The organism is Erythrobacter tepidarius (genome assembly GCF_002155695.1).
GTDB classification, from domain to species: domain Bacteria; phylum Pseudomonadota; class Alphaproteobacteria; order Sphingomonadales; family Sphingomonadaceae; genus Erythrobacter; species Erythrobacter tepidarius.
In genome coordinates, this window is the sequence record NZ_MUYJ01000011.1 from 111,057 (window position 1) to 157,688 (window position 46,632).

Annotated in this window: 50 protein-coding genes and 1 tRNA gene (1 of these 51 cut by a window edge); 24 read left to right on the forward strand and 27 right to left on the reverse strand. The window is 67.0% G+C overall.

The features are described 5' to 3' along the window. The 11 genes from BZF61_RS11960 to BZF61_RS16075 all read right to left on the reverse strand — a co-directional run. On the reverse strand, positions 1-275 hold the start of the coding sequence (locus BZF61_RS11960; protein ID WP_086619517.1) for a deoxyguanosinetriphosphate triphosphohydrolase. The gene continues 889 nt to the left of window position 1, outside the view; 275 of the gene's 1,164 nt are visible here — the first part of the coding sequence; it begins with the start codon at positions 273-275; the stop codon falls past the left edge of the window. Between the two features lie 363 nt (positions 276-638). Beyond that, positions 639-1,343 carry an aspartate/glutamate racemase family protein gene (locus BZF61_RS11965; protein WP_086619602.1) on the reverse strand — a complete coding sequence of 235 codons (705 nt, stop codon included), beginning with the start codon at positions 1,341-1,343 and terminating at the stop codon, positions 639-641. Positions 1,344-1,431: 88 nt separating this feature from the next. Further along, on the reverse strand, positions 1,432-2,427 hold the full coding sequence (locus tag BZF61_RS11970; RefSeq protein ID WP_086619518.1) for an alpha/beta fold hydrolase: 996 nt from the start codon (positions 2,425-2,427) through the stop codon (positions 1,432-1,434). Further along, a complete protein-coding gene (locus tag BZF61_RS11975; protein WP_086619520.1) occupies positions 2,427-3,440 on the reverse strand; it encodes an SO2930 family diheme c-type cytochrome in 1,014 nt (337 codons plus the stop codon). The genes BZF61_RS11970 and BZF61_RS11975 overlap by 1 nt, the downstream gene beginning before the upstream one ends. Next, complete coding sequence (locus BZF61_RS11980) at positions 3,437-4,633, reverse strand: parallel beta-helix domain-containing protein (RefSeq protein WP_086619521.1); 1,197 nt, start codon at positions 4,631-4,633, stop codon at positions 3,437-3,439. Before BZF61_RS11980 ends, BZF61_RS11975 begins: the two co-directional genes overlap by 4 nt. Before the next feature lie 125 nt (positions 4,634-4,758). Beyond that, the gene (locus tag BZF61_RS11985) at positions 4,759-5,100 is read right to left on the reverse strand and encodes a hypothetical protein (RefSeq protein ID WP_086619523.1); all 342 of its coding nucleotides are present in this window, start codon (positions 5,098-5,100) and stop codon (positions 4,759-4,761) included. A 131-nt stretch (positions 5,101-5,231) separates the two neighbouring features. Continuing rightward, entirely contained in the window at positions 5,232-6,683 is a 1,452-nt protein-coding gene (locus BZF61_RS11990) for an NAD(P)(+) transhydrogenase (Re/Si-specific) subunit beta (RefSeq protein WP_086619525.1), read from the reverse strand. 3 nt (positions 6,684-6,686) lie between these two features. Further along, positions 6,687-6,968 carry an NAD(P) transhydrogenase subunit alpha part 2 gene (locus BZF61_RS11995; protein WP_086608040.1) on the reverse strand — a complete coding sequence of 94 codons (282 nt, stop codon included), beginning with the start codon at positions 6,966-6,968 and terminating at the stop codon, positions 6,687-6,689. A gap of 21 nt (positions 6,969-6,989) precedes the next feature. Further along, positions 6,990-7,367, reverse strand: a complete 378-nt coding sequence (locus tag BZF61_RS12000; RefSeq protein WP_211276771.1) for a PH domain-containing protein — start codon at positions 7,365-7,367, stop codon at positions 6,990-6,992. Then, positions 7,360-8,481, reverse strand: coding sequence for an NAD(P) transhydrogenase subunit alpha (locus BZF61_RS12005; RefSeq protein WP_086619528.1), 1,122 nt, complete (start codon positions 8,479-8,481; stop codon positions 7,360-7,362). The genes BZF61_RS12000 and BZF61_RS12005 overlap by 8 nt, the downstream gene beginning before the upstream one ends. Positions 8,482-8,493: 12 nt before the next feature. Beyond that, on the reverse strand, positions 8,494-8,616 hold the full coding sequence (locus BZF61_RS16075; protein WP_281251535.1) for a hypothetical protein: 123 nt from the start codon (positions 8,614-8,616) through the stop codon (positions 8,494-8,496). Between the two features lie 270 nt (positions 8,617-8,886). Between BZF61_RS16075 and BZF61_RS12010 the strand changes: the two genes are divergently transcribed. Beyond that, the gene (locus BZF61_RS12010) at positions 8,887-10,332 is read left to right on the forward strand and encodes a sigma-54-dependent transcriptional regulator (protein WP_086619529.1); all 1,446 of its coding nucleotides are present in this window, start codon (positions 8,887-8,889) and stop codon (positions 10,330-10,332) included. Between the two features lie 137 nt (positions 10,333-10,469). Then, the gene (locus tag BZF61_RS12015; RefSeq protein ID WP_086619530.1) at positions 10,470-11,249 is read left to right on the forward strand and encodes an SDR family NAD(P)-dependent oxidoreductase; all 780 of its coding nucleotides are present in this window, start codon (positions 10,470-10,472) and stop codon (positions 11,247-11,249) included. A gap of 253 nt (positions 11,250-11,502) precedes the next feature. Here BZF61_RS12015 and BZF61_RS12020 read toward each other — a convergent pair whose 3' ends face one another. From BZF61_RS12020 to BZF61_RS12035, 4 genes are all read right to left on the reverse strand, one after another. Then, the gene (locus tag BZF61_RS12020; protein ID WP_086619532.1) at positions 11,503-12,681 is read right to left on the reverse strand and encodes an alkaline phosphatase D family protein; all 1,179 of its coding nucleotides are present in this window, start codon (positions 12,679-12,681) and stop codon (positions 11,503-11,505) included. A gap of 83 nt (positions 12,682-12,764) precedes the next feature. Then, positions 12,765-13,880: a dihydropteroate synthase gene (gene folP, locus BZF61_RS12025; RefSeq protein ID WP_086619533.1), complete on the reverse strand. Its 1,116-nt coding sequence runs from the start codon at positions 13,878-13,880 to the stop codon at positions 12,765-12,767. A gap of 9 nt (positions 13,881-13,889) precedes the next feature. Continuing rightward, positions 13,890-14,975 carry a site-specific DNA-methyltransferase gene (locus BZF61_RS12030; protein WP_086619534.1) on the reverse strand — a complete coding sequence of 362 codons (1,086 nt, stop codon included), beginning with the start codon at positions 14,973-14,975 and terminating at the stop codon, positions 13,890-13,892. Positions 14,976-15,281: 306 nt separating this feature from the next. Further along, on the reverse strand, positions 15,282-15,905 hold the full coding sequence (locus tag BZF61_RS12035; protein WP_086619536.1) for a ribonuclease HII: 624 nt from the start codon (positions 15,903-15,905) through the stop codon (positions 15,282-15,284). On the opposite strand from BZF61_RS12035, the gene BZF61_RS12040 reads away from it, so the two are divergent. From BZF61_RS12040 to BZF61_RS12065, 6 genes are all read left to right on the forward strand, one after another. Beyond that, a complete protein-coding gene (locus BZF61_RS12040; protein ID WP_086619537.1) occupies positions 15,904-17,088 on the forward strand; it encodes a PQQ-dependent sugar dehydrogenase in 1,185 nt (394 codons plus the stop codon). The genes BZF61_RS12035 and BZF61_RS12040 overlap by 2 nt on opposite strands. Then, positions 17,088-17,618 carry a GNAT family N-acetyltransferase gene (locus BZF61_RS12045; RefSeq protein WP_086619539.1) on the forward strand — a complete coding sequence of 177 codons (531 nt, stop codon included), beginning with the start codon at positions 17,088-17,090 and terminating at the stop codon, positions 17,616-17,618. Before BZF61_RS12040 ends, BZF61_RS12045 begins: the two co-directional genes overlap by 1 nt. 52 nt (positions 17,619-17,670) lie before the next feature. Beyond that, positions 17,671-18,225 (forward strand): DUF1285 domain-containing protein, encoded by a 555-nt coding sequence (locus BZF61_RS12050; protein WP_086619540.1) that lies wholly within the window; start codon positions 17,671-17,673, stop codon positions 18,223-18,225. Then, on the forward strand, positions 18,222-18,848 hold the full coding sequence (locus BZF61_RS12055; RefSeq protein WP_086619541.1) for a CoA pyrophosphatase: 627 nt from the start codon (positions 18,222-18,224) through the stop codon (positions 18,846-18,848). The genes BZF61_RS12050 and BZF61_RS12055 overlap by 4 nt, the downstream gene beginning before the upstream one ends. Further along, positions 18,838-20,028 (forward strand): CCA tRNA nucleotidyltransferase, encoded by a 1,191-nt coding sequence (locus tag BZF61_RS12060; protein WP_086619543.1) that lies wholly within the window; start codon positions 18,838-18,840, stop codon positions 20,026-20,028. The genes BZF61_RS12055 and BZF61_RS12060 overlap by 11 nt, the downstream gene beginning before the upstream one ends. Before the next feature lie 243 nt (positions 20,029-20,271). After that, a complete protein-coding gene (locus tag BZF61_RS12065; protein WP_086619544.1) occupies positions 20,272-20,814 on the forward strand; it encodes a hypothetical protein in 543 nt (180 codons plus the stop codon). Positions 20,815-20,866: 52 nt separating this feature from the next. On the opposite strand, the gene parC is transcribed toward BZF61_RS12065, so the two are convergent. The 4 genes from parC to BZF61_RS12085 form a co-directional block, all read right to left on the reverse strand. Next, the gene (parC, locus tag BZF61_RS12070; RefSeq protein ID WP_086619546.1) at positions 20,867-23,164 is read right to left on the reverse strand and encodes a DNA topoisomerase IV subunit A; all 2,298 of its coding nucleotides are present in this window, start codon (positions 23,162-23,164) and stop codon (positions 20,867-20,869) included. A gap of 62 nt (positions 23,165-23,226) precedes the next feature. Next, positions 23,227-23,571, reverse strand: a complete 345-nt coding sequence (locus tag BZF61_RS12075; protein ID WP_425429628.1) for a 2Fe-2S iron-sulfur cluster-binding protein — start codon at positions 23,569-23,571, stop codon at positions 23,227-23,229. Between the two features lie 2 nt (positions 23,572-23,573). Then, on the reverse strand, positions 23,574-24,671 hold the full coding sequence (locus BZF61_RS12080) for a cysteine desulfurase family protein (protein WP_086619547.1): 1,098 nt from the start codon (positions 24,669-24,671) through the stop codon (positions 23,574-23,576). A 184-nt stretch (positions 24,672-24,855) separates the two neighbouring features. Continuing rightward, a complete protein-coding gene (locus BZF61_RS12085; protein ID WP_245804614.1) occupies positions 24,856-25,827 on the reverse strand; it encodes a cysteine desulfurase family protein in 972 nt (323 codons plus the stop codon). A gap of 171 nt (positions 25,828-25,998) precedes the next feature. On the opposite strand from BZF61_RS12085, the gene BZF61_RS12090 reads away from it, so the two are divergent. Then, positions 25,999-26,655, forward strand: coding sequence for an alpha/beta hydrolase (locus BZF61_RS12090; RefSeq protein WP_086619550.1), 657 nt, complete (start codon positions 25,999-26,001; stop codon positions 26,653-26,655). Here BZF61_RS12090 and BZF61_RS15625 read toward each other — a convergent pair. After that, positions 26,613-26,912 carry a hypothetical protein gene (locus BZF61_RS15625; protein ID WP_143737035.1) on the reverse strand — a complete coding sequence of 100 codons (300 nt, stop codon included), beginning with the start codon at positions 26,910-26,912 and terminating at the stop codon, positions 26,613-26,615. The two genes, BZF61_RS12090 and BZF61_RS15625, sit on opposite strands and share 43 nt — an antisense overlap. Before the next feature lie 54 nt (positions 26,913-26,966). Next, positions 26,967-27,179, reverse strand: a complete 213-nt coding sequence (locus BZF61_RS12095; RefSeq protein ID WP_086619552.1) for a hypothetical protein — start codon at positions 27,177-27,179, stop codon at positions 26,967-26,969. Positions 27,180-27,252: 73 nt separating this feature from the next. Between BZF61_RS12095 and BZF61_RS12100 the strand changes: the two genes are divergently transcribed. Next, complete coding sequence (locus tag BZF61_RS12100) at positions 27,253-29,109, forward strand: DUF885 domain-containing protein (RefSeq protein ID WP_086619553.1); 1,857 nt, start codon at positions 27,253-27,255, stop codon at positions 29,107-29,109. A 329-nt stretch (positions 29,110-29,438) separates the two neighbouring features. On the opposite strand, the gene BZF61_RS12105 is transcribed toward BZF61_RS12100, so the two are convergent. After that, positions 29,439-29,762 carry a hypothetical protein gene (locus BZF61_RS12105; protein WP_086619555.1) on the reverse strand — a complete coding sequence of 108 codons (324 nt, stop codon included), beginning with the start codon at positions 29,760-29,762 and terminating at the stop codon, positions 29,439-29,441. 119 nt (positions 29,763-29,881) lie between these two features. Next, on the reverse strand, positions 29,882-31,501 hold the full coding sequence (locus BZF61_RS12110; RefSeq protein WP_086619557.1) for a phosphoenolpyruvate carboxykinase: 1,620 nt from the start codon (positions 31,499-31,501) through the stop codon (positions 29,882-29,884). Between the two features lie 297 nt (positions 31,502-31,798). On the opposite strand from BZF61_RS12110, the gene BZF61_RS12115 reads away from it, so the two are divergent. The 7 genes from BZF61_RS12115 (at position 31,799) to BZF61_RS12145 (ending at position 37,168) form a co-directional block, all read left to right on the forward strand. After that, on the forward strand, positions 31,799-32,572 hold the full coding sequence (locus BZF61_RS12115) for a response regulator transcription factor (RefSeq protein WP_086619558.1): 774 nt from the start codon (positions 31,799-31,801) through the stop codon (positions 32,570-32,572). Next, positions 32,565-34,124: a sensor histidine kinase gene (locus BZF61_RS12120; protein ID WP_086619560.1), complete on the forward strand. Its 1,560-nt coding sequence runs from the start codon at positions 32,565-32,567 to the stop codon at positions 34,122-34,124. Before BZF61_RS12115 ends, BZF61_RS12120 begins: the two co-directional genes overlap by 8 nt. After that, entirely contained in the window at positions 34,121-34,603 is a 483-nt protein-coding gene (locus tag BZF61_RS12125) for an HPr kinase/phosphorylase (RefSeq protein ID WP_086619605.1), read from the forward strand. The genes BZF61_RS12120 and BZF61_RS12125 overlap by 4 nt, the downstream gene beginning before the upstream one ends. Then, positions 34,603-35,520: an RNase adapter RapZ gene (gene rapZ / locus BZF61_RS12130; RefSeq protein WP_086619562.1), complete on the forward strand. Its 918-nt coding sequence runs from the start codon at positions 34,603-34,605 to the stop codon at positions 35,518-35,520. Before BZF61_RS12125 ends, rapZ begins: the two co-directional genes overlap by 1 nt. 91 nt (positions 35,521-35,611) lie before the next feature. Beyond that, positions 35,612-36,040 carry a PTS sugar transporter subunit IIA gene (locus tag BZF61_RS12135; protein ID WP_086619563.1) on the forward strand — a complete coding sequence of 143 codons (429 nt, stop codon included), beginning with the start codon at positions 35,612-35,614 and terminating at the stop codon, positions 36,038-36,040. A gap of 12 nt (positions 36,041-36,052) precedes the next feature. Beyond that, positions 36,053-36,331, forward strand: coding sequence for an HPr family phosphocarrier protein (locus BZF61_RS12140; protein ID WP_086619564.1), 279 nt, complete (start codon positions 36,053-36,055; stop codon positions 36,329-36,331). A gap of 33 nt (positions 36,332-36,364) precedes the next feature. Then, positions 36,365-37,168 (forward strand): TrmH family RNA methyltransferase, encoded by an 804-nt coding sequence (locus BZF61_RS12145; RefSeq protein ID WP_086619566.1) that lies wholly within the window; start codon positions 36,365-36,367, stop codon positions 37,166-37,168. Positions 37,169-37,686: 518 nt separating this feature from the next. On the opposite strand, the gene BZF61_RS12150 is transcribed toward BZF61_RS12145, so the two are convergent. The 3 genes from BZF61_RS12150 to recR all read right to left on the reverse strand — a co-directional run bounded on the left by BZF61_RS12150 (position 37,687) and on the right by recR (position 40,554). Then, positions 37,687-39,117 (reverse strand): DNA recombination protein RmuC, encoded by a 1,431-nt coding sequence (locus BZF61_RS12150; RefSeq protein WP_086619568.1) that lies wholly within the window; start codon positions 39,115-39,117, stop codon positions 37,687-37,689. Positions 39,118-39,340: 223 nt separating this feature from the next. Continuing rightward, on the reverse strand, positions 39,341-39,913 hold the full coding sequence (locus tag BZF61_RS12155) for a peptide deformylase (protein ID WP_086619607.1): 573 nt from the start codon (positions 39,911-39,913) through the stop codon (positions 39,341-39,343). Positions 39,914-39,957: 44 nt separating this feature from the next. Then, positions 39,958-40,554, reverse strand: coding sequence for a recombination mediator RecR (gene recR / locus BZF61_RS12160; RefSeq protein WP_086619570.1), 597 nt, complete (start codon positions 40,552-40,554; stop codon positions 39,958-39,960). A 53-nt stretch (positions 40,555-40,607) separates the two neighbouring features. On the opposite strand from recR, the gene fmt reads away from it, so the two are divergent. The 3 genes from fmt to BZF61_RS12175 are packed head-to-tail and all read left to right on the forward strand — an operon-like array spanning position 40,608 to position 43,380. Further along, positions 40,608-41,513: a methionyl-tRNA formyltransferase gene (gene fmt / locus BZF61_RS12165; RefSeq protein WP_086619571.1), complete on the forward strand. Its 906-nt coding sequence runs from the start codon at positions 40,608-40,610 to the stop codon at positions 41,511-41,513. Continuing rightward, positions 41,510-42,271 (forward strand): tRNA pseudouridine(38-40) synthase TruA, encoded by a 762-nt coding sequence (gene truA, locus BZF61_RS12170; RefSeq protein ID WP_086619573.1) that lies wholly within the window; start codon positions 41,510-41,512, stop codon positions 42,269-42,271. Before fmt ends, truA begins: the two co-directional genes overlap by 4 nt. Further along, the gene (locus BZF61_RS12175) at positions 42,268-43,380 is read left to right on the forward strand and encodes a zinc-binding dehydrogenase (RefSeq protein ID WP_086619575.1); all 1,113 of its coding nucleotides are present in this window, start codon (positions 42,268-42,270) and stop codon (positions 43,378-43,380) included. The genes truA and BZF61_RS12175 overlap by 4 nt, the downstream gene beginning before the upstream one ends. A 10-nt stretch (positions 43,381-43,390) precedes the next feature. Here BZF61_RS12175 and BZF61_RS12180 read toward each other — a convergent pair whose 3' ends face one another. Then, a complete protein-coding gene (locus BZF61_RS12180; RefSeq protein WP_086619576.1) occupies positions 43,391-44,377 on the reverse strand; it encodes an asparaginase in 987 nt (328 codons plus the stop codon). 89 nt (positions 44,378-44,466) lie between these two features. On the opposite strand from BZF61_RS12180, the gene BZF61_RS12185 reads away from it, so the two are divergent. The 4 genes from BZF61_RS12185 to tnpC all read left to right on the forward strand — a co-directional run. Continuing rightward, a tRNA-Val gene (locus BZF61_RS12185) sits at positions 44,467-44,542 on the forward strand. A gap of 216 nt (positions 44,543-44,758) precedes the next feature. Continuing rightward, entirely contained in the window at positions 44,759-45,136 is a 378-nt protein-coding gene (gene tnpA, locus BZF61_RS12190) for an IS66-like element accessory protein TnpA (protein ID WP_086616937.1), read from the forward strand. Continuing rightward, positions 45,133-45,474 carry an IS66 family insertion sequence element accessory protein TnpB gene (gene tnpB, locus BZF61_RS12195; RefSeq protein ID WP_086616938.1) on the forward strand — a complete coding sequence of 114 codons (342 nt, stop codon included), beginning with the start codon at positions 45,133-45,135 and terminating at the stop codon, positions 45,472-45,474. The genes tnpA and tnpB overlap by 4 nt, the downstream gene beginning before the upstream one ends. Positions 45,475-45,534: 60 nt before the next feature. Continuing rightward, positions 45,535-46,632: IS66 family transposase (gene tnpC / locus BZF61_RS12200; RefSeq protein ID WP_086617424.1), on the forward strand; the 1,098-nt coding region annotated here is incomplete at its 3' end.

Consider the following 46,632-nt stretch of genomic DNA (forward strand, 5'->3'; position numbering starts at 1 on the left):
GTCAGATCCTCGTCGAGCCCGAGGGCGCGGGCGATCACCCGGCCGATCTGCGCGACTTCGAGGCTGTGGGTCAGACGGGTGCGGTAATGATCGCCGAGCGGGGCGATGAACACCTGAGTCTTCGCCTTGAGCCGCCGGAAGCTCATCGAATGGATGATCCGGTCGCGGTCGCGCTGGAAGGCGGTGCGCGGCCCGCGCTGCTCCCCACCTGACGCGCAGCTGAATTCTCTCGGGCCATGAGCGGCGGGATCGGCAGCGTAAGGGGCGCGGGTCATCACGGCTCGAGCGATTAGGTCAGCACGGGCTGCGGCTCAACCGGAACGGACGAGGAACGGGGTGCAAAACCGGGAGAAATCCGGGCCAGCTGCGCCCGGACGAGCCTATTATGGGGCCGCCTACCGGTGATTGGGGGGGGGGAGGTAGGTCGGCCCCAAGGGCCAATCGGTGCGACCCGAGGACCCGGAGCATGCCAGGCATTCGCCATGACAATCTCTGCGGCGGCGCTTAGGCGAAACGTTAACAACTTGCATCCCTTGCAAGCCAGTCCTGCGCCGGAACGTTTCAGATTAGAGACGAGCCGGTGACATGGCCACAACAAGACGGACAGAGGCGCTCCGCCTAGAGGGGGCAAACAGGGGCTAATGCAGACCTTCCTGTTCGAGGATCCAATTCGCCGCTGCCTCGCAATGGATTCGCGTGCTGTCGAACACGGGCAGGATATTGGCATCGACATCGACCACCAGATCCAACTCGGTGCAGGCCAGCACGATCGCCTCGGCGCCTTCCTGCGCCTTGCTGGTGATGATCGTCTTCATCGTGCGCTGCGCCTCGCGCGTGACCTTGCCGACCATCAGTTCATCATAGATGATCTTGTCCAGCATCCCGACGAATTCCATGTTGGGCGGCAGCAGATCGATGCCGTGGGCGACCAGCCGCTTGCGGTAGAAGCTTTCGGTCATGACATTGCGGGTGCCGATCAGCGCGGCGTTGCGATGGCCCGCGCGCTTGATTGCCAGGCCGACATATTCGGCGATATGCAGGATCGGGATGTTCACCGCAGCGGCGACATCGTCATAGAGCCGGTGCATCGAATTGGCGCCGATGATCAGGCCTTGCGCCCCTGCCGCTTCGAGCCGCCGCGCGCTGTCGATCAGCACGCTCGCCGCGCGCTGCCAATCGCGTTCCTCGACAAGCGCGTAGAGCTGACAAAAATCGAGGCTTTCGATCAGCAGCGGCGCCGAGGCCATCGGCGCCGCGCGTTTCTGGACGATGCGGTTGATGCGATCATAATACATCGCTGTCGACACCCAGCTCATGCCGCCGATGATCCCCAGTTTGCGCAAAGGCATGCCCCTTCAAATCGTTTGCACTCGCGAACGGGTGTAGCGAGGAAGCGTTCCTTGCGTCCATAGGCCGCGCAAGCGGCACGTCTCACCGGACGGGCGGACCAGCGGTCAGCCTGGCCAGCCACGGCTTGAGATCGCCCAGCGTTGCCGCTGCCGCTTCCTCCTGCGGCAGGTGGCCGATCTTGGGATAGACCACCAGCGTGCTCGCCGGCATGACCTTGTCGAGCCAGCGCCCGGCTTCGACCGGGATCAGCCGGTCTTCCTCGCCCCACAGGATCAAGGTGGGGGTTGTCACCTTGGCGATCTCGGCTTCGGTAAGCGGATCATAGGGCAGCGCAAAGCGCCTGAGCGTCGCCCGCCGGTTGCCGGGATAGCGCAGCAGTTCCCAGTAGCGGTCCACCGCCGCCTCGCTCGCCACCGCCTTGACCGACACCGATTGCTCGAGGCTCCGTGCAATCAGCGCACGCGGGGTGATCTGTTCAATCAGCAGGTTGATGCCGGGGGTCTGCGCGATCCGGAAGCCGATATTGCCCGAGACCCTGTTGCTGTCCTGGTCGGGCCTGCCCTTTTCCCGCTGGGGCATCGGCGCGCCGCTGCCATCGACCAGCACGAGACCCACAAGCCGCTCGGGATGGGCCACGGCGAAGGCCAGCGCATGCTTGCCGCCCATCGAATTGCCGCCGAGGACGAAGCGTTCGAGGCCTAGCCTATCCGCCACTTCGGCGATATCGGCGACGTAGTTGTCGCGGCTGTAATTGTCCTTGGGGTCAGGCCCGGTAAGGCCGTGGCCGACCTGATCGAAGCGGATCACGCGGTAGCTGTCCTTGAGGCCCTCGACCCACGGATCCCAGGTGTGCAGATCGGCGTTGGAGCCGTGCAGGAGAATGATCGCGGGGGCATCCCTCGGCCCCTCGTCGCGCAGGTGCACCCTCACCCCGTCGCCGATCTCCACGAATTGCGAGGGCGGCCCGCCATATTTGGCGCGCATTTCGGCAGCGTCGGTATCGGGCGTGCGGAAGATCAGGAATGCGATGACGAGCAGCGCCAGCAGCGCCAGAAACCCGCGACCAAGCCGTTTCATTACTTGCCCATCTCCGCAATCCAGCGCCGCACCAGCGCGACCCCATCCGTGTCCACACTGGCCTTGCCCAGTTCGGGCATGGCGATCCCCGGCTCGGCGCTGTCCATCCGGTAGAGCAGGATCGAGGCATCGGGCTGTCCCGGCAGGATCGAGAAATTGTGTCCACCCGCCCCGCGACCGGCAGCCACCGGCCGCTTCATGATGCCAATCGCGTGGGGATCGGACTGCTCCCAGCGCAGATCGAGACCGGAGTTCGAAGCGCCCCCGCCCGGCTGATGGCAATGGGCGCAGTTGACATCGAGATAGGCGCGGGCGAGCGGTTCGGCGGGGCCGGTGGCGCGGGTGCGCCAGTCGGGCAGGCTGCCGCCGCCCGCGGGCACATGGTCAAGCTGGCCCGCCTTCCACATAGCCCCCAACCATTCCCGCGACAGATTGCGCGCCTTGGGGCCGATCGGGATCACCTTTCCATCCCGCGAATGGCAGGTCTTGCACTGGTTCTTGTTGGGGATGGCATAGGAGATCGCCTCACCCGCGGGCGTCACCAGGTCGAGCCGCCCGCCCGCCAGCGCCAGCGTCGCTTCGGTCTGCTCCTCGTTCCAGCGATAGGGCAGCGCCACCCAGCCATCGGCGCGGTGCAGCAGCACGCGGGTTTCGATCAGCCGCCGCGCCGCGCCCTCGCCAAAGGCAAAGGTCTTGATGATCGCCGCGCCCACCGGGAATTGCAGCAGGCCCTCGCCATCGGCGGCAAGCTGCGAGCCTTCGGGCAGATAGATGAAGCGCAGCTTCTCCGCCCCGTCAGACCACAAGGGCACCTTGAGCGCATAGGGGATCACTCCGCGTGCCGGACGTTGCCGCGCGCCATCGGCGAAGAAGCCGAATTCGGACAGCTTGCCCGGAAAGGCCGGGCCGGCCACGGCTGCGTCCGACACGCGCGGCGCGGCGAGTTGGGCATGGGCGACCGCCCCGCCAAGCGCGAGCAGAGCCGCCACCAGCAGACCGCGCGCGAAGCTCACTTCAGCCGCGCCTCCAGTTCCGCAGGCGCGCCAACCGCGGGGAATTGCCAGCTTTCGAGCGGGGTCAGCATCAGCGGCCCGGGCTGGGCCTCGGCAAGGCTCTGGCCGGGTTTCGAGAGGTTGAGGCTCCACCCGGTCACGCCCTCGGCGATCCTCAGCCCGTTGCCGTCCTCGACGATCCCGTCCCACAGCACCGGCGGCAGCGCCCCGCCGAAGGCTTCGAGCAGCGCCTCCTTGCCATCGAGCTGCGGATCGTCCCCGCCGCGCCCGAAGGCATTGGGCCCGACGATCACATTGCGCGCATAGGGATTGTAGCGGGCATCGTCATAGGGCTGGGGATAGGCGATCACCATGACATGGGCGGTGGCGTTGCCTTCGAAGGCATTGTTCTCGATCAGCACGCCGTCATTGGCCATCACCAACACGCCGGTGCCGCGCCGCACAGAGGCGACGATATTGCCCGGCGGGGCGAAATTGGGGGTGTCGTTGTCCTTCACCACATTGCCGCGCAGGATCACGTTGCCGCCGTTCATCACCGGCAGGCCCGGCAGATCGAACACCAAGAGGCCGCCGGTATTGCGGGTGGCGATGTTGTTTTCGACCAGCGCGTTGCGGCTGTTCTCAATCTCGATCCCCGCAACGTTGAATTCGACCTGGTTGCCGCGCACGGTGATGTCGCGGCTCTGGCCGACATAGATCCCCGCGTCCGACGCGCCGATCACCCTGGAGTGCGTCACCAGCACCCCGGTGCTTTCGACCGGATAGATGCCATAGGCCCCGTTGGTGGCCTTCGGCCCGCCGGTCCATTCGACGCGGATGGCATTGTAGATGATATTGTCCGCGCCCTTGGACTTGATCCCGTCGCCCTTGGGGTTCTCGATCGCAAAGCCCTGGAGGGTGACATTGTCGCTGGTCACCAGCAGCCCTTCGCCCGCGCCCTGCTGGCCGGTGAAATCGAGCACGCTCTTGTCCATCCCTGCGCCGCGCAGCGTCACGCCATCGACATCGAGGCTCAATCCGTCGGTGAGCGCGATGCGCCCTTCGCCCAGCTCGATCACGTCGCCGGGCCGAGCGAGGATCAGCGCCTCCTGCAGGCGGGTCGCCGCGCCCTCGCCCGCTTCGATGCGGTGGGTTTCGGCGGCAAGCGGCGCGGCGGTGGCCAGCAGCGCGGCGGCAAAAGCGATGCGGTTCATGATGGTCTCCCTCTCCGCCGCGCATAGTGGCGCATCGGGGGGAGGGAAGGCAAGCGCCTCAAGCAGCGCAGCGGTAGGCGAACAAAAACGCCTCAAGCAGCGCAGCGCCAAGCGGACAGAAAATCTCAGCCGATCCCGATCGCGCACAGCCCGGCAGAGGTGGTCAGCACGGCTACCGCCTCGCCATCGCCGACCCGGTCGAGCCGCTTGATCAGCTCGCCCAGGCCATAGCCGCTTTCCGGCTCGCCCTCCTGCGCCGCCATGCCCTGCCGGAGCTTCCACAGCTGAACGATGGAGAGGCGCTTGACCATCCTTTGGGCCATGCATTCGGCGCGTTTGTCGCCGATGCCGGATTCGACCAGCGCGGCTTTGACCTGCATTTCCACCAGCGGGTTGGCGAGGCCGCTGAACAGCGCCCCACCCGCCAGCAGAATCACAAGCAGCAATCCGACGATCAGCTTACGCATCAGAAGTCTCTTGGTAATCTGGTAATCGCATCAACTTGTCCGAAAACCGGTGCCCACTTTTCGGGTTGATGCGCATCTGTAATCGCATCAACCTGTCCGAAAACCGGTGCCCACTTTTCGGGTTGATGCGATCAATCGAGCGCCTTGACGATGTCCTCGACCATCTTCTTGGCGTCGGCGAGCAGCATGACGGTCTGGTTCATGTAGAACACATCGTTATCGACCCCGGCATAGCCCACCCCGCCCATCGAGCGCTTGATGAAGAACACCTGCTTGGCCTTGTCGACGTCGAACACCGGCATCCCGTAGATGGGGCTGGACTTGTCGGTCTTGGCGGCCGGGTTCACCACGTCGTTGGCGCCTATGATGAAGGCGACATCGCACTGGGCGAATTCGGAATTGATGTCTTCGAGTTCGAACACCTCGTCATAGGGCACGCTGGCTTCGGCCAGCAGCACGTTCATGTGCCCCGGCATACGCCCCGCGACGGGGTGGATGGCATATTTCACCTCCACGCCCTTTTCCTTCAATTTGTCGGCCATCTCGCGCAGCGCGTGCTGCGCTTGGGCGACCGCCATGCCATAGCCGGGGATGATGATGACCTTCTCGGCCTGTTCGAGCATGTAGGCGGCATCTTCCGCGCTGCCCTGCTTGTAGGGCCGCTGTTCACGCGCCCCGCCGGCGCCGCCGGCGCCCGCGTCGGCCCCGAAGCCGCCCGCGATCACGCTAATGAAGCTGCGGTTCATCGCGCGGCACATGATGTAGCTGAGGATCGCGCCCGACGAGCCGACCAGCGCACCGGTGATGATCATCGCCGTGTTGCCGAGCGTGAAGCCCATCGCCGCCGCTGCCCAGCCCGAATAGGAGTTGAGCATCGACACCACCACCGGCATGTCGGCCCCGCCGATCGGGATGATCAGCAGGAAGCCGATGGCAAAGGCGAGCACGGCGATCCAGATCACCAGCTGGCCCTCGCCCGCGCCACCCGCGCCCGAGAGCGTGTAGGCACCGATGAGAGCGAGAATCGCAACCAGCGTGCCGAGGTTGATGACATGCCGCCCCGGCAGCAGGATGGGCGAACCGCTCATCCGGCCCGATAGCTTGAGGAAGGCGATGACCGAACCGGAAAAGGTGATCGCCCCGATGGCGATGCCGAGGCCCAGTTCAACGCGGCTCACCGCGATGATCTGCCCGGCCGCATCGGTGATCCCGAAAGCTGCCGGGTTGAGCCATGCGGCAAGGCCCACCACCACCGCGGCGAGACCGACGAGGCTGTGGAAGCCCGCCACCAGTTCGGGCATCGCGGTCATGGCGATGCGCCGCGCGATGGTAACGCCAAGCACCGCGCCGATCGCGATGGCAATGCCGATCTCGACAAGGTTCGTGCCGTGCATCACCAGCGTGGTGCCCACGGCAATCGCCATGCCGACCATGCCGTTGCGGTTGCCCGCCCGGCTCGAGGCAGGGCTCGAAAGCCCGCGCAGCGCGAGGATGAAGAACACGCCCGCGACAAGATAGGCGAGCATCGCCCAGGCCGGCGTCGCGCTCCCATGGGTCGCGGCGGAAAGGAGGGAGAAGGTCATCGCTTACTTCTCCTTCTTCTTGTACATCGCGAGCATCCGCTCGGTAACGGCAAAGCCGCCGAAGATGTTGATGCTGGCCATCACCACGCCCGCGAGCGCGAGATATTTCGCCACCGGGTTTTCCGCCTCGGCTGCGGCGATCAACGCGCCAACGATGATTACCGAGGAGATCGCATTGGTCACCGCCATCAGCGGCGTGTGCAGCGCCGGGGTCACCGACCAGACGACGTAATAGCCCACGAAACAGGCCAGTACGAAGATGCTGAGAATTGCAATGAAGTCCATGAATTGCCCCTCTTTGCCGATCTATTTGCCGGGCGCGAGATATTCGGTGAGCAGCGTCACCAGCCCCGGCACATCGGCACCGCGGCTGAGGTTGAATGCAATCGGCGCGGAGCCCGAGACGGTGAGCGAGACTTCCGTATCGAGATCGAAATGCCCCGCGCTCTCGAGCGTAAAAGTGGTGATCGCGCGGTAAGGGATGGTCAGAAACCGCTTCTTTGTTCCTGTCAGCCCCTGCACGTCGATCATCAGGATGCGGCGGTCGGTGAAGATGATCGCGTCCCGCACCAGCTTGAAAGCAAGGCGCACCTGCTCGCCATGCGCGAGCGCATAGGCGAGATCTTCGGCGGCATCCTCGGCGTCCCAGACCGTCGCGTTGATCAGGCCCATCGGTTCAACCAAGCAGCCGCGCGTTGACGACCTTGCCGCCCTGCGTCAGGCGGATCGCATTGCCGATTTCCTCGTCGAGCACGGGCCGCTTCGCCTCCTTGTCCCAGAAGGCGCTGAGGAAGTTATAGTGGTTGCGCGCGAACAGCGCCGAAGCGTCGGCGGGCAGATGCGCGGGCGTGTTGGAATAGCCCATGATGGTGACGCCGTGCCTGACCACCACCTCGTCGGCGACCGAGCCTTCGACATTCCCGCCCTGCGCCACCGCGAGATCGAAAATCACGCTGCCCGGCTTCATCGTCGCGATCTGCGCGTCGGTGACGAGGCGCGGGGCGGCGCGGCCCGGGATCAGCGCGGTGGTGATGACGATATCCTGCTTGGCGATATGGGCGGAAACCAGTTCGGCCTGCGCCTTCTGATATTCCTCGCTCATCTCGGTGGCATAGCCGCCCGCGCCTTCACCTTCGATGCCGGCGACCTTCTCGACGAAGATCGGCTTGGCACCCAATGACTGGATCTGCTCCTTGGTGGCGCTGCGCACGTCCGTCGCAGAAACCTGCGCTCCCAGCCGCCGCGCGGTTGCGATCGCCTGAAGCCCTGCCACGCCCACGCCCATCACGAACACGCGCGCGGCCTGCACCGTGCCGGCCGCCGTCATCATCATCGGGAAGGCGCGGCCATAGGCATCGGCCGCTGCCAGCACCGCCTTGTAGCCGGCAAGGTTCGATTGCGAGGACAAGACGTCCATCGACTGCGCGCGGGTGATGCGCGGCATGAATTCCATCGCCAGCGCCTCGAACCCGGCCGCGGCATAGGCATCGACCAGATCGCGCTTGCCGAAGGGATCGAACAGCGCCGCCACCATCGCGCCGGGCTTCGCGCCCGCCAGCAAGGCCACATCGGGCGCCTGAATGCCGAGCACGATGTCGGCATCCTTCACCGTCGCGGCCGCATCCCCGACGCTCGCGCCGGCTTCGGCATAGGCCGCATCCTCGACCGAGGCGGACAGGCCCGCCCCGGCCTCGACCGCGACCGCGCAGCCTAGCGCTGCAAACTTCTTCACCGTTTCCGGGGTGGCGGCAACGCGCGTCTCCCCCGCGGCGCGCTCCTTGAGGATGGCGATCTTCACGCGCGCGCCCGCTCAGCTGGCAATCGCTGCGATAACGGCGAACACGATCACCGCGATCACCGGCACCACCCATTTGAGCGTCGCCGTGAAGCCGCCATAGGTGGCCTGCGCCTTTTCCATGTCGTGAACAGTCATGTCCTGTCTTTCCCTTCGGGTTCCTGAACACCGCAGGCGGCATTTGGTTGCACCAGCACGGCCCTGCCGCCGCTCCTGCCTGCCCCCGTATCGAAGCACGGCCGCGCGCTCAAGTCACCTTTAATGAGAGGCTGAGGGTGGCATCCGGCGGGCATCGCGCGCGCACCGGCAACAGCCTTAATCGCGTCTTTACCCATCTCCCCTATGCAGAAGCCTGTGTCACGCCGGGACACAACCGCCCGGCGCAGGGAAAGACGAGCGGCAAGGCTGATGGCGGATATTGATTGCCACCCCGAAGCGCAGGACGATGCGCGAATCGTGATGCTGATCGATGATGAGCCCGCACAGGGCCGGCTCATCTCGGCGATCGCCGCACGCGATGGCTGGCGCACCATCATCGCCCCCGACGGCGAAACCGCGATCGCCATGCTCGGCACGCGCGAGGGGATGCAGCTGTCGGCAATCCTGCTCGATCAATGGGTGCCGGGCGATGATGCCTGCACGCTGATCGCCGAACTCAAGGCCCGCCGCCCGGCCCTGCCGATCCTGATGCTCACCACCAGCGCCTCACCCTTGCTGGCGGTGGAAGCGATGCGGGCAGGCGCGAGCGATTACCTCGTCAAGCCGGTCAGCCCCGAGCGGTTGATGGAAGCCCTGCGCAGCGCCACCACCCGCAAGACCCCGCGCGACGAGCTGGCCCCGCTCACCGAAAAGATGTCGGCCAGCCTCGATTTCGATGCGATGATCGGCACCGCGCCGCCGTTCCGGGCCGCGCTGGCGCAGGCGGCCAAGGCCGCCCGCGGCCAGGGCCATGTGCTGATCGAAGGCGAAAGCGGCACCGGCAAGGAAATGCTGATGCGTGCGATGCACGCCGCCTCCCCGCGCGCCAAGGGCCCGCTGCGGATCATCAACCTCGCCAGCATTCCGCCCGGCTCGATCGAATCGGTGCTGTTCGGCCATGAACCCGGTTCCGTTCCCGGCGCCTTCGACCGCCAGATCGGCGCGTTCCAGCATTGCGACGGCGGCACGCTGATCCTCGACGAGATCGATCGGCTCACCCCGGTGGTCCAGCAACGCCTGGGCGAGGCGCTCGACAGCGGCATCATCCGCCCGGTCGGCGCGAGCTATGGCTTTCGTGTCGATGTGCGCCTGCTGGTGACGAGCAATGTCGGGCTCGACGCGATGGTCGAAGCAGGCCAGTTCGACGCCGCGCTCGCCGCAAGGCTGGGGGCAACCCGCATCCGACTGCCCGCCCTGCGCGAGCGTACCGGTGACATCCCCGCGCTCACCCGCCACTTCCTCGCGCGCATCGGCGAACAGCCGGGGCTCAATCACCTGTCGATCTCGGAAAGCGCGCTGGCCTTGCTTGCCGCCTATGACTGGCCGGGCAATGTCCGCCAGCTGCAATCGGTGCTGTTCCGCGCGGCGGTCTATTGCGAGGGCAACACGCTCACCGCCGACAGCTTCCCGCAGCTGTCCGAAATGCTCGGCGAACAGCGCGCCAGCCGCGCGCTTGCCTCGCACGAAGGCGTGGGCATCATGCTCTATACCGAGGACGGCAACCTGCGTCCGCTCGAAGAGATCGAGGCCGATGTGATCCGCCTCGCCATCGGCCACTATCGCGGCCGCATGACCGAAGTGGCCCGCCGGCTGGGAATCGGGCGCTCGACGCTCTACCGCAAGCTCAGCGATCTCGGGATTGACAACGCGGCCTGATCTTCGGCAAGCGTACGCCACCGGGTCAGGAGTGGGTCAAGTGAACCAGCATCACCGCTAAGGCGGCCACCGCATCATCCGGGACACGGGGCCAAGCGCCCATCCCGCCGGTTCACTGCGATATCACGAGGTTCCCCATGCCAAAACCGCAAGGCGCGTTTTGCGTCGTCACCGGCGGCGCGCGCGGCATCGGCCGCGCCATTTGCGCCGCTTTCATCACCGAGGGCGCACGCGTCCTGCTGACCGACATCGACGCCGAAGGCGGCGCCGCGAGCGCGGCCGAACTCGGTTGCGATTTCCTCAAACTCGACGTGCGCTCGCAAGCCGATTGGGAGGCGCTCGCCGCGCTCCACCCCCAGGCCGACGTCGTGGTCAACAATGCCGGGATCACCGGGTTCGAGCACGGGCACCCACCCCACGATCCCGAACACGCCAGCCTGGCCGATTGGCGCGCGGTTCATGCGGTCAACACCGATGGCACCTTTCTCGGCTGCCGCTATGCGCTGCGGGCAATGCGCCAGCGCCGCAGGGGTTCGATCATCAACATCTCCTCGCGCTCGGGATTGGTCGGCATTCCCGGCGCGGCGGCCTATGCCGCCTCCAAAGCCGCGATCCGCAACCACACCAAGTCGGTTGCGCTCTATGCAGCTCAGCAAGGCTGGCAGGTGCGGTGCAATTCGGTCCACCCCGCCGCCGTGCTCACCCCGATGTGGGAGCCGATGCTGGGCAATGGGCGCGCGCGCGAGGCTACCATGGCCGCGCTGGTCGCCGACACCCCGCTCAAACGCTTCGGCACCCCGCAGGAAGTCGCGGCCCTGTGCGTCTATCTTGCCAGCGAGGAAAGCGCCTACATGACCGGAGCAGAGCTGACGCTTGACGGCGGACTGCTGGCGGGGAGCGCCGCATCGCCGGGCTAGGTGCGTGGGTGATTGCCAGGGCCGCGCACATGGCAGCGTGGCCGATGCGCGATTGGCGCAAGACATGGACGGATCGTTGGCGGGTCTTGACCATGGGGCTGCCATTTCCCGGAGCGGCGCGGGCGGGCCTGCGCGTCAACGCCATCGGCCATGTTATGGTTTCGGACGGCGGCTTTACCCTCTTATTTTCAGGAGGTAATTTCCGCCAATCCAACACCGCCCGCAATGTTTCACGTGAAACATTTCGGGAACATCACCAGCCGAACACCTGCTCTGCAAGCGTTTCGCTGGTGCTGTCCTTGAGCGTCAGGGTGAGCTTTTTCGCCTTCCAGTCGATATCGACCAGCCCGTAATTCTCGACCGGGAAAAACTTCGTCACCCGTGCGGGATCGGGTTCGCGCGCCGTGCTGCGCTCGATGTCGCTGCCGAAGGCGAGATTGAGCGAGGAACTGGTCAGCTCCCAGATGGTCTCGCCCTTGTGCCGGGTCTGGTAGATGCCCGCCGCGTGGCGATCGCCCGACAGCAGCACCAGCCCGCTCGCCTCGCGGCCCGCAAGTGCATCGAGCAGTCGGGTGCGTTCGGCCGGGAAGTTGGTCCAGCCTTCGAACTGGTGGGCCTGGGTGATGACCTGGGTCGAGGAAACCACGATGCGCAGGTCAGCCGGCTTGGCCAGCTCGGCCTCGAGCCACGCCCATTGCTCGGCGCCGAGGATGGTCTTGGCCGGATTGTCATCGGGCACATAGCTGCCGAGCGGCGGGCGGTCCTTGGTCCATGCGGCACGCTTGAGGTCGGAGCGGAAGAAGCGCGTGTCGAGCAGGATCACCTGCACCCGCTTGCCTTCAGGGCCGGTGATGGTGCTCTCGTAGATCCCGTCGCGTCCGCGCACTTCGGGCGAGGAGCCCCAGAAGGTCTCGAACAGCGCCTCGCTCCAGCGCCGGAAGGGAAAGCTGGCGCCAGCATCGTTGAGGCCGAAATCGTGATCGTCCCAGGTCGCCAGCATCGGGAACTTCGCGCGAAAAGCAGCAAATTCCGGGTGCGAGGCCTGCAAGGCATAGGCGCTGCGCAGGCTCTCCAGCCCGGCATCGGCATCCCAGGCGCTGTCGCCATAGACATTGTCGCCGATCATCAGGAACAGCTGCGGGTTCTGGGCGGCGATCTGCGCCCACATATGCTGCGAGGCGTTCTGGTGGTTGCAGCTGCCGAAGGCGATACGGGTAAGCGTGGTCGCAGGCGCCAGCGCCGGGTTCGGCCCGGCCTCGGGCATCACCACCTGCTTGCGCAGCTCGGCATAATAGGGCGCGAGCAGCTGGTCGGGCGCGAGGCTGACGCGGACCGGGACATCCTCCCCCGCCGCATGATCGTCCGCCAGCAGCGGTGCGGCAGCCAGACCGGCGGCGGCAAGGAAGGTGACGGCAATCAGCGAGCGGCGCATGGGATACTCCTCAATGGAATCGCGGGGGGATCAGCCTTGTGGCCGTGCCCCATGACAGAACCGGGGCAGCGGGAAAACCCCGCCTAGAGCGGCGGGAGCTGGCTGAAATCGGTCAGTGCCGCATCCCTGAGGCCGCGCCAGACATTGCGGACCTGCACCGTTTCCGCAACATCATGGACACGCAGCAGGTGAACGCCCGCCTCCATCCCCTTCACCGCCAGCGCGATCGAGCCTGCCAGCCGCGCATCAGCGCTTTCCTCGCCCGAGAGCGCGCCGATCAAGCGCTTGCGGCTCACTCCGAGCAGGATCGGGCTGCCGAGTGCGTGGAACAGCGGCAGGGCATTGAGCAGCGCAAGGTTTTCCGAGAGCGACTTGCCGAAGCCGATGCCCGGATCGCAGATGATCCGCGCCTCGGCAATGCCGGCCGCAATCGCGCGCGCGCGCGCCAGCTTGAGGAAGTCGAACACCTCGCACACCACATCGCGATAATGCCCGCCGGCGTGGAGATCCTCGCCCGCGCCGGGCGCGTGCATCAGCACCACCGGGCAGCCACTGGCGGCCACCAGCGCGATGCTGCGCGGATCATAGCGCAAGGCGGAAACGTCATTGGCCATGTGCGCACCCGCCGCCAACGCCGCCTCGAGCACGCCCGCGCGGCGGGTATCGACGCTGATCGCAGCGCCCATTCTTGCGCAATATTCGACCGCGGGAATGACCCGGCGGATTTCCTCGTCCTCGAAGGTTGCCGCAGCACCCGGCCGGGTGCTTTCCCCGCCGATATCGATGATCGCCGCCCCCGCTTCGAGCATCGCTGCCGCCGCATCGCGCCCGGCCTGCGGATCGATATTCTTGCCCCCGTCGGAAAAGCTGTCGGGCGTGACGTTGAGGATGCCCATCACCTGCGGCTGATCGAGCCGGATGGTGCGATTGCCGAGCTGGAGCGGCCCGTGGACTTTGCGCAGATTGTCCCACTGCCGCGCCGCCTCGCGCGCCGCCAGATCGGGCAGGCGGGCAATGGCCTTCTCCATCCTGGCGGGCGTGGTGATGATCCGCTCGGCCACTTCGCCGGTCGCATCGCGCAGCACCAGCGCGAATTCGCGGGCATAGGCCATCGAGCCGCCGAGCCGCACCGCATCGCCATCCACGGCCTGCGGGCCGGAGACGAGGGTGACGGGGAACAGATAGACGCTATCGCTCACGGGCCGCGATCAATCCTCGGCTGCGAGCAGGTAGAGCTGGCGCACGGCGTCGATCGGCTGCACCTCGCCGCCGCTCTCGAAGTGCCAGAAAGTCCAGCCGTTGCACGAGGGCGCGCCCTGCAACGCCTTGCCCAGCCCATGGATCGAGCCGGTTTTCCCGCCGCATTCCAGACTGCCATCGGCCCGCACCGTGGCGATCCAGCGGCGCTTGCGATCGAACAGCTTGCTGCCGGCCGGGATCAGCCCGGTTTCGACCACCGCGCCGAAGGCGACCTTGGGCGCGGCGCGAGGGCTCTGCATTGTGGTCAGAGCGCTCTCATCGAGCGGCAATTCCTTGGCGATCCGCTTTTCGGCAACCGAGCGGTAGAAAGCCTCACGCTCGCAGCCGATCCACTCGCGGCCCAGCCTTTTCGCGACCGCGCCGGTGGTGCCAGTGCCGAAGAAGGGATCGAGCACCACGTCACCCTTCTCGGTGGTGGCGAGCAGCACGCGGTAGAGCAGCGCCTCGGGCTTCTGGGTGGGATGGGCCTTCCTGCCGCCTTCCTTCAGCCGCTCGGCCCCCGAACAGATCGGCAGCACCCAGTCCGAGCGCATCTGGAGCTCGTCGTTCAGGGTCTTCATCGCCCGGTAATTGAAGTGGTAGCGCGCCTTCTCGCCCATGCTCGCCCAGATCAGGGTTTCATGCGCATTGGTGAAGCGGGTGCCCTTGAAATTGGGCATCGGGTTGGTTTTGCGCCAGACGATGTCGTTGAGGATCCAGAAGCCCAGGTCCTGAAGGATCGAGCCGACGCGGAAGATGTTGTGATAGGAGCCGATCACCCATAGCGCACCATCGGGCTTCAGGACGCGGCGCGCCTCGGTCAGCCATTCGCGGGTGAACTTGTCATAGGCTGCCATCGAATCGAACCGGTCCCAGTGATCGGTCACCGCATCGACATGGCTGCCGTCGGGGCGATTGAGCTCGCCGCCGAGCTGGAGATTGTAGGGCGGATCGGCAAAGACCAGATCGACGCAGGCCGAAGGCAGCGCGCGCATCGCCTCGATGCAGTCACCCGGCAGGATGCGACCAAGGGGAAGATCGGGCGCGCGCACCATTTTATCCGTTTTTTCAACGGTCTTTGTGCGCGCCTTCACCTTCTCTATGACACTCACCGGACTGGCCCCGCTGTTCTGGCTGTTGCCTTATCCACAGGCATGAGTCCCTGAAGAGTCCGCGTCAAGCACCTAATTTTGCGGGAAACATGGTTAACTCATCGTAAAGCCCCGGAACGAAACGGGATCGCCACAAGATGTTGAGTCCTGCCCGCGCTTGGGGACTCGATATGCAGCGGTGTGGCCGCGAGGACTCACATGCACGCCGATCCGCCAATCCAGCGCAGGCCGGGGTGATGCGAGAATGGGTCAGATCAGCGTCAGCTGCGCCACGGGGGCAAAACTGCGGCGGTGGAGCGGGCTAGGCCCGTGCACCCGCAGCGCCTCCATGTGTTCGGCGGTGCCATAGCCTTTGTTGCGTTCCCAGCCGTAGTGGGGGAAGGCCTCGGCGGCCTCAAGCATCAGCCGGTCGCGCCATTGCTTGGCGATGATCGAGGCGGCGGAGATCGCCGGCTCGATCCCGTCACCGCCGACGATCGCGCGCGCCGGCCAGCACCAGTCGGCACAGCGGCCCGCCGGAGTCATGTTGCCGTCGATCAGCACCTCGCACGGCCCCGCGCCGAGCGCGCCCGCAAGGCGTGCCACCGCGCGGGTCATGGCCAGCATCGTCGCCTGGAAGATATTGATCCGGTCGATCACCTCGGGCCCCACCACCGCCACCGCCCAGCAGCAGCTCGCCCGGATCGCCGCGTCGAGCAGAGCGCGGCGCGCGGGCGAAAGGCGCTTGGAATCGTCGAGCCCTGTCGGTATCGCCGCCCCAAGCACGACCGCCGCGGCCACCACCGGCCCGGCGAGCGGCCCGCGGCCGGCCTCGTCAACCCCGATGACCACCGCCTTGTCCTGCGTCGTAAAGCCCGGAGTGAGCCCCAGCATGTTCCTCTCGTCCCGATTGCTCGCCGCTCTTTCCCTGTCCGCGCTCGCGCTGGCAAGCTGCGCGAAGGCCGAAACCGGGGAAAGCGAACCGATCGTGGCCGGCACCGGCCCCGCCACCCCCTTCACTTCGCAGGAAGTCGCCACTTTTGACGAGCCCTGGGCAATCGCCTTTGCCCCGGGCACCAACGTGCTGTTCGTCACCGAAAAGGCCGGCGCGCTGAAATTCATCGACACCGCTAGCGGCACTACCGGCACGGTCAACGGATTGCCGCAAGTCGCCTATGGCGGCCAGGGCGGGCTGGGCGATGTCGCCTTCCTGCCTGGCGAAGCCTCGGCGACGCTGGGCGGGCGCACGATCTATCTGAGCTGGGCCGAAGCGGGCGAGAACGACACCCGCGGCGCAGCGGTCGGCAAGGGCAGGCTGGAATGCGACGCGCCCACCGCCTGCACCATTGAGGGCCTCGCGGTGATCTGGCGCCAGACCCCGAAGGTGACGGGGCGTGGCCACTATTCTCACCGCCTCAGCATCTCGCCCGATGGCCGCTATCTCTATGTCGCCAGCGGCGAGCGGCAGAAGATGACGCCTGCGCAGGATACCAGCACGACGCTCGGCAAGATCGTCCGCCTCAACCTCGACGGCACGCCTGCCGCGGGCAATCCGATGGCGGAAATGGCGAGGCAAACCGGAAACCCCGTCACGGCAGAGATCTGGTCCTACGGTCACCGCAACATTCTCGGCATGGCTTGGGATGCCCAGGGGCGGCTGTGGGAGGTCGAACATGGCCCGGCCGGGGGCGATGAACTCAACCTCGTCAAGCCGGGCGCCAATTACGGCTGGCCGATCCGCTCCAACGGCGATCACTACAACGGCGATGCGATCCCCGATCACGCCGAAGGGGACGGCTTTGCCCGGCCCGCCGCGAGCTGGACCCCGGTGATCGCGCCGGGCGACATGCTGATCTATTCGGGCAGCATGTTTGCCGACCTGCAGGGCCACGCGCTGATCGCCGGGCTTGGCAGCATGGCGCTGGTCGATGTCGCCTTCGAGGGCGAAAGCGCGCGCGAAGTCACCCGCTGGAGCTTCGAACGCCGCCTGCGCAGCCTTGCACAGGGGCCAGACGGGGCGATCTGGGTGGCCGAGGACGGCAAGGGCGCGCGGCTGCTGAAGCTCATTGCCCGCTGATGGTCACCGCCACCGCCACCCTGATCCCGCTCGAAGCGGTCGATCCCGCGATGATCGAGGAAGTGCTTGACCGTGCCTTCGGGCCGGACCGTCACGCGCGCACCGCCTACCGCATCCGGGAAGGAATGAACTGGCTGCCCGGCCTCAGCCTCGCGGCGCTCGATGCCGATGACATGCTGGTCGGCACGATTCAGTGCTGGCCCATCGGCTTGCAGACCAGACAAGGGCAAGTGCCGCTGGTGATGGTCGGCCCCGTCGCCGTGGTGCCTGAACGGCAGGGTGAGGGCTTTGGCATCGGCCTGATGAGCGCGATGATCGCCGAGGATGCACGGCTGGCCGCGAGCGGAGGCCCTGCCCTTCCGCAGGTGCTGATCGGCGATGCCGAATATTACGGGCGCTGGGGCTTTTCCGCGGCGATGACGGGCGGCTGGCGCTGCCCCGGCCCCTATGAACCACACCGTCTTCTGGCGCGCGGCCATGGTCTGGCGGCGATGCCGGCCGAAGGAATGCTGGGGCCGTGGGCGGGATAGGAGAAGGTAACCCCTTCACCTTGCGCGCCCCATCTGCCATCCCTTGCCTGCGATGCCCTACGAACCGCCTCCGCACCTTGCCGGACTGACGCTCGCCGAGATCGCCGCGCTGGTCGACGCGCGCAAGCTGCCGCCGGTCGAAAGCTGGTCGCCGCAGCAGGTAGGCGAAAGCCACATGGTGATCGCCGCCGATGGAACGTGGTTCCACGAGGGCGGGGTGATCCGGCGCGAGGCGATGGTGCGCGCCTTCGCCAGCCTGCTCACCCGCGATGCGGCGGGGCATCACTGGCTGGTGACCCCGGTCGAGAAGCTCAGCATCGAGGTCGAGGATGCGGCCTTCATCGCCACCGACTGCGTGCGCAAGGACGATGCGCTGGTGTTCCGACTCAACACCGATGAACTGGTGATCGCCGGGCCGGAGCATCGCTTGCGGGCCGCCGGCACCGCCGAAAATCCGGCGCTCTATCTCCATGTCAGGCGCGGCTGCGAGGCACGGCTCAACCGTTCCACCTGGGCGCAGCTGGCCGAGATCGCGCTGGCCGAAGGGGCCGAAAGCAACGGCTGGCGCATCGCCAGCCAGGGCATGAGCTTCGCGCTTCTGCCATGACGCGCGCGCCCCGGCCCAGCCTCTACGAACCGCTCGCGCGGCTCTTTGCCGAAGGCCACGCGCGCGACATTCCCGATCTGCTCAGCGATGCCCAATTCGCCCGCGATGGGCGCGCCACGCCCGCAGCCGTGCTGATCGCGATCACCGACGTACCGGATGATCCGCAGGTCATCCTCACCCAGCGCCCCCGGTCGATGCGCGATCATCCCGGGCAAGTCGCCTTTCCCGGAGGCAAGATCGATCCGGGCGAGGACGCCGTGACCGCCGCCCTGCGCGAGGCCGAGGAGGAACTGGGCCTGCCGCGCACGGCGGTGCGGGTGATCGGCACCAGCGATCTCTACCACACCGGCACGGGTTTCATCGTCACCCCGGTGGTGGGCGTGGTGCCGCCGGGGCTGGACCTGCGGCCCGATCCGGTCGAGGTCGCCGACTGGTTCGAGGCGCCGCTGGCACTGCTGCTCGATCCGGCCAGCTGGACCGCCCATGAAACCTTCTGGCGCGGGGCCAATCGGCGCTATCTCGAACTCGAATGGCAGGGGTTCCGGATCTGGGGTGTGACCGCGGCGATCATCGCCAACCTGTCACGCCGGATTGCGCTGGAGGGGCTGAAGAATGCTGCGTGATCTGGCCGAGGCGCAATGGCCGGCCCGCGCGGGGCTTGCCGCGCTGACGGCGGCGCTGGGCGCAGCCAATATCCGCTGGGTCGGCGGGGCGGTGCGCGATGGCCTGCTCGGGGCCGAAGTGCATGATGTCGACTGCGCGACGCGGCTGCTGCCGGCCGAGGTGATCGACCGTTGCCGCGCCGCCGGCATCCGCACCGTGCCCACGGGGATCGCGCATGGCACCGTTACCGCGATCCTCACCGATGGCCCGGTCGAGATCACCACGCTCAGGCGCGATGTCGAAACCGACGGGCGGCGCGCCACCATCGCCTTCGCCTCGGACTGGCGCGAGGATGCGGCGCGGCGCGATTTCACCATCAACGCGCTCTATGCCCATCCGGTGACGCTGGAGATCAGCGATTATTTCGGCGGGCTTGATGACCTGCGCGCCCAGCGGGTGCGCTTCATCGGCTCGGCGCGGCAGCGGATTGCCGAGGATCACTTGCGGATCCTGCGCTACTACCGGTTCCAGGCGCGCTTCGGTGCGGCGCTGGATGACGAGGCCGAAAGTGCCTGCGCCGCATTGGCGCACACCCTGAAAGGTCTCAGCCGCGAGCGGATCGCGGCCGAACTGCTCGCACTGCTGGCCCTTCCCGATCCGCACGCGACGCTGGCGCGGATGCGCAAGAATGGCGTGCTCGGCGTGATCCTGCCCGAAGCCTGCGCCGCGCAGCTCGCCGCGCTTGCCCGGCTGATCGCAGCCGAGCGCGAACAGGGCTTTGCTCCCGATCCCGTTCGGCGACTGGCCGCGCTGCTCCCGCCCTCGCCCGAAGTGGCCGAGACCGTCGCCGCGCGCCTGCGCCTTTCCAAGGCCCAGCGCATCAGACTCGTCACCGCTGCCGAGCGCGGCCCAAGCGATGCCGAAAATCCCCGGATGCTTGCCTATCGCCTCACCCCGCCGTTGGCGATCGACCGGCTGCTGCTGGGCGGCAGCGATGCGCGGGTGCTCGAAGGCTGGAGCGTGCCCAGCTTCCCGCTCAAGGGCGGGACAATCGTCGCCCGCGGGGTCAGCGCCGGCCCGGAGGTTGCCCGCATCCTCCACGAGGTCGAGGCGCGCTGGGTGGCCGAAGGCTTCCCGGATTCGGCCCGCATCGGGCAATTGCTCGACGAAGCGCTCGCCAGCCGGCCCCGGACAGGGTGAAGCGCGCCTGAGGAGCGACGGATGGCCCTGCAAGCCCGCCTGCGGGGGTGGCCATGCCGCCGCCGGGTGCTCTAGGAACCTTCCGCGGGTCTGATGCATTTATTGCACACACGTTCCCATCGAACCGGGCCGCCTTGGTCGGCTTCAAATTGTGGTCTTCGGGCCATGCGGACGCGTGTCTCCCGCCGTTGCTGCCACCTCCCGGCAGTATCCTGTCGAAGTGCAAGAATGGAGAGAAGATCGATGAACACCGTTAAGCGTGCGCTGCTGGCCACCCTCCTCGCTGCCGGCCCTGCCCTCGTTCCTGCCGCCGCGCTGGCGCAAGATGTCGGCGCCACGATCTACGGCAATGATGGCAATCCGATCGGCACGGTCGAAACCGTGGCCGACGGCATCGTCACGATCGACACCGGCAAGCACAAGGCCCCGATCCCCGCCGACCTGATCGGCACCAGCGCCAGCGGGCCAAGCATCAATGCCACCAAGGACCAGATCGACGCGATGATGGACGCGCAGGTCGCCGAGGCGAATGCCAAGCGCGATGCCGCGCTGGTGGTGGGTGCGGCCGTGGTTTCGGCCAACGGCAATCCGGCCGGCACGCTCGCCAGCGTCGATCTCGCCGCGGACAAGATTGTCCTCGAAAGCCCGGAAGGCCCGGTCGCGCTCAAGAAGGAGCATTTCGCGGTCAGTCCCGAAGGCCGGCTCATGGCGCTGTTCACCCGCGAACAGATCGCCAGCGCCGCCGCCAGCGCGCAGGCCGCCAGCACCGGCGGCGCGGCGCAATAAGCCAGGCCCAGCCCGCCAGGGGCCGCGCGCGTTCCGCCTGCGGCCCCGATCGTCAGTCGAAGCGGTTCGACTTGGGGAAGCCCTGTGGCGGCATGCGTCCGGCCGCCCCGCGCGCAACCTTCCACATCCGGATTTCGGTTTCGGTGCGGGTGCGTTCGCCCGATCCACCCATCTGCCAGCTGAGGCCCTCGGCCAGCACGAAGGTGGTCGCGTCCGACAGCCCGCCATCGCGGTAGCGCTGAAGCTGCACCCCCTGGCCGCGCGTCATCACCGGCAGTTCCTCGAGGTTGAACACGACCAGCTTGCGGTTGTCGCCGACGCAGGCGACGTGATCGTGACCCTCGCCAATGCGTCGCACCACCCGCAGCACCGCCCCGTCCTTGAGATTGACCACCTGCCGGCCTTTCCGGGTTTCGGCCAGCAGCTCGTTCATCTCGGCAACGAAGCCCTTGCCGTGGCTGGAGGCGAGCAGCAGCCGCCCGCCGGGCCGGTGCACCATCATCGCGGCGATCGAAGCCTCGCTTTCAAGGTCGATCATGCTGCGCACCGGCTCGCCGAAGCCACGCGCGCCGGGCAGCTTGTCGCAGCCCAATGTGAAGAAGCGCCCGTCCGAGGCCGCGAGCAGCAGCTTGTCGGTGGTCTGCGCGTGGCAGATGAAGGCGAGACCGTCGCCCTCCTTGTATTTGAACTCCTGATCAAGCGGTACATGGCCGCTGGCCGCCCTGATCCAGCCCTTCTGGCTGAGGATCACCGTCACCGGCGCCTTCTCGATCATCGCATCCATGCTGAATTCGACCGTCGCGGCGGCCTCGGCAATCAGCGTGCGGCGCGCACCGATCGCGGTGTCCTCAGCATAGTCCTTGCGCAGCGCCTTGAGATCGCGCTTGAGCCGGGTGCGCTGGCGGGCCGGGCTTTCGAGCAGCTTTTCAAGCTCGTCCTGTTCGGCCAGCAGCTCATCCTGCTCTTTCCTGAGCTGCATCTCCTCCAGCTTGCGCAAGCTGCGCAGCCGCATGTTGAGGATCGCCTCGGCCTGGCGGTCGGTGAGCGCGAATTCGGCCATCATCACCGGCTTGGGCTCGTCCTCGCTGCGGATGATGGCAATCACCCGGTCGAGGTTGAGGTAGGCGATGATGTAGCCGCGCACCAGCTCCAGGCGCTTTTCGATCTGGTCGAGTCGGTGGCGCGCGCGGCGCTGGAGAATGTCGATCTGCGCCGCCGTCCAGTGTTCGAGCAATTCCTTCAGCCCCATCACCATCGGCGTGCGCGTGGCATCGAGCACGTTGAGATTGAGGCTGAAACGCGTTTCCAGATCGGTCAGCCTGAACAGGCTTTCCTTGAGCAGGTCGGGATCGACGTTGCGGCTCTTGGGCACCAGCACGATCCGGATCGCGGTATCGCTTTCGTCGCGCACGTCTTCGAGGATCGGCAGCTTCTTGTCGGCAATCGCCTGGGCGATCTGCTCGATCAGCTTGGACTTGGGCACCTGATAGGGGATTTCCGAGATCACCAGCTGCCATTGGCCGCCGCCGAGGCGCTCGATCCCCGCCTCGACATCGGCCGGATCCTTCGCCTCGGGCGCGCGGAACCGCCCGCGCAGGCGAAAGGCGCCGCGCCCGGTACGGTAGGCCTCGGCAATCACCGCCGGGCTATCGATCACCTGCCCGCCGGTGGGAAAGTCGGGGCCGTGGAACAGCTCCATCAGCCTTTCGTGGGTGACGTGGGGATTTTCGATGAGTTCAAGCGTCGCATCGATGATCTCGGCGACATTGTGGCTGGGGATGCTGGTCGCCATGCCCACCGCGATCCCGCTTGCGCCATTGGCGAGCAGGTTGGGGAACAGGCCGGGGAAGATCTCCGGCTCGACTTCCTCGCCGTTGTAGGTCGGCAGGAAATCGACCGTGCCCTCGTCCAGCCCCCCCATCAGTTCGAGCGCGGTCTTGGTCAGGCGCGCTTCGGTGTAGCGGTAGGCCGCGGCGTTATCGCCATCGACATTGCCGAAGTTGCCCTGCCCCTCGACCAGCGGATAGCGCAGCGCGAAATCCTGCGCGAGGCGCACCATCGCATCATAGACCGACGCATCGCCATGCGGGTGATACTTGCCGATCACGTCGCCAACGACGCGGGCGGACTTCTTGAAGGCACTCGAAGGATCGAGCTTCAGCTGCCGCATCGCCCACAGCAGCCGGCGGTGCACCGGCTTCAGCCCGTCGCGCAGATCGGGCAGGCTGCGCGCGGTGATGGTCGAGAGGGCATAGACCAGATAGCGCTCGGACAGCGCGGCATCGAAGGGCGCATCGACGATCGCGTCGAAGCCGTCGTCAGGGGTATCGGTGATGGTGGGATCGGACATGGCGCCCGTCTAGCAACCCGCGCCGCGACGAGGGAGAGGGGTTTCCACAGGGTTGAGCCGCTCTACATCTTCCTGAGGTCATTGCTGGTCGCGGGGACGGAGACGGTCAGCCCGTCCATCTGCGCGGTCAGCTCGATCTGGCACGACAGGCGGCTGGTGCGCCGCGCCCCGGCGGCGAAGTCGAGCATGTCCTCCTCCTCCTCGCTCGCCGGGGGCAGGCGGTCGAACCATTCGGGCGCGACGATCACGTGGCAGGTCGAACAGGCCATCTGCCCCTCGCAGGTGCCTTCGAGCGGCAGTCCCGCCGCCTGGCCGACGCGCAGCAGGTTGTCGCCCGGCGCGGCGGTCGTTTCCACCTGCTTCCCGCGCGGATCGATGAAGGTGACACCAATCTTTCCCTTGGGGATGCTCACAGGCCTTGCTCCTGCGCCGCGGCCTTGATCGCGGCGGCGGCGGTTTCGATGTCCTCAAGGCTGGTATAGCGCCCGAATCCGAGGCGGATAGAGGACTTTGCCTCAGGCTCGGTGAGGCCGATGGCGCGCAGCACATGGCTTGGCCGACCCGAACCGCTGGCGCAAGCCGAACCGGCCGAGAACATCACGGAGCGGCAGTCGCTCATCAGCCGGGCGACATCGAGGCCATCCCTGCGGAGGTTGAGATTGCCGTGCCAGCGGTGGGTGTCGCTGCCGTTCAGCGTCCAGCCGTCGAACAGTTCGCGCGCGCGCTGCCACAGGGCTTCGACATGGGCCGCGTCCTCGGCCATGCGCTCCGCCGCCAACCGCGCCGCCGCGCCGAAGCCCGCGACCAGCGCCGGGCTAAGCGTCCCCGAGCGCAAGCCCTGTTCCTGTCCGCCGCCATGAATCTGCGGCTGCAAGTCCAGTCCGTCCCTGACCCACAGCGCACCGATGCCCTTCGGGCCGTGGAGCTTGTGCGCGGAAACCGCGATCATGTCGGCATTGGCCGGCGGGGAGAGCTTCCCAGCGCCCTGCACCGCATCGCACAGGAACCACCCGCCCGCCGCATGGGCCGCGTCCGCCAGTTGCTCGACCGGCTGGATCGTCCCGATCTCGTTATTGACCTGCATCACTGCGATGAGCTGCGTGCCTTGGGGGATGATCGTGTCGCCCGCGACAAGGCCTTGGCGATCGACCGGCAGCACCAGCATCTCGGCGCTATCGCCAAGCGCGCGGACGCCATCGAGCACCGCCGCGTGCTCGATGGCTGAAACGGCGATGATGTTGCTGCCCGCGGCGCGCGCGGTGCCCTTGATCGCAAGGTTGATCGCCTCGGTCGCACCGGAGGTGAAGATCACCCGCCCTCCGGCCGGAAACAGCGCGCCGATTTGCGCGCGCGCGGCCTCGATCGCGGCAGCGGCCATGCGGCCCATGCGGTGGGGGGAATGGGGGTTGCCGAAAGTGTCGCTCTCCGGCCCGCCCAGCCAGCGCAGCATCGCCTCGCGCGCTTCGGGGGCGAGCGGCGTGGTAGCCTGATAGTCGAGGTAGATCATGGGGTTAATTGCCACCGAGAAATGTGCTCACCCCGGCCCGCCAACACACGGGCCGCACGGGCGACCGCCCGCTCGCAGGCGCCCGGAGCGAAGCGGAGGACTAGCGCCCAGAACTGCACGCCGGAGGGCGTGCAGCAGACAAGAAACTGGGGCCACGGAGCAATTGCGGGGAGACGATGGAGGTTCAACATAGCGACGCCCAAGCCTCGCTGAACCGCGCCAGTTCTTCGGGCGTGGTTGACCAGCCCATGCTCACCCGGATGGTGCGCGCGGCCACATCGTCGGGCACCCCAAAGGCATCGAGCACCCGGCTTTTCTTCAATGTGCCCGACGAACAGGCGCTCCCCGCCGAAACGGCAAAGCCCATGGCGTCAAGGCGGATCAGCAGGGCTTGGGCGCTCATGGTCGGGTGGGCGACCGCGAAGATGTGCGAGCATTGCGGGCCGAGCGCGATGGCTTCTCCCGCCGCCCGGATCGCCTCGCGGAAGGCCAGGCGGTCGGCCTCGCTGGTCGCCCAGCCCGGCAAGCCGCCCGCCTCCAAAGCCGCCGCCATGCCCAGCGCGCCGGGCAGGTTCTCGGTCCCTTGCCGGTAACCACGCTCATGCCCGCCAACCGGTTCCAGCAGGTTGAAGTCCCGAACCAACAGGGCACCAATCCCAATCGGCCCGCCGAACTTGTGCGCCGAGATCACCAGCATGTCGGCCTCCGGCAGCTTCAACTTGCCGGCGCTTTGGGAGCAATCGACGAGCATCTGCCCGCCACCTTCCCGGACGACTTCAGGCAGGGTGTTCCGCTCGTAAGGCCAGAGGATCGTGCCGGTTTCCGAATTGACGTGCTGCACCGCCACCAGCGCACCCGCGCAGTCGGGAGACCCGTCCAAGTCGACCTCACCATCGACCACCGGCAGAATTTCGGCATCGGGCGCCGCCCGGAACACCGCGTCATGCTCGACCGCGCTGACGATCCGGCGCTTTACCTTCGCACGACCCAGCGCGATCCACAGCGCCTCGCTCGCCCCGCTGGTGAAGATCAGCTCGCCGTCCCACCCCAGCGCGCGCTTCACCCGCTCGCGCGCATCCTCCAGTGCGGCGCGCGCGCGGCGGCCCTCGGCGTGGGGGCTGGACGGGTTCGCCCACAGCCGAAAGCCCTCCTCCATCGCCGCCTTGGCCTCCGGGCGCAGCGGCGAGGTGGCGGCGTGATCGAGATAGACCCGTTGCGGGATGGTCTTTTCCTCACAAGAAATTGCGATTTTCGCCTGTGCGCCTATATAGGCCGCGCAAACGCCAGCGCCACCCGGCGCGTGTGCTCTCGATCACAAGGTTTACCGATGCCCTCAGTCATCTTCCCCGGCCCGGAAGGCCGTCTTGAAGGTCGATTCTCCCCACCCCCGCGCCCGCGCGCGCCGGTTGCCATGATCCTCCATCCGCACCCCGAAGGCGGCGGAACGATGAACGACCGGATCGTGCAGCGGCTCTACAAGACCTTTGCCGAGCGCGGCTTTGCGACGCTGCGTTTCAACTTCCGCGGCGTGGGGCGCTCGCAAGGCAGCTTCGACAGCGGCATAGGCGAACTCTCCGACGCGGCTGCCGCGCTCGATTGGGTCCAGTCGATCCACCCTGAAGCGCAGAGCACCTGGATCGCTGGCTATTCCTTCGGCGCCCTGATCGGGATGCAGCTCTTGATGCGCCGTCCCGAAGTGCGCGGCTTCATCGCGATCGCGCCGCCGGCGAATATGTACGACTTCAGCTTTCTTGCCCCTTGCCCGGCGAGCGGCATCTTCTTGCAGGGTGCGGCGGACACGGTGGTCCAGCCCGCCGCGGTGCAGAAGCTGGTCGACAAGCTGCGCACCCAGAAGCACATCACCATCCACCACGAGGAAATCCCGCGCGCCAACCACTTCTTCGAAAACGAGCTGGAGGAACTGATGGCCGCGGTCGACAATTACCTCGATTTCCGGCTGTCGCCCGATTGCCCGATCAAGTGAAAGTGGCGATCCGGGGCTGACGAAAATCCCGGATCGCAAGGCAAAATCTCGCTGCGCCGATCAGAAATCAGCGAAACTTCGCGGCCGCGCAGAGCCGAGGCGCTCACGCTTTGCTCGGGCGCTGCGGTCGCGGTGGCCGCGGAGATGCACCGGAGACCCAAGAATGGGCTGCGCTTGCCATGCCCGCCGCCTGCACCGAACGAGCCGGCCAGCCGCACAGGCAATCCGCTTGGGCGCGGATTGAGCAGCAGCATCACCTAGAGAATGCCTTGATTTGACGCGGCGATTTGACGCGGCGCGCCGGGGGCGGACTATTCGCCTCCGGCCGCCTTCAACTGCTCGATCGGTGCCTTGCCGGTTTCGCTCGGCACGGTCCAGATCAGCACGTTGATCACCGCAATCAGCGCCAGCAACACCATCAGCGCTGGGTTCTTGGCCTCGCCGGTGCGCCGCCACAGCAAGAACGCCCCTGCCAGCAACGCCAGCGCGGCGAGCATCACGATCGAAAGCACGACATCGGTCATGCTGTGCGCTCTAGCCGCCTTGGCCCGCGCAGTGCAATTGACTTGGGGCAAGCGCCCCGCCAAACCGACCAGCATGAGAGAGAGATTTGCCGATTTCACCCGCCGCCAGACCCTCAAGGGGCTGGCGGGCGCCTCCGCCCTTGCCCTGTTGCCCGCCTGCGCCCGCAACCAGGCCGATCTTGCCGCCGCACCCGCGGGCGGTTCCATCGCCCGGCTCGATCCGGACGCGGCGCTGGATCGGATCGCCTACCGGATGCTCGCTCACGAGCCTGGCCGCGCCACTGGCCTTGGCGTCGACACGGGCGAATTCGCCGCCTGGCGCGCGACCTTCGGCATGACGGGCGAGGAAGGGCGCAGCGCCTATGCCAGCACGCTCAAGCAGCTGCTCGCCGAAGCCCGCGCCTACCCCCGCGAGGGGCTCACCAGCGACCAGCAGATCGGCTTCGAAGTGGTCGAAAGCGCCTTCTCCAAGGCGCTGGAGGGCATGGCCATGCCCTATGGCGATGTGGCGGTCGGCAGCTGGCGCAATGCCCCCTATGTCGTGATCCAGAACGTCGGCGGCTATATCGACCTGCCGCGCTTCTTCGGCTCGACCCAGCCGCTGCGCACGCGCGAGGACATCGGTCCCTATATCGCCCGCCTCGCCGAAGTTCCGGCAATCCTCGACGGCGAGCTGGAGCGCATCCGCGCCGCGCGCGGCATGGGCGTGGTGCCGCCTGCCTTCCTGCTCGACAAGGCGATCGCGCAGCTGGAAGCCAGCCTGCCGCAGGCGCGGGACAGCTATGCCGGGCCGCTCGCTGCGGCCACCATCGATGGGGCGGCACGCTCCGTCGCGCAGGCCGAACGCATCATCGCCACCGGCATCGTTCCCGCGCTCGAACGCCAGCTGGCCGAACTGCGCACCCAGCGCAGCCTTGCCAGGGACAGTGCCGGCATGTGGGCCCAGCCGATGGGCGAGGAATATTACGCCTGGGCGGTCAGCGCCTCGACCACCACCACCATGACGCCCGACGAGATCCACCGTCAGGGCCTTGCCGAACTGGAGGAGATTCACGGTCGGATGGATCCGATCCTGCGCGAGATAGGCTACACCAAAGGCAGCGTCGGCGAGCGGATGCGCGCGCTTGCCGAGGATCCGCGCTACAAGTTTGCCGAGGGCGATCCGGGCCGCAAGGAGATCTTCGATTTCATCAACGAACGGGTCGCCTGGATCAGGGCGCAGATGCCGCGCGCCTTCGACCAGCTGGTCGATCCGCCGCTGGAAGTGCGTCGCCTGCCGCTGGCCGAGGAACCGGGCGCGCCCGGCGCCTATGGCGGCGCGGGCAGCAAGGATGGCAGCATCCCCGGGCGATTCTGGATCAACCTTCGCACCACCGATCTGCATCGCAAATATGATCTGGCCGATCTGACCTTCCACGAAAGCATTCCGGGCCACGTGTGGGAAGGCGAGTTTTCCAACCGCCTGCCGCTGATCCGCTCGATCCTCGCCTTCAACGCCTTTAGCGAAGGCTGGGCGCTCTATGCCGAACAGCTCGCCGACGAGTTGGGAGCCTATGACGAATTCAAGGTCGGCCGGCTGGGATACCTGCAAAGCCTCGCCTTTCGCGCTTGCCGGCTGGTGGTCGACACCGGCCTGCACGCCAAGCGATGGACGCGCGAAGAGGGCCGCCGGTTCTTCGTCGAGCGCAACGGCTCCAAGTTCGAGGAGGTCGCCTCCGAGGTTGATCGCTATTGCAGCTGGCCGGGGCAGGCCTGCGGCTACAAGATCGGCCATTCGGAAATCCTCCGCCAGCGCGCCCGCGCGCAGGCCGAACTGGGCAGCCGTTACGACTTCAAGGCGTTCAACACCGCCGTCATCCTCGGCGGCAATGCGCCGCTCAACGTCGTCGCCAATACCGTCAGCCGCTATATCGCCAAGGCCAAGGGGTAGATCCTGCCCCTTGGCAATGCGCCCGTCTGATCACACGCCGCAACCGTCTCGCGGCAGGAAGATGGCATGGAAATGCCAGGACAAGACCGCGAAACCATGCGCCGCGCGCCGCTCGCGCCGGGCCATGTCGGAGCGATCCGCGCGATCGGGAACGAACGGCTCCTCCCTACGGGCGCGACCGTCACACCGAACGAGGTGCGGCCCGCGGAGGTGATAAGCGAGATCCGGTTTGCGCGCGGGGCCGAGCGCGAGACGATGCGGGTGCGCGCGGTGATCGGGCACCTGCCGGGGGTGATTTGCTGCGCGCGCGGCTGGCCGGCTGATTGCGCTCAGCTCTTGCCGAACAGCCCCTTGGCGATGTCCATGATGTCGTCAACCGGGTTACCGTCGCCGTCCCGGTCGAGGATGTTCGCGAAGTTGGCGAGCGAACCTTCGCCGCCGATCGCCGCGACGATCTGGTTGAGCACATCGGGCGAGAGGCCGGTCTTCTCCGCCGCCAGCGTGACCGTGTCGCCTTCCAGCGCATGGGTTTTGCCGAGCGCGCCAATCGCCTGCTCCACCATCGCCGGATCAAGCCCGACCTGCTTGGCGAGGTTCACCACATCGTCCGGCGCGCCGCCGATGTTCTTCAGGATGCCGTCAAGAATGCTCATCTCTTCCCTCCTCTTGCGCGAGTCGAGCGGCAGTGTGGCAAAGCATTGCGTCGATACAAGGAAAAAGCCCCGCTCCGGCTCGGGCCGGGCGGGGCTCTCCTCTCCAACCGGTGAAAAGATCAGGCCGCAACCGGCGCCGGCGCGGCCTTGAGCACGCCTTCATCGACATGGGCTTCGAACTGGGCGAAGTTGTCGATGAACAGCTGCACCAGTTTGCGGGCTGTGGCGTCATACTCGGCGCCATCGGCCCAGGTGCTGCGCGGATCGAGAATGGTCTGATCTAGCCCGGCCTCGGCCAGCGCGGGCACGAAGACCGGCACGTCGAAGCCGAAATTGGGATCCTTGCGGAACTCCACCGCGTCCATCTTGCCATCGAGCACCGCGTTGAGCAGTGCGCGGGTGGCCTTGATCGGCATCCGGCTGCCAGTGCCATACTTGCCGCCCGTCCAGCCGGTGTTGACCAGCCAGCACTGCGCCCCGCCCTTGGCGATCCGTTCCTTGAGCAGATTGCCATAGACGCTCGGGTGGCGCGGCATGAAGGCGGCGCCGAAGCAGGTGCTGAAGGTCGCTTCCGGTTCGGTCACGCCGATTTCGGTGCCCGCGACCTTGGCGGTGTAGCCCGAGAGGAAATAATACATCGCCTGATCGGCAGTGAGCCGCGCGATCGGAGGCAGCACGCCAAAGGCATCCGCCGTCAGCATGATGACATTCGCGGGGGCCGGGCCGAGGTTCTTCTCGCTCGCGTTCGGGATGAAGTCAATCGGATAGGCGCCGCGGGTGTTTTCGGTCTTGCTGCTGTCGGTGAAGTCGAGCTCGCGGGTTTCCTCGTCCATCGTCACGTTTTCGAGGATCGTGCCGAACATCCTGGTGGTGGCGTAGATCTCCGGCTCGCCCTCGGCCGAGAGATTGATCATCTTGGCGTAGCAGCCGCCTTCGAAGTTGAACACCGCGGTGTCCGACCAGCCATGCTCGTCATCGCCGATCAGGGTGCGGCTGGCGTCGGCGGAAAGCGTGGTCTTGCCGGTGCCCGACAGGCCGAAGAAGATCGCAGACCTGCCATCAGCGCCGATATTGGCCGAACAGTGCATCGGCATCACGCCCTGCGCGGGCAGGAGGTAGTTGAGCAGGCCGAACACGCCCTTCTTCATCTCGCCCGAATATTCGGTATTGCCGATCAGGATCAGCTTTTCGGTGAAGCTTACCGCGATCACCGTGTCGCTGCGGCAGCCGTGGCGTTCGGGATCGGCCTTGAAGCTGGGCAGATTGATGATGGTGTATTCGGGGACGAAGCTGGCCAGCTCTTCGGCTGTCGGACGCACCAGCAAGGTGCGGATGAACAGGTTGTGCCAGGCCAGCTGGTTGATGACGCGCACGTTCAGGCGGTATTCTGGCTGCGAGCCGCCGAACAGATCGGCGACGAATAGCTCCTCCTGGCCTTCCAGTTCCTTGAGGAAATCGGCCTTGAGCGCGGCGAAGTGCTCCGGGCTCATCGGCTGGTTGATGGGACCCCAGTTGACGGTGTGCTCGGTCTCGGCATCGCGGACGATGTACTTGTCCTTCACGCTGCGCCCGGTGAAGCGGCCGGTATCGACCAGAAGCGCGCCATGCTTGGTCAGCTTGCCTTCGCCCTTCTTGAGCGCGTGCTCAACCAGCGCGGCGGTGCCGAGATTGGCGTGGATCGTTGCGCCGGTGTGCAGGTTCTGCGCGGCCAGCGGGGTAGCAAGCGAGGTCAAGGTCATGTCTCCTGAGCCAGTCAAGATGGCGGCAAAGCCGGGATCGGGGACGGATCCGCAACGGCTCACCTAGCATCGGCGCATACGTATGCAAAGATCGGCCGAAGCGTGGTGCACAACATGCCCCGTCACCTCTCCTGCGCCCTTAATTGGCGACTCGCGGCGCGTCAAACGCGCGCGTCCCGACAAAATTGCGCCGCGCGTGAACCGCCCTGTAACGCAGGCGCAAGGCCGATTGTCTCGACGCGGCAATGACGCTACCCCTGCAGCTATGCAAGGGCGGCGGCGAGAAGGATAGGCATCATGTCCGACAGCACCCGCGAAGAGTCCGGGCTGGCGCAGGATCCCGCGCCGGAAACCGGCCGCGCCGTCCAGATCGCGCTGGTCGACGATGATCGCAACATCCTCACCACTGTCTCGATCGCGCTTCAGGCCGAAGGTTTCGCCACCCGGCTCTATTCCGACGGCGAGACGGCGCTCAAGGCGCTGCTCGACAATCCGCCCGATCTCGCGGTGTTCGACATCAAGATGCCCAACATGGACGGGATGGAGCTGCTGCGCCGGCTGCGCGCGCAATCCGCCCTGCCGGTCATCTTCCTCACCAGCAAGGACGACGAACGCGACGAGGAAGCGGGGCTGGAACTGGGCGCGGATGACTACATCGCCAAGCCCTTCAGCCTGCGCCTGCTGATCGCCCGCATCCGTGCGATCCTGCGCCGTGCCGAACCGCTGCGCGATGGCGCCGGCCCGTCCGGCTCGACCGAACCGGCCCAGGCCAGCATCACCCGCGGGCGGCTGTTCATGGATCCGGCCCGCCACCAGGTCACCTGGGACGGGCTGCCAGTGAGCCTGACGGTCACCGAATTCCTGATCCTCGAAGCGCTGGCGGTGCGCCCCGGGGTGATCAAGAGCCGCAACCAGCTGATGGATGCGGCCTATCCCGACGATGTCTTCGTCGATGACCGCACGGTCGATAGCCACATCAAGCGAATGCGGCGCAAGTTCCGGATGGTCGATCCGCAATTCGCCGCGATCGATACGCTTTACGGCGCCGGTTACAGCTTCAACGATGGCTGAACCGGCCCCTGCCGCCGCGAGCGGCGAGACACTCACCGTCACCGGACGCTTTGCGCTCACCGCGCGCATTCTCGTCGTCAACATCCTGCCGCTGCTGGTTCTCGGCGGCGGGCTGTTCTATCTCGACAGCTACCGCACCCAGCTGATCAACGAGCGCTTCAAGCTCGCCCGGATCGAGGCCCAGATTACCGCCGAGGCGCTGGCCGGGGCGACCCGCGAGCGGCAGGAGGCGCTGCTGGTGCAGATCGGCAAGGAACAACGGATGCGCCTGAGGATGTTCGATACCGAAGGCAAGCTCACCGCCGATAGCTTCGCGCTGGCCGATCCCTCTTTCAGGTTCAACGACATCTCCGACGATGACTGGGAGCAGCGCTTCTCGCGCTGGCTCGATCGCACGGTCGACACCATCGTCGCGGCCGAGCCGGTGCAGGACTATGTCGAGCCCGAGGCGCAGGAGGCCGATGCCTGGCCCGAACTGGCCCGCGCGCGCGAGCTCGGCCTGTCGCAGGTCCGGCTCTACGACTGGCGCGATGGCACCCCGGTGATCACCGCCGCCGCGCCCGTGGGCCTCAACGGTGCGACATTGCTGACCGTTCGCAACGCGGTCGACATTACCGACAGCGTGCGGGCGGCGCGCACCACCCTGTTCTTTGCCATGCTGCTGGTGATGGCAGCCTCGGCGCTGCTGTCGCTGTTCCTCGCGCGGACCATCGTCACTCCGCTGCGCCAGCTCGCCCTCGCTGCGGTGCGGGTGCGTCAGGGGCGCGAGCGCGAGGTCGAAGTGCCGCGCCTGCCGCAAAGGAGCGACGAGATCGGTCTGCTCGCCCGCGCGGTCTCGGACATGACCGGCGCGCTGCGTCAGCGCATCGACGCGGTCGACAGCTTCGCCGCCGATGTCGCGCACGAAATCAAGAACCCGCTTGCAAGCCTGCGCAGCGCGATCGAATCCCTTCCCCGCGTCACCGACCCCGCGCTGAAGGAGGAGCTGATCCAGATCGCCACCCATGACGTGCGCCGGATCGACCGGCTGGTGAGCGAGATCTCCGACGCCAGCCGGATCGATGCCGAAATGAGCCGCGCGACGCTTGAGACGATCGACCTCGCTGCGCTGGTGCGCGCGATCATCGGTGGGCGCGAGGACCGGGCCGAGAACGGCGGTCGTCCGATTGTGCTCGCGGTGGACGGCCTCGCGGCACGGGTGCGCGGGGTCGGCGCGCGGCTCGAACGGGTGGTGGAGAACCTGCTCGACAATGCCGTGTCCTTCTCGCCGCCGGACGCAGCAATCGAGGTCACGCTCGAGAATGACGGCCGATGGGTGACGCTCACGGTGTGCGATCACGGCCCCGGCATTCCGGAAGAATCGCGCGAGAAGGTGTTCCAGCGGTTCCATTCGGTCCGCCCGGCGGAGGAGGAATTCGGCAACCACTCGGGGCTGGGTCTGGCGATTGCCCGCACCATTGCCGAGGCGCATGACGGCACGCTGATCGCCCTAGCGCGGCCCGATGGGGCAAGGGGCGCGTGCCTGCGCCTGCGGCTTCCGGCGGCGGCATGACCTCGGCCGGCGCCATCGTCCACCAGGCCAGCGCGGTGGCGATCGCCGGTCGCGCCCTGCTGATCGAGGGCCCGCCGGGCAGCGGCAAGTCGAGCCTCGCGCTCGCGCTGATCGACCGCGGCGCGGGGCTGATCGGGGATGATGCCGTGGAACTGCGGAACGAAGGCGGCGTGCTGCGTGCCGCCCCGCCGCCCAACATCGCCGGGCTGCTCGAGGTGCGCGGCGTGGGCCTCGTCCGCTTTCCCGTCGCTGCGCCCGCGCCGGTGGCGCTGGTGCTGACGCTCGGCGGAGCGCCGGGCGAGCGCCTGCCCCCACGCCCCCTGCCCTCTCGCCGCATCGCCGGCGTCGCGGTGCCGGTGCTGGCCTTCGATCCTGGCCGGATCGCGCCCGCCCAGCGCGCCGAACAGGCGCTGGCGCTGCACGGAATCGTTACAAATGCGCCTTCCCTTTCCGCCGCGCCGGGGCGAGAAGGACGGTGATGAACGGCACCCAGGCCCCTGCCCGTCCGCCCCAGCAGCTGCTGCTTGTCACCGGCCTGTCCGGCGCGGGCAAGTCCACTGTGCTGGCCGTGCTCGAGGATCTGGGATGGGAGACGATCGACAATTTCCCCGTCCGTCTGCTCAAGCGATTGGTCACCATGCCCGACGAGGCGCGCGGCCCCCTGGCAATCGGGTTCGATTCGCGCACCCGCGGCTTTGTCCCGGCCGAGATCATCGCGCTGGTCAAGGAACTCGCCGCGCGCGAGGACATCGCGCTCACCTTCGTGTTTCTCGACTGCGCCGGCAACGAGCTCGAGCGCCGCTACAACGAAACCCGCCGCCGCCACCCGATGGCCGCAGGCCGCCCGGTGATGGAAGGCATCGCCGCCGAGCGCGAGCTGCTCGAACCCCTGCGCCGCTGGGCCGAGATCATGATCGACACTTCGGCGATGAGCAGCAACGACCTGCAGAGCCACATCCGCCACCTGTTCGCGCCGGGGGCAGGCGAGGCTGCGATGACGCTCACCCTCTCCAGCTTCGGCTTTGCGCGGGGGATGCCGCCGCTTGCCGATCTGGTGTTTGATATGCGTTTTCTGGACAATCCCCATTGGGTCCCCGCCCTGCGCGAGCTGACCGGACTGGACGCGGCGGTTGGCGAACATATCCGGCGCGACCCGGCCTTCGCGGAGGTCTTCGCGCGGATCCGTGACCTTCTGTTGGTGCTGCTTCCGCGCTATGCGGCCCAGGGCAAGCCCTATGTCCACGTCGCTTTCGGCTGTACCGGCGGGAGACACCGCTCGGTCTATACCGCCGAGGCCATGGCTGAGAGCTTGCGCGCCGCCGGTTTTTCGCCCACTGTCCGGCATCGCAACCTTGGCTCGCGCACGGCCGACGCAATCGAACGTGACCGGCGCTAGGGACGGCACAGGCAGGCACGGGATTGTCCGCTTGGGTAGAAACTCGTAGAGGCCTGCTTCGGGCGGGCAGTTAACGGACCGAATTTCACGCATGATCGGCTTGATCCTGGTTACTCACGGTCGCCTTGCCGACCAGTTCGTCGAAGCGATGGAACACGTTGTCGGCCGGCAGGACGGAATCGTCACCGTATGCATCGGCCCGAACGACGACATGGAGCAGCGTCGCGCCGAGATCGCGCAGGCGATCGAGGCAGTGGACACGGGCAGCGGTGTCATCATCCTCACCGATTTGTTCGGCGGCACCCCGTCCAATCTGGCGATCTCGCTGCTCGATGCCGGACATATCGAGGTGATTGCCGGCATCAACCTGCCGATGCTGATCCGCCTTGCCGGTGCACGCAAGGCGATGGATGTGACCGCCGCGGTTCATGCCGCGCAGACCGCGGGGCGCAACTACATCACTATCGCCAGCGAGCTGCTGGCCCAGGACACCGCTCCGCCGGCACGGGCCAAGGCCTAGGGGCGCGGCTGCGTGGGGGAGGCAAGGCAAAGCGTCACCATCGTCAACCGACGCGGCTTGCACGCGCGGGCGAGCGCCAAATTCGTCGCCGCGGTTGCCGCCCTGCCCGAAGGCGTGAGCGTGACCGTGTCCAAGTCACCCAACAGCGCGGCGGGCGGATCGATCCTCGGACTGATGATGCTCGGCGCGGCCAAGGGCGACACGATCGAGGTCGTGGTGAAAGGCGAAGGGGCGCAGGGCGTGCTCGCCGATCTGGTTGCGCTGGTCGCGGACGGCTTCGGCGAGGATTGACCACAGCGCGCGAAAAGGCCAGCGGCGGTGCCCATGCGCAAGCACATCACCGGATTTTCCAATCCGACCATCAAATATCTGCGTTCGCTGCGCGACAAGAAGCACCGCAAACGCGCCCGCCAGTTTCTGGTCGAAGGGCTGCGCCTGCTCGAGGATGCGCGCGCCTGCGGACGGTTGCCGCAGATGCTGGTGATGGCCGAGGGGCGCGAACATCCTCTCCTGGAGCCGCTCGAGGCCGCGGTGACGGCAGCCGGCGGCACGGTTATCGCCACCACGCCCGACATCCTCTCCAAGATCACCGGAAAGGACAATGCCCAGAGCGTGGCGGGGGTGTTCGACGAGTGGGACACCGCGCTCGCGCGCCTCGATCGCAAGGCCGCGCCGATCTGGCTGGTGGCGCAGGCGCTGCGCGATCCGGGCAATCTCGGCACGATGCTGCGCACCGCCGATGCGGTGGGTGCAGGCGGGCTGATCCTGATCGACGACTGCGCCGATCCCTTCAGCGCCGAAGCCGTCCGCGCCAGCATGGGCGCGGTGTTCACCGTGGGCCTCGCACAGGCGCGATGGGACGAATTCCTGCCATGGCTGCGGGCGGGGCCTGGCCAGCTTGTGGCAGCCTCGCTGCGGGATGCGGTGCCCTATCGCGGGGCGGACTACCGCGCGCCGTGCTTCATCCTGGTCGGCAACGAATCCCAAGGGCTGCCCGAGGACTACGAAGCAGCCTGCGACCAGCGCGTCACGATACCGATGAAGGGCCGCGCGGATTCCCTGAATGCGGCCGTGGCAGGCGCGGTGCTGGCCTATGAGGTGCTGGCGGCGATCGCCGGGCAAAGTTGACAAAGGCGACACCGTGTCAACTTTCGGATTCCGATATTTCCTATTGAAATAAAAAATATTAATTCTGAAATCATCGGGGCGGCGGACAGCAACCGGGGGCGCGCGGTGGTGGCGGCGGAAACGCGTTGGCGCAAAAGGGGGCGGACGATGGGAAAGAGCCGGCAGCCGCAATGGCGCGCGAATAGGCGGTAGGAAAGCCCCGATGCGGCTCAGGCCTTGCGCTGCACTAGGCTTGGGCTGCATTTCGACCGGCGGCGCGGTCGTGCCCCGACTGCGGGCAACGCGCCTTGAAGGTGAAGCGGCGCGGGCAGGATCGGAGCGATCGCGCATCCACCGGCGCAAGAAGCATCGATCAATGCCGGGCCGGCAGCCTTCAGCCACCCGTCACAGCGCCTGATGGGCCTGCCCGAAACGGCACAGACATGCGCGCCGCCGAACCATTTCCGGCGCGGGGCCACCTGCCGAAATTGGCCTGAGCCAGCCGCCAGCCCGACCCTCCCCCCGGCCAACGTTCCGGTTCACGCCGGCGCGCCGCGCCCTTCCGCTTCACCTTCATCTTCAGGCGCTTCGAGCGCGGCAACATCTTCGGCATTGTAGCGCGGCGCGCTTTCGACCAGCGGCACATCCTCGATCGTGCGCTTGCCGATCTGGATGCCCTTTTCGGCCAGCCGCCGTCCGGAGGAGAGCACGTTACGTTCGAAGCTGCCGACGAACTTGTTGTAATTGTTGACCGCGCTTTCCAGCCCGCCGCCTACGCGCTTCAAGTGCTCGGCGGCGGTGGCAAGGCGATCATAAAGCTCCGCCCCTATCCGTCCGATTTCCTGCGCCTCGCGCGCGAGGCCATCCTGCCGCCAGACCTGCGCCACCGTGCGGGCGATGGCGACAAGATTGGTGGGGGTAGCGAGCAGCACCCGCTTGTCAAAGGCGAAGTTCCACAGGTCGGGACTGTGTTCGAGCGCGGCGGCGACGAAGTGCTCGCCCGGCACGAACATCACCACGTAATCGGCAGCTTCGGCAAACTGCGACTGGTAGCTCTTGGCGCCGAGCATCTCGATATGCCTGCGCATCGACTTGACGTGCTCATCCAGCGCGCGCTGGCGGGCTTCGTCGTCGGTCGCCTCGAAAGCCTTCTGATAGGCGTTGAGCGAAACCTTGGAGTCGATCACCAGCACCTTGCCGCCGGGGATCCGCACGATCGCATCGGGACGCAAGCGGCCATCCTCGGTGTCAACCGAATGCTCCATGATGAAATCGGTGTGCTGCGCCAGCCCGCATTGTTCGAGCAGGTTCTGCAGCGCCTTCTCGCCCCAGCGCCCGCGCGCCTTGGGGGCATTGGTGAGCGAATTGCCGAGTCGCTGCGCTTCGCGCCGCACCTGTTCCTGGCCCTCGCGCATCGCCTGGAGCAGGCCCGTAAGCTGGCCGAAGGCATCGGTGCGCCGCGCCTCGAGCTCGGCGACCTGCCGTTCGTAACTCGCCAGCTTTTCACCCACCGGCGAAAGCAGCGCCTTGAGCTTTTCCTCGCTCGCCTTCTCGGAATGGCCGAGCCGTTCCTCGGCGCGCTTGAGAAAGGCCTCTTGCGCGCGGTTCAGCACGGCCGCGCCGGTGTTTTCAAACTCCTTGAGCAGGTTCGCGCGCGATTCTTCAAGCAAGCGCTTCTGTTCCTCGAAGGCGGCCCGCTCGGCACGGAAACGCGCGTTTTCCTCGCGTGCGGCGGTCAATTGCTGCTCTAGGCCCTCCGCCCGCGCGGCGCGTTCACCCAGCGCCGCTACCTCGACCCGCGCCTCGCCCAGTTCGGCGATCGCGCGTTTGAATTCGCTCTCACGCTCGGCCGCCGCCTGCTCGGCCTCGGCCAGCCGCGCGCGCAGATCCGCGAGCGGGCGCGAAGCGATAAACCAGCCGAGCGCAAGGCCGACAACGAGGGCAATGATCGAGAGAATCGCAGGATCCATACGCCATTTCTACACGGAACGTATAGAGAACGCCAGAGGGGCATCGCGATATCCCAAGAAAGCGGGGCCCCGGGTCAAGCCCGGGGTGACGAGGAAGGATCGCTTGGCAGATGCATCGGCGCGTAGCGCCGCGAGGCCACGCGGCCGAGCCGCAGGTGCCCCGTAGCGTAGCGGAGGGATCGGCACCGAGGACGCTCGCCCGGAGGGGCGAGCGAAAAGCAGATTACGCAGCCCGCCGGATCTTTTCGAGCTTCTTGAGCACCATCGCCCGCTTCAGGCGCGAGAGATGGTCGATGAAGAGGATGCCTTCCAAGTGATCCATCTCGTGCTGCAGGCAAGTCGCCATCAGCCCGTCGAGGCGCTCTTCGTGGGTGTTGCCCTCCAGATCCTGATAGCGCACCGTGCAGGTCGCCGGGCGATCGACATCGGCATAGATCTCGGGAACCGAGAGGCAGCCTTCCTGATAGGTCGACATTTCTTCGGCCGGATCGAGGATCACCGGGTTGATGAACACCCGCGGATCCTTCCTGGTGGCCGGGTGGGTGTGCTTGTGGCCGTTGTGTTCGCACTCCACCGGCGGCGCGTCCGGGTCTTCGGGCTGGAGATCGATCACCAGCACCCGCTTGGGCACGCCGATCTGGATCGCGGCCAGGCCGATGCCGGGGGCATCATACATGGTCTCGAACATGTCTTCGACGAGGCTGTTGAGCTCGGGGCCGAACTCATGCGGTTCGACCGGGGTCGAGACGGTCTTGAGCCGGGGATCCGGCACTTCGAGGATTTTGCGGATAGCCATGCGCGTCATGTAAGCCAGGCGCGCGATTTATTCAACGCAATGCGTCACCCCACGGGCCGCCTTGCGCGCAGGGCCTGGGCCAGCGTGCCCTCGTCAAGGTAGTCAAGCTCGCCGCCGACCGGCAGGCCGTGGGCGAGCTGGGTGACGCGGACCGGATGGGCCTCGAGCCGCTCGGCGAGGTAATGCGCGGTGGTCTGGCCCTCGAACGTGGCGTTCATGGCAAGCACCACCTCGTCCACCCCGCCGCCCTCGACTCGGGCGAGCAGGCTGGCGATATTGAGATTTTCCGGGCCGATGCCGTCCAATGCCGAAAGCCGCCCGCCAAGCACGTGATAGCGCCCGGGGAACAGCCGCGCGCGCTCGAGCGCCCAGACGTCCGAGACCTCCTCGACCACGCACAGCGCGCGCGCATCGCGGCGCGGATCGGCGCAGATGCCGCAAGGGTCGCAGGTATCGACATTGCCGCAGATATGGCACTCGACCAGCGTCTCGGCCACGCCCGCGAGCGCCTCGAGCAGCGCGGGCAGCGCGCTTTCGCGGTGCTTGACCAGCCACAGCACCGCCCGCCGCGCCGAGCGCGGCCCCAGCCCCGGCAGACGGGCGAGCGCGGCGCTCAATGCCTCGATCTCTTGCGATGCCATGGGGTCAGAGATAGGGGCTGGGCCACGCTTCACAAAGGCTCGCGGCAAGGCTTATGCGCATCATCTTCATGGGTACGCCCGATTTCGCGGTGCCGGCGCTGCGGGCGCTGCATGCGGCGGGGCATGAGATTGCCTGCGCCTATACCCAGCCGCCGCGCCCGGCCGGGCGGGGCAAGAAGCTGATGCCCTCGCCGGTGCAGGTGGAGGCCGAGCGGCTGGGGCTGATGGTGCGCTCTCCGCTGTCGCTCCGCGGGGGCGAGGCGCAGGCCGATTTTGCGGCGTTGGGCGCGGATGTGGCGGTGGTCGCGGCCTATGGCCTGATTCTGCCGCAGCCGGTGCTCGACGCGCCGCGCCGCGGCTGCCTCAACATTCATGCCTCGCTCCTGCCGCGCTGGCGCGGGGCGGCGCCGATCCACCGCGCGGTGATGGCAGGCGATGCGGAGACGGGCGTCACCATCATGCAGATGGAAGCGGGGCTGGATAGCGGGCCGATGCTGCACAAGGTGGCGGTGCCGATAGGGCGCAAGACGACGGGCGAACTGGTCGAGGAACTGGCCGCGGTCGGCGCGGCGGCGATGGTGGAGGTGCTGGCCGATCTCGCCGCCTTCCCGCCGGAAGTGCAGGACGAGGCGCAAGCGATCTACGCCCCCAAGATCGACAAGGCGGAAAGCCGGATCGATTGGGCCGAACCCGCCGAGGTGATCGAACGCCGCGTGCGCGGACTTGCGCCCTTTCCGGGGGCGTGGTTCGAGCTGGAAGGCGAGCGGATCAAGCTGCTGCTCGCCGAAGTGGTGGACGCCAGCGACGCGCCCGGGAGAGTGCTCGACGATGACTTCACCATCGCCTGCGGTTCGGGCGCGGTCCGGCCCGTGAAGCTGCAGCGCGCCGGCAAGCCGGTGCTGGAGCGCGAAGCGTTCCTGCGCGGGCGGCCGGTGGCCAGGGGCACCATGCTCGCGTGACCCGCTTTGCCCTCACCCTCGAATTCGACGGCACGCCGTTCTTCGGGCTGCAGCGCCAGAGCCACGGGCCGAGCGTGCAGCAGGCAATCGAGGAGGCGGTCGAACAGATCACCGGCGAGCGTGTCGTGATGCATGCGGCAGGCCGCACCGATGCGGGCGTCCACGCGCTGGCGATGCGCAGCCATGTCGATATCGAAAGGCCGTTCGATCCCTTCCGGCTGATGGCCGCGCTCAATGCCCGGCTGCGGCCCGCCCCGATCGCCGTGACCCACTGCCAGGTGGTGCCCGACGCCTGGCACGCGCGCTTTTCCTGCACCGGGCGGCGCTATCTCTACCGCATCGTCAACCGCCGCGCGCCGCTGACCTTGCTGCGCGACAAGGCCTGGCACGTCCCCCAGCCTCTGGACGCGGAGGCGATGCACCGCGCCGCGCAGGCGCTGGTCGGGCGGCATGACTTCACCACCTTCCGGAGCGTCCATTGCCAGGCCGCCGATCCGGTCAAGTCGCTGGACTTGCTGGATGTGGAAAGGGTCGGCGAGGAAATCCACATCCACGCCGCCGCGCGCAGCTTCCTGCACCATCAGGTGCGCTCGATGGTCGGCTGCCTTAAGCTGGTTGGCGCAGGGACATGGCCCGAAAGCCGCATCGCCGAGGCGCTCGCGGCACGCGACCGCCAGGCCTTGGGGCTTAACGCGCCGCCCCATGGCCTCTACTTTGTCGCGGCAACCTACCCGGAATTGCAAGAGGAACAAGCATGACCACCACCGGAAAGCAGCTCTTCACCACCCTCACCGCCGACGGCAAGCTGACACTGGAGTTGGCCGAAAGCCAGTTCCCCGCCCCCACCGGCAATCAGGTGCTGGTGAGAATGGAAGCCGCGCCGATCAACCCCTCAGACCTTGCGATCCTGACTTCCGCGGCCGATTTCGAGACCGCCGAATACGCCCCCGGCAAGGTGGTTGCGACCATGCCCGAGCCGTTCCTTTCGGGCCAGAAGGCGCGCCATGGCCAGCGCCTGCCGGCCGGCAACGAGGGCGCAGGCACGGTGATCGCCGCCGGTGACAGCGACATGGCGCGGGCGCTGCTCGGCCAGCGTGTCGCCTGCGTGCCGGGCCATGCCTTCAGCCAATATGCCATCGCCGATGCGATGATGTGCCTGCCGCTGGGCGAGCATTCGTCCGAGGCCGGTGCCTCGAGCTTCGTCAATCCGATGACCGCGCTTGGTTTCGTCGAAACCGCGAAGATGGAGGGCCACTCGGCCATCGTCCACCTCGCCGCGGCATCCAACCTCGGCCAGATGCTCAATCGCATCTGCATCGAGGACGGGATCAAGCTGGTCAACATCGTGCGCCGGCCCGAACATGTCGAACTCTTGAAGTCGCAGGGTGCGACCTATGTCATCGACAGTTCCGCTCCCACCTACATGGCCGACCTGCGCGCCGCGATCGCCGAGACCGGCGCCTTCCTCGGCTTCGATCCGATCGGCGGCGGACAGGCGAGCGATGGCGTGCTCAAGGCCATGGAACAGGTCGCGGTCAGCCAGATGACCGAGTTCTCGCGCTATGGTTCGAACCAGCAGAAAAAGATGTATATCTATGGCCGGCTCGACCTCTCGCCGACCATCCTCACCCCTTCCTATGGGCTGCAGTGGTGCGTGGCGGGCTGGCTGCTCACGCCGTTCCTCCAGCGTGCGGGCATGGAGACCGTGGTGCGGATGCGCCAGCGCGTGCAGGAGAACCTCACCACCACCTTCGCCTCCCACTACAAGGCCAGGGTGACGCTGGAGGGGATGCTCGAACGGGAAGCGATTCTCGACTACCGCCAGATGAAGACCGGCGAGAAATATCTCGTCACGCCCTGGGGGTGAGGCCCTGCCCTCACCCCGCGTCAAACGCCGCCTGCACGGCCGCGGCATCGGTAATCCCGGCGGCCACCAAGACCATCAGCAGCACCCGCGCCTTGGCCGGGCCGAGCGCGCGGGCGGCGACGAGGCCGAGCCGGTCATCGTCGACCTCGACATTGCGATCGACCAGCCCCTCGTCGACGCGGGTGGAGCGCACCACCGGCACGCCCTTCGCCGCCGCGCGGGCGAGCGCCCGGATCACCTGCGCCGGGGCATTTCCCTGGCCCATCCCGGCGAGCACGATGCCCTTGGCGCCAATGCCGAGCAGGGCAGCAACCGGCTGATCGTCCATCCCCGCGCTCGCGGTGAGGATCGCAACGCGCGGCAATTCCTGAGGGAAAGGATAGCGCGCCTGTTCGTCCGCCCGGTGCGGGGGGCCAAACCAGTCGAGGCTCGCGGGCGTGACCCGGCCGAGCGGGCCTCTCGGGAAGCTGCGGAAGGCATCGATGCTGCTGGTCGCCGCCTTGCGGGCATCGCGTGCGGCCAGCACCGCATCGCCCATCACCAGCATCACCCCGCGCCCGGCCGCCGCAGGATCGCTCGCCACCTTCACCGCATTGGCGAAGTTGCGCAGCCCGTCCGCGCCCACGGCATCGGCCGGGCGCATCGCGCCGACCAGCACGACGGGCTTGGTGGTCGCCAGCGTCAGATCGAGCAGGAAGCCGGTCTCCTCGGCGGTATCGGTGCCGTGGGTGATGATGATCCCGTCCACCGCCGGATCGGCCAGTGCGGTCTGGCAGGCGGCGTGGAGCGCCTGCCATTCGGCAAAGCCGATGTCCTGCGAGCCGATCCGCGCGATTTCCTGCGGCACCAGCTGCGCCGGCAAACCAAGCGCGGCAAGCCCGTCCACCAGCACTTCCAGCGCATAGCCGCCCGGACGATAGGCCGCGCCGATGGCATTGCCGCCCGCGCCTGCGATGGTGCCGCCGGTGCCGAGGACGAGGAGGCGCGCGATGTTCATGCCCCTTGCCCTAGCCCCGCTACTGCGACGAGGCTACAGGGCAATTGCATTTGCGCCGCGCCGCGCTAGAGACCGGGCGGCGCACCGTGGGGCGGTTAGCTCAGTTGGTAGAGCATCTCGCTTACACCGAGAGGGTCGGCGGTTCGAGCCCGTCACCGCCCACCACACAAAACCGCGGAAAAGCGCGGTTTCCGGATGTTTTAGAGGATCCAGCCACCAGACCCGCTCAGGTCTGTGTATCCGCCGTGTATCCAACAAACTGTCTACGATGCGATTGCCTCAAAGCAGCTCCGCAGGTATCCATCCGGCGGGGGCCGCCTTGCGCGGGTAGGTAGCGAGCGCTCTTTAGCGTGCTCTTTTGAGCGCGCTTAGGAGTGGTCGATGGGTCAGGTGACGGTATTTTCGGGGCCGGAGCGGCGGCGCCGGTGGAGCGAGGAAGAACGGCTGCGGATCCTTTCCGAGGCGTTCGCGCCTGGCGCCTGCGTTGCCGAGGTGTGTCGGCGGCACGATATCTCCTCGGCGCTGATCTACACTTGGCGGCGCAAGTTGCTCGATGCAGGCGCGGCGCAGGAGGCCGAGGCGCCGGATGCGCTTCCCACGCCGGTATTCGCCGAAGCGGTGATCGACGGGGACGCGGTGCCGGTCAGCGCTGCCGAGCACCCGGCGATGATCATCGACCTGCCACGCGGCAAGCGGCTGAGCGTTTTCGCTGCGGCATCGCCGGCGCTGGTCGCTGCCGCGCTGAAGGCTCTGCGATGATCCCTTCCGGCGCGCGGGTGTGGATCGCGCTGGGCCACACGGATATGAGGAAGGGCATGCAGGGCCTGGCACTGCTGGTGCAGCAGGGCCTGAAGCGTAATCCGCATGGCGGGGATCTGTTCGTATTCCGCGGCCGCGCGGGCTCGCTGATCAAGATCATATGGCACGACGGGATCGGCATGTCGCTCTACGCCAAGCGGCTCGAGAAGGGCCGGTTCGTATGGCCGTCGGCCAAGGAGGGAACGGTGTCGCTGACCCCCTCGCAGCTGGCCTGCCTGCTGGAGGGGATCGACTGGAGGAACCCCCAGTATACGTGGCGGCCGCAGAGCGCAGGATAATCGTCGCAAGGCGGTGTTTTGCCCTTGCGGCAGAGGGTGGAACATGATTCCATCTCTCCTGTGGAAGCCGCCATCTCGCCCCTGCCAGACGACGTTGAAGCGCTCAAGGCGCTGGTGGCGACGATGGCCCGCAGAGCCGAGGAGGCCGAGCAGAACGCTGCCACTGCCACGGCCAAGCTCGCCAACGCCATGGCCCACCAGAGCGCCATCGAGGCGCTGATCGCTCACCTCAAGCTGCAGATCGCCAAGCTGAAGCGCGAGCAGTATGGCCCCAGCGCCGAGCGCAGCCGACGCCTGCTGGGTCAGATGGAGCTGCAGCTCGAAGAGCTCGAGGCTGACGCCACCGAGGACGATCTGATTGCCGAGGAAGCGGCAGCGAAGACCACCACGGTCACTGCCTTCGAGCGCAAGCGCCCGGCAAGGAAGCCGTTCCCCGAGCACCTCCCCCGCGAGCGCGTGGTGGTGCCTGCCCCCTGTTCCTGCCCGGCCTGCGGTGGGGACCGGCTGTCCAAGCTCGGCGAGGACGTCACCGAGACGCTCGAGGTCATCCCGCGCTCGTGGAAGGTGATCCAGACGGTCCGGGAGAAGTTTGCGTGCCGGGACTGCGAGAAGATCGCTCAGGCCCCCGCTCCTTTCCATGTGGTGCCCCGCGGATGGGCCGGGCCCAGCTTTCTCGCCATGCTGCTGTTCGAGAAGTATGGGCAGCATCAGCCCCTCAACCGTCAGGCCGAGCGGTTCGCTCGCGAAGGCGTGCCGCTCAGTCTCTCGACCCTGGCCGATCAGGTCGGCGCCGCTGCTCACGCGCTGATGCCGATCTACAAGCTGATCGAGGCGCACGTTCTGGCTGCAGACCGCATCCACGGCGACGATACCACCGTGCCGGTCATGGCCAAGGGCAAGACCGATGTGGCCCGATTATGGGTCTACGTCCGCGATGATCGGCCGTTCGCCGGGTCTGATCCACCGGCGGCGCTGTTCCACTACTCGCGCGATCGGCGCGGCGAGCACCCGCAAGCCCATCTCGCAGGCTGGTCCGGGATCCTACAGGCCGATGCCTATAGCGGCTACAACGACCTCTATCGCGAAGGACGCGACCCCGGCCCCGTGCTCGAGGCAGGCTGCTTCGCCCATGCGAGGCGCAAGTTCTTCGAGCTGGCC

Bases quoted from the DNA above. Each gene is read 5' to 3' on its own strand.
- BZF61_RS11970 (WP_086619518.1), bottom strand. From the start codon at position 2,427: ATGAAACGGCTTGGTCGCGGGTTTCTGGCGCTGCTGGCGCTGCTCGTC.
- BZF61_RS11980 (WP_086619521.1), bottom strand. From the start codon at position 4,633: ATGAACCGCATCGCTTTTGCCGCCGCGCTGCTGGCCACCGCCGCGCCG.
- BZF61_RS11985 (WP_086619523.1), bottom strand. From the start codon at position 5,100: ATGCGTAAGCTGATCGTCGGATTGCTGCTTGTGATTCTGCTGGCGGGT.
- BZF61_RS11990 (WP_086619525.1), bottom strand. From the start codon at position 6,683: ATGACCTTCTCCCTCCTTTCCGCCGCGACCCATGGGAGCGCGACGCCG.
- BZF61_RS11995 (WP_086608040.1), bottom strand. From the start codon at position 6,968: ATGGACTTCATTGCAATTCTCAGCATCTTCGTACTGGCCTGTTTCGTG.
- BZF61_RS16075 (WP_281251535.1), bottom strand. From the start codon at position 8,616: ATGACTGTTCACGACATGGAAAAGGCGCAGGCCACCTATGGCGGCTTC.
- BZF61_RS12010 (WP_086619529.1), top strand. From the start codon at position 8,887: ATGGCGGATATTGATTGCCACCCCGAAGCGCAGGACGATGCGCGAATC.
- BZF61_RS12015 (WP_086619530.1), top strand. From the start codon at position 10,470: ATGCCAAAACCGCAAGGCGCGTTTTGCGTCGTCACCGGCGGCGCGCGC.
- BZF61_RS12020 (WP_086619532.1), bottom strand. From the start codon at position 12,681: ATGCGCCGCTCGCTGATTGCCGTCACCTTCCTTGCCGCCGCCGGTCTG.
- BZF61_RS12030 (WP_086619534.1), bottom strand. From the start codon at position 14,975: ATGGTGCGCGCGCCCGATCTTCCCCTTGGTCGCATCCTGCCGGGTGAC.
- BZF61_RS12040 (WP_086619537.1), top strand. From the start codon at position 15,904: ATGTTCCTCTCGTCCCGATTGCTCGCCGCTCTTTCCCTGTCCGCGCTC.
- BZF61_RS12035 (WP_086619536.1), bottom strand. From the start codon at position 15,905: ATGCTGGGGCTCACTCCGGGCTTTACGACGCAGGACAAGGCGGTGGTC.
- BZF61_RS12045 (WP_086619539.1), top strand. From the start codon at position 17,088: ATGGTCACCGCCACCGCCACCCTGATCCCGCTCGAAGCGGTCGATCCC.
- BZF61_RS12050 (WP_086619540.1), top strand. From the start codon at position 17,671: ATGCCCTACGAACCGCCTCCGCACCTTGCCGGACTGACGCTCGCCGAG.
- BZF61_RS12055 (WP_086619541.1), top strand. From the start codon at position 18,222: ATGACGCGCGCGCCCCGGCCCAGCCTCTACGAACCGCTCGCGCGGCTC.
- BZF61_RS12060 (WP_086619543.1), top strand. From the start codon at position 18,838: ATGCTGCGTGATCTGGCCGAGGCGCAATGGCCGGCCCGCGCGGGGCTT.
- BZF61_RS12065 (WP_086619544.1), top strand. From the start codon at position 20,272: ATGAACACCGTTAAGCGTGCGCTGCTGGCCACCCTCCTCGCTGCCGGC.
- parC (WP_086619546.1), bottom strand. From the start codon at position 23,164: ATGTCCGATCCCACCATCACCGATACCCCTGACGACGGCTTCGACGCG.
- BZF61_RS12080 (WP_086619547.1), bottom strand. From the start codon at position 24,671: ATGATCTACCTCGACTATCAGGCTACCACGCCGCTCGCCCCCGAAGCG.
- BZF61_RS12085 (WP_245804614.1), bottom strand. From the start codon at position 25,827: ATGGAGGAGGGCTTTCGGCTGTGGGCGAACCCGTCCAGCCCCCACGCC.
- BZF61_RS12090 (WP_086619550.1), top strand. From the start codon at position 25,999: ATGCCCTCAGTCATCTTCCCCGGCCCGGAAGGCCGTCTTGAAGGTCGA.
- BZF61_RS12095 (WP_086619552.1), bottom strand. From the start codon at position 27,179: ATGACCGATGTCGTGCTTTCGATCGTGATGCTCGCCGCGCTGGCGTTG.
- BZF61_RS12100 (WP_086619553.1), top strand. From the start codon at position 27,253: ATGAGAGAGAGATTTGCCGATTTCACCCGCCGCCAGACCCTCAAGGGG.
- BZF61_RS12105 (WP_086619555.1), bottom strand. From the start codon at position 29,762: ATGAGCATTCTTGACGGCATCCTGAAGAACATCGGCGGCGCGCCGGAC.
- BZF61_RS12110 (WP_086619557.1), bottom strand. From the start codon at position 31,501: ATGACCTTGACCTCGCTTGCTACCCCGCTGGCCGCGCAGAACCTGCAC.
- BZF61_RS12115 (WP_086619558.1), top strand. From the start codon at position 31,799: ATGTCCGACAGCACCCGCGAAGAGTCCGGGCTGGCGCAGGATCCCGCG.
- BZF61_RS12120 (WP_086619560.1), top strand. From the start codon at position 32,565: ATGGCTGAACCGGCCCCTGCCGCCGCGAGCGGCGAGACACTCACCGTC.
- BZF61_RS12125 (WP_086619605.1), top strand. From the start codon at position 34,121: ATGACCTCGGCCGGCGCCATCGTCCACCAGGCCAGCGCGGTGGCGATC.
- rapZ (WP_086619562.1), top strand. From the start codon at position 34,603: ATGAACGGCACCCAGGCCCCTGCCCGTCCGCCCCAGCAGCTGCTGCTT.
- BZF61_RS12135 (WP_086619563.1), top strand. From the start codon at position 35,612: ATGATCGGCTTGATCCTGGTTACTCACGGTCGCCTTGCCGACCAGTTC.
- BZF61_RS12145 (WP_086619566.1), top strand. From the start codon at position 36,365: ATGCGCAAGCACATCACCGGATTTTCCAATCCGACCATCAAATATCTG.
- BZF61_RS12150 (WP_086619568.1), bottom strand. From the start codon at position 39,117: ATGGATCCTGCGATTCTCTCGATCATTGCCCTCGTTGTCGGCCTTGCG.
- BZF61_RS12155 (WP_086619607.1), bottom strand. From the start codon at position 39,913: ATGGCTATCCGCAAAATCCTCGAAGTGCCGGATCCCCGGCTCAAGACC.
- recR (WP_086619570.1), bottom strand. From the start codon at position 40,554: ATGGCATCGCAAGAGATCGAGGCATTGAGCGCCGCGCTCGCCCGTCTG.
- fmt (WP_086619571.1), top strand. From the start codon at position 40,608: ATGCGCATCATCTTCATGGGTACGCCCGATTTCGCGGTGCCGGCGCTG.
- BZF61_RS12175 (WP_086619575.1), top strand. From the start codon at position 42,268: ATGACCACCACCGGAAAGCAGCTCTTCACCACCCTCACCGCCGACGGC.
- BZF61_RS12180 (WP_086619576.1), bottom strand. From the start codon at position 44,377: ATGAACATCGCGCGCCTCCTCGTCCTCGGCACCGGCGGCACCATCGCA.
- tnpA (WP_086616937.1), top strand. From the start codon at position 44,759: ATGGGTCAGGTGACGGTATTTTCGGGGCCGGAGCGGCGGCGCCGGTGG.
- tnpB (WP_086616938.1), top strand. From the start codon at position 45,133: ATGATCCCTTCCGGCGCGCGGGTGTGGATCGCGCTGGGCCACACGGAT.